52 protein-coding genes and 1 pseudogene (1 of these 53 only partly in view) are annotated in these 56,247 nt (G+C 67.9%); 28 read left to right on the top strand and 25 right to left on the bottom strand.

From position 1 onward, the window contains the following. The 4 genes in view from ACJH7A_RS17970 to ACJH7A_RS17955 are tightly spaced (at most 37 nt apart) and all read left to right on the top strand, a layout consistent with a single transcriptional unit that may run on beyond the window. Positions 1–129, top strand: partial view of a mammalian cell entry protein gene (locus tag ACJH7A_RS17970; RefSeq protein ID WP_212807684.1) — the end only. It extends 462 nt beyond the left edge of the window; 129 of the gene's 591 nt are visible here — the last part of the coding sequence; its start codon lies off the left edge, out of view; its stop codon occupies positions 127–129. Positions 130–166: 37 nt separating this feature from the next. Then, positions 167–757, top strand: a complete 591-nt coding sequence (locus tag ACJH7A_RS17965; RefSeq protein WP_318984052.1) for a hypothetical protein — start codon at positions 167–169, stop codon at positions 755–757. Further along, positions 727–1,098 carry a DUF732 domain-containing protein gene (locus tag ACJH7A_RS17960; RefSeq protein WP_036420137.1) on the top strand — a complete coding sequence of 124 codons (372 nt, stop codon included), beginning with the start codon at positions 727–729 and terminating at the stop codon, positions 1,096–1,098. Before ACJH7A_RS17965 ends, ACJH7A_RS17960 begins: the two co-directional genes overlap by 31 nt. Continuing rightward, positions 1,095–1,574, top strand: coding sequence for a CAP domain-containing protein (locus ACJH7A_RS17955; protein WP_318984050.1), 480 nt, complete (start codon positions 1,095–1,097; stop codon positions 1,572–1,574). The genes ACJH7A_RS17960 and ACJH7A_RS17955 overlap by 4 nt, the downstream gene beginning before the upstream one ends. Positions 1,575–1,588: 14 nt before the next feature. Here the strand turns inward: ACJH7A_RS17955 and ACJH7A_RS17950 are convergent, their stop codons facing one another. Together ACJH7A_RS17950 and ACJH7A_RS17945 are read right to left on the bottom strand one after the other, a co-directional pair. Continuing rightward, positions 1,589–2,626 carry an LLM class F420-dependent oxidoreductase gene (locus tag ACJH7A_RS17950; protein WP_064858336.1) on the bottom strand — a complete coding sequence of 346 codons (1,038 nt, stop codon included), beginning with the start codon at positions 2,624–2,626 and terminating at the stop codon, positions 1,589–1,591. 2 nt (positions 2,627–2,628) lie between these two features. Further along, positions 2,629–3,048 carry a nuclear transport factor 2 family protein gene (locus ACJH7A_RS17945; protein WP_406802470.1) on the bottom strand — a complete coding sequence of 140 codons (420 nt, stop codon included), beginning with the start codon at positions 3,046–3,048 and terminating at the stop codon, positions 2,629–2,631. 111 nt (positions 3,049–3,159) lie between these two features. On the opposite strand from ACJH7A_RS17945, the gene ACJH7A_RS17940 reads away from it, so the two are divergent. The 4 genes from ACJH7A_RS17940 to ACJH7A_RS17925 are packed head-to-tail and all read left to right on the top strand — an operon-like array spanning position 3,160 to position 6,364. Then, positions 3,160–3,720 (top strand): PadR family transcriptional regulator, encoded by a 561-nt coding sequence (locus ACJH7A_RS17940; RefSeq protein WP_406802469.1) that lies wholly within the window; start codon positions 3,160–3,162, stop codon positions 3,718–3,720. Between the two features lie 8 nt (positions 3,721–3,728). Further along, positions 3,729–4,487, top strand: coding sequence for an AraC family transcriptional regulator (locus tag ACJH7A_RS17935; RefSeq protein ID WP_212807679.1), 759 nt, complete (start codon positions 3,729–3,731; stop codon positions 4,485–4,487). Positions 4,488–4,536: 49 nt separating this feature from the next. Then, positions 4,537–5,112, top strand: a complete 576-nt coding sequence (locus ACJH7A_RS17930; RefSeq protein ID WP_212807678.1) for a class I SAM-dependent methyltransferase — start codon at positions 4,537–4,539, stop codon at positions 5,110–5,112. A gap of 40 nt (positions 5,113–5,152) precedes the next feature. Beyond that, positions 5,153–6,364, top strand: a complete 1,212-nt coding sequence (locus ACJH7A_RS17925) for a hypothetical protein (protein WP_212807677.1) — start codon at positions 5,153–5,155, stop codon at positions 6,362–6,364. Here the strand turns inward: ACJH7A_RS17925 and ACJH7A_RS17920 are convergent. Further along, the gene (locus ACJH7A_RS17920) at positions 6,354–6,869 is read right to left on the bottom strand and encodes a hypothetical protein (RefSeq protein WP_406802468.1); all 516 of its coding nucleotides are present in this window, start codon (positions 6,867–6,869) and stop codon (positions 6,354–6,356) included. The two genes, ACJH7A_RS17925 and ACJH7A_RS17920, sit on opposite strands and share 11 nt — an antisense overlap. An 81-nt stretch (positions 6,870–6,950) precedes the next feature. On the opposite strand from ACJH7A_RS17920, the gene ACJH7A_RS17915 reads away from it, so the two are divergent. Next, entirely contained in the window at positions 6,951–8,621 is a 1,671-nt protein-coding gene (locus ACJH7A_RS17915) for an alpha-keto acid decarboxylase family protein (protein WP_406802467.1), read from the top strand. A gap of 10 nt (positions 8,622–8,631) precedes the next feature. On the opposite strand, the gene ACJH7A_RS17910 is transcribed toward ACJH7A_RS17915, so the two are convergent. Further along, the gene (locus ACJH7A_RS17910) at positions 8,632–9,408 is read right to left on the bottom strand and encodes a S9 family peptidase (protein WP_053854998.1); all 777 of its coding nucleotides are present in this window, start codon (positions 9,406–9,408) and stop codon (positions 8,632–8,634) included. Positions 9,409–9,563: 155 nt separating this feature from the next. Here ACJH7A_RS17910 and ACJH7A_RS17905 point away from each other — a divergent pair, with 155 nt between their 5' ends. Next, on the top strand, positions 9,564–10,457 hold the full coding sequence (locus ACJH7A_RS17905) for a mycobacterial-type methylenetetrahydrofolate reductase (protein WP_406802466.1): 894 nt from the start codon (positions 9,564–9,566) through the stop codon (positions 10,455–10,457). Between the two features lie 35 nt (positions 10,458–10,492). Here ACJH7A_RS17905 and ACJH7A_RS17900 read toward each other — a convergent pair whose 3' ends face one another. Continuing rightward, positions 10,493–10,948 (bottom strand): hypothetical protein, encoded by a 456-nt coding sequence (locus tag ACJH7A_RS17900; protein WP_064858344.1) that lies wholly within the window; start codon positions 10,946–10,948, stop codon positions 10,493–10,495. A gap of 125 nt (positions 10,949–11,073) precedes the next feature. On the opposite strand from ACJH7A_RS17900, the gene ACJH7A_RS17895 reads away from it, so the two are divergent. Continuing rightward, positions 11,074–11,592 carry a MarR family winged helix-turn-helix transcriptional regulator gene (locus ACJH7A_RS17895; protein ID WP_406802465.1) on the top strand — a complete coding sequence of 173 codons (519 nt, stop codon included), beginning with the start codon at positions 11,074–11,076 and terminating at the stop codon, positions 11,590–11,592. Here the strand turns inward: ACJH7A_RS17895 and ACJH7A_RS17890 are convergent. Continuing rightward, positions 11,582–12,811, bottom strand: a complete 1,230-nt coding sequence (locus tag ACJH7A_RS17890) for an acyl-CoA dehydrogenase family protein (RefSeq protein ID WP_406802464.1) — start codon at positions 12,809–12,811, stop codon at positions 11,582–11,584. The genes ACJH7A_RS17895 and ACJH7A_RS17890 overlap by 11 nt on opposite strands. 82 nt (positions 12,812–12,893) lie before the next feature. Here ACJH7A_RS17890 and ACJH7A_RS17885 point away from each other — a divergent pair, with 82 nt between their 5' ends. After that, a complete protein-coding gene (locus tag ACJH7A_RS17885; RefSeq protein WP_406802463.1) occupies positions 12,894–13,502 on the top strand; it encodes a TetR/AcrR family transcriptional regulator in 609 nt (202 codons plus the stop codon). Here ACJH7A_RS17885 and ACJH7A_RS17880 read toward each other — a convergent pair. Further along, complete coding sequence (locus ACJH7A_RS17880) at positions 13,462–14,073, bottom strand: TetR/AcrR family transcriptional regulator (RefSeq protein WP_406802462.1); 612 nt, start codon at positions 14,071–14,073, stop codon at positions 13,462–13,464. The two genes, ACJH7A_RS17885 and ACJH7A_RS17880, sit on opposite strands and share 41 nt — an antisense overlap. Positions 14,074–14,185: 112 nt before the next feature. On the opposite strand from ACJH7A_RS17880, the gene ACJH7A_RS17875 reads away from it, so the two are divergent. Continuing rightward, positions 14,186–15,568 carry an oxygenase MpaB family protein gene (locus ACJH7A_RS17875; RefSeq protein ID WP_406802461.1) on the top strand — a complete coding sequence of 461 codons (1,383 nt, stop codon included), beginning with the start codon at positions 14,186–14,188 and terminating at the stop codon, positions 15,566–15,568. A 25-nt stretch (positions 15,569–15,593) separates the two neighbouring features. Then, positions 15,594–19,490, top strand: coding sequence for an ATP-dependent RNA helicase HrpA (hrpA, locus tag ACJH7A_RS17870; protein ID WP_406802460.1), 3,897 nt, complete (start codon positions 15,594–15,596; stop codon positions 19,488–19,490). Positions 19,491–19,539: 49 nt separating this feature from the next. Here hrpA and ACJH7A_RS17865 read toward each other — a convergent pair whose 3' ends face one another. Together ACJH7A_RS17865 and ACJH7A_RS17860 are read right to left on the bottom strand one after the other, a co-directional pair. After that, the gene (locus tag ACJH7A_RS17865; protein ID WP_212807673.1) at positions 19,540–20,640 is read right to left on the bottom strand and encodes a DUF1214 domain-containing protein; all 1,101 of its coding nucleotides are present in this window, start codon (positions 20,638–20,640) and stop codon (positions 19,540–19,542) included. Then, positions 20,637–21,212 (bottom strand): TetR/AcrR family transcriptional regulator, encoded by a 576-nt coding sequence (locus ACJH7A_RS17860; RefSeq protein WP_212807672.1) that lies wholly within the window; start codon positions 21,210–21,212, stop codon positions 20,637–20,639. Before ACJH7A_RS17860 ends, ACJH7A_RS17865 begins: the two co-directional genes overlap by 4 nt. A gap of 108 nt (positions 21,213–21,320) precedes the next feature. Here ACJH7A_RS17860 and ACJH7A_RS17855 point away from each other — a divergent pair, with 108 nt between their 5' ends. Continuing rightward, the gene (locus tag ACJH7A_RS17855; RefSeq protein ID WP_244872901.1) at positions 21,321–22,484 is read left to right on the top strand and encodes a sulfotransferase; all 1,164 of its coding nucleotides are present in this window, start codon (positions 21,321–21,323) and stop codon (positions 22,482–22,484) included. A 70-nt stretch (positions 22,485–22,554) separates the two neighbouring features. On the opposite strand, the gene ACJH7A_RS17850 is transcribed toward ACJH7A_RS17855, so the two are convergent. Continuing rightward, positions 22,555–24,324, bottom strand: a complete 1,770-nt coding sequence (locus ACJH7A_RS17850; RefSeq protein ID WP_212814500.1) for a CocE/NonD family hydrolase — start codon at positions 24,322–24,324, stop codon at positions 22,555–22,557. A 333-nt stretch (positions 24,325–24,657) separates the two neighbouring features. Between ACJH7A_RS17850 and ACJH7A_RS17845 the strand changes: the two genes are divergently transcribed. Next, on the top strand, positions 24,658–25,392 hold the full coding sequence (locus tag ACJH7A_RS17845; RefSeq protein WP_036420132.1) for an Rv3717 family N-acetylmuramoyl-L-alanine amidase: 735 nt from the start codon (positions 24,658–24,660) through the stop codon (positions 25,390–25,392). Here ACJH7A_RS17845 and ACJH7A_RS17840 read toward each other — a convergent pair. Then, complete coding sequence (locus tag ACJH7A_RS17840) at positions 25,389–26,216, bottom strand: helix-turn-helix transcriptional regulator (protein ID WP_406802459.1); 828 nt, start codon at positions 26,214–26,216, stop codon at positions 25,389–25,391. The genes ACJH7A_RS17845 and ACJH7A_RS17840 overlap by 4 nt on opposite strands. Before the next feature lie 83 nt (positions 26,217–26,299). On the opposite strand from ACJH7A_RS17840, the gene ilvD reads away from it, so the two are divergent. After that, the gene (gene ilvD, locus ACJH7A_RS17835) at positions 26,300–28,195 is read left to right on the top strand and encodes a dihydroxy-acid dehydratase (RefSeq protein ID WP_406802457.1); all 1,896 of its coding nucleotides are present in this window, start codon (positions 26,300–26,302) and stop codon (positions 28,193–28,195) included. On the opposite strand, the gene ACJH7A_RS17830 is transcribed toward ilvD, so the two are convergent. After that, entirely contained in the window at positions 28,192–29,079 is an 888-nt protein-coding gene (locus ACJH7A_RS17830; RefSeq protein WP_406802456.1) for a hypothetical protein, read from the bottom strand. The two genes, ilvD and ACJH7A_RS17830, sit on opposite strands and share 4 nt — an antisense overlap. Positions 29,080–29,142: 63 nt before the next feature. Between ACJH7A_RS17830 and ACJH7A_RS17825 the strand changes: the two genes are divergently transcribed. Both ACJH7A_RS17825 and ACJH7A_RS17820 read left to right on the top strand, forming a co-directional pair. Beyond that, positions 29,143–29,934, top strand: a complete 792-nt coding sequence (locus tag ACJH7A_RS17825; protein ID WP_212807669.1) for an SDR family NAD(P)-dependent oxidoreductase — start codon at positions 29,143–29,145, stop codon at positions 29,932–29,934. A gap of 1 nt (position 29,935) precedes the next feature. Beyond that, on the top strand, positions 29,936–31,036 hold the full coding sequence (locus tag ACJH7A_RS17820) for an FAD-dependent oxidoreductase (protein ID WP_406802455.1): 1,101 nt from the start codon (positions 29,936–29,938) through the stop codon (positions 31,034–31,036). 6 nt (positions 31,037–31,042) lie between these two features. On the opposite strand, the gene ACJH7A_RS17815 is transcribed toward ACJH7A_RS17820, so the two are convergent. Continuing rightward, positions 31,043–32,587, bottom strand: coding sequence for an acyl-CoA carboxylase subunit beta (locus tag ACJH7A_RS17815; protein WP_406802479.1), 1,545 nt, complete (start codon positions 32,585–32,587; stop codon positions 31,043–31,045). A 61-nt stretch (positions 32,588–32,648) separates the two neighbouring features. Here ACJH7A_RS17815 and ACJH7A_RS17810 point away from each other — a divergent pair, with 61 nt between their 5' ends. Then, positions 32,649–33,068 (top strand): SRPBCC family protein, encoded by a 420-nt coding sequence (locus ACJH7A_RS17810; RefSeq protein WP_318984041.1) that lies wholly within the window; start codon positions 32,649–32,651, stop codon positions 33,066–33,068. A 187-nt stretch (positions 33,069–33,255) separates the two neighbouring features. Here ACJH7A_RS17810 and lipE read toward each other — a convergent pair whose 3' ends face one another. From lipE to ACJH7A_RS17790, 4 genes are read right to left on the bottom strand one after another with little or no spacing between them, the layout of a single operon-like run. Then, entirely contained in the window at positions 33,256–34,500 is a 1,245-nt protein-coding gene (lipE, locus tag ACJH7A_RS17805; RefSeq protein WP_406802454.1) for a lipase LipE, read from the bottom strand. Further along, positions 34,497–34,979, bottom strand: a complete 483-nt coding sequence (locus tag ACJH7A_RS17800) for a peroxynitrite isomerase (protein ID WP_406802453.1) — start codon at positions 34,977–34,979, stop codon at positions 34,497–34,499. Before ACJH7A_RS17800 ends, lipE begins: the two co-directional genes overlap by 4 nt. A 5-nt stretch (positions 34,980–34,984) precedes the next feature. Further along, complete coding sequence (locus tag ACJH7A_RS17795; protein ID WP_406802452.1) at positions 34,985–35,611, bottom strand: class I SAM-dependent methyltransferase; 627 nt, start codon at positions 35,609–35,611, stop codon at positions 34,985–34,987. 37 nt (positions 35,612–35,648) lie between these two features. Beyond that, a complete protein-coding gene (locus tag ACJH7A_RS17790; protein WP_406802451.1) occupies positions 35,649–36,824 on the bottom strand; it encodes a hypothetical protein in 1,176 nt (391 codons plus the stop codon). Between the two features lie 34 nt (positions 36,825–36,858). Between ACJH7A_RS17790 and ACJH7A_RS17785 the strand changes: the two genes are divergently transcribed. Next, a complete protein-coding gene (locus ACJH7A_RS17785; protein WP_406802450.1) occupies positions 36,859–37,647 on the top strand; it encodes an acyl-CoA thioesterase in 789 nt (262 codons plus the stop codon). Between the two features lie 22 nt (positions 37,648–37,669). Beyond that, entirely contained in the window at positions 37,670–38,506 is an 837-nt protein-coding gene (locus tag ACJH7A_RS17780; RefSeq protein ID WP_406802449.1) for a rhomboid family intramembrane serine protease, read from the top strand. Here the strand turns inward: ACJH7A_RS17780 and rpsR are convergent. The 4 genes from rpsR to rpmB are packed head-to-tail and all read right to left on the bottom strand — an operon-like array spanning position 38,499 to position 39,462. Then, positions 38,499–38,753 carry a 30S ribosomal protein S18 gene (rpsR, locus tag ACJH7A_RS17775; RefSeq protein WP_318984036.1) on the bottom strand — a complete coding sequence of 85 codons (255 nt, stop codon included), beginning with the start codon at positions 38,751–38,753 and terminating at the stop codon, positions 38,499–38,501. The two genes, ACJH7A_RS17780 and rpsR, sit on opposite strands and share 8 nt — an antisense overlap. Then, a complete protein-coding gene (gene rpsN / locus ACJH7A_RS17770; protein WP_406802448.1) occupies positions 38,753–39,058 on the bottom strand; it encodes a 30S ribosomal protein S14 in 306 nt (101 codons plus the stop codon). The genes rpsR and rpsN overlap by 1 nt, the downstream gene beginning before the upstream one ends. A 2-nt stretch (positions 39,059–39,060) precedes the next feature. Further along, entirely contained in the window at positions 39,061–39,225 is a 165-nt protein-coding gene (rpmG, locus tag ACJH7A_RS17765; protein WP_020099644.1) for a 50S ribosomal protein L33, read from the bottom strand. Beyond that, a complete protein-coding gene (gene rpmB / locus ACJH7A_RS17760) occupies positions 39,226–39,462 on the bottom strand; it encodes a 50S ribosomal protein L28 (protein ID WP_061010101.1) in 237 nt (78 codons plus the stop codon). 104 nt (positions 39,463–39,566) lie between these two features. Between rpmB and mrf the strand changes: the two genes are divergently transcribed. The 3 genes from mrf (at position 39,567) to ACJH7A_RS17745 (ending at position 43,167) form a co-directional block, all read left to right on the top strand. Further along, on the top strand, positions 39,567–40,754 hold the full coding sequence (mrf, locus tag ACJH7A_RS17755) for a ribosome hibernation factor-recruiting GTPase MRF (RefSeq protein WP_406802478.1): 1,188 nt from the start codon (positions 39,567–39,569) through the stop codon (positions 40,752–40,754). A gap of 181 nt (positions 40,755–40,935) precedes the next feature. Next, entirely contained in the window at positions 40,936–42,066 is a 1,131-nt protein-coding gene (locus tag ACJH7A_RS17750) for an alpha/beta hydrolase family protein (protein WP_346415344.1), read from the top strand. 51 nt (positions 42,067–42,117) lie between these two features. Next, entirely contained in the window at positions 42,118–43,167 is a 1,050-nt protein-coding gene (locus ACJH7A_RS17745) for a zinc-dependent alcohol dehydrogenase family protein (protein ID WP_406802447.1), read from the top strand. On the opposite strand, the gene ACJH7A_RS17740 is transcribed toward ACJH7A_RS17745, so the two are convergent. Continuing rightward, entirely contained in the window at positions 43,168–43,902 is a 735-nt protein-coding gene (locus tag ACJH7A_RS17740) for an SDR family oxidoreductase (protein ID WP_061010105.1), read from the bottom strand. Between the two features lie 287 nt (positions 43,903–44,189). Here ACJH7A_RS17740 and ACJH7A_RS17735 point away from each other — a divergent pair, with 287 nt between their 5' ends. The 3 genes from ACJH7A_RS17735 (at position 44,190) to car (ACJH7A_RS17725) (ending at position 52,424) form a co-directional block, all read left to right on the top strand. After that, the gene (locus ACJH7A_RS17735; RefSeq protein ID WP_406802446.1) at positions 44,190–45,113 is read left to right on the top strand and encodes a DMT family transporter; all 924 of its coding nucleotides are present in this window, start codon (positions 44,190–44,192) and stop codon (positions 45,111–45,113) included. Between the two features lie 98 nt (positions 45,114–45,211). Then, complete coding sequence (gene car / locus ACJH7A_RS17730) at positions 45,212–48,727, top strand: carboxylic acid reductase (protein ID WP_406802445.1); 3,516 nt, start codon at positions 45,212–45,214, stop codon at positions 48,725–48,727. A 178-nt stretch (positions 48,728–48,905) separates the two neighbouring features. Next, positions 48,906–52,424, top strand: coding sequence for a carboxylic acid reductase (gene car / locus ACJH7A_RS17725; protein ID WP_406802444.1), 3,519 nt, complete (start codon positions 48,906–48,908; stop codon positions 52,422–52,424). Between the two features lie 56 nt (positions 52,425–52,480). On the opposite strand, the gene ACJH7A_RS17720 is transcribed toward car (ACJH7A_RS17725), so the two are convergent. The 3 genes and pseudogenes from ACJH7A_RS17720 to ACJH7A_RS17710 form a co-directional block, all read right to left on the bottom strand. Beyond that, positions 52,481–53,350: a DUF559 domain-containing protein gene (locus ACJH7A_RS17720; protein WP_406802443.1), complete on the bottom strand. Its 870-nt coding sequence runs from the start codon at positions 53,348–53,350 to the stop codon at positions 52,481–52,483. Positions 53,351–53,448: 98 nt separating this feature from the next. After that, positions 53,449–55,263 carry a hypothetical protein gene (locus ACJH7A_RS17715; RefSeq protein WP_406802442.1) on the bottom strand — a complete coding sequence of 605 codons (1,815 nt, stop codon included), beginning with the start codon at positions 55,261–55,263 and terminating at the stop codon, positions 53,449–53,451. 120 nt (positions 55,264–55,383) lie between these two features. Continuing rightward, positions 55,384–56,181, bottom strand: a pseudogene (locus ACJH7A_RS17710) (elongation factor G-like protein EF-G2); the annotation flags it as partial. Positions 56,182–56,247 lie beyond the last annotated feature (66 nt).

Genomic DNA, 56,247 nt, shown 5'->3' with positions numbered 1-56,247 from the left:
CTCGCGGTGTCGGTGCGGACATCGCTGGCCGAGGCGCCGGCGGGTCCACCACGAAACTGGCGCATGCGGATCAGTGTCGCCAAGGACGGCGCGGGCGCCCGAATCTCCAACGTCCAGTTCGTGTCATGAGCACATCGGACGGTCAGGGCAACATGAAGGACAGGTCATGACAGTGACAGTGGATGTCGAAGAACGTCCCGTCGAACCCGACGAGACCGAGGCCGCCGAGGAGGCGGTTGTCGAAGCCGAACCCGCAGCGGTGCAGAGTGTTTCGCGGAAGCCATGGGCGCGGTGGACGGGTCTGACATTGGCGTTCGCCGCGATGCTGCTTGCCGTCGCTGCGGGGTACTTCAACTGGCAGGACGGGTCGGTGCGGCTCGCGCAAGCCGCGGCCACCGAGTCTGTGCGGGCGGCCAGTGACGGCACCGTCGCCATGCTGTCGTACCGGCCGGAAACGGTTGACACCGAGCTGAAATCGGCCGCCGGCCGGCTGACCGGCGGGTTCCGCGACGAGTACACCAAGTTGGTCGACACCGTCGTGGCGCCCGGGGCCAAACAGAAACACATCTCCGCGGTCGCGACCGTTCCGGATGCCGCTTCGGTGTCGGCGACCGAAAACCACGCTGTGGTGCTGGTTTTCGTGAACCAGACGACCACCATCGGTGCCGACGCGCCCACCGCGTCGACCTCGACGGTGCGGGTGACTCTCGACAAGGTGCACGATCGATGGCTGATCTCACAGTTCGATCCCGTGTGACGCGGGCGCTGGTGATGGTGTTCGCCGCGGGGGCCGCGGCCGGTTGGATGGTGCCGCCGGCCCAGGCCGACCCGGTGACGTACGTGAACAGCGTCAACGTGCGGGGCGGCTTCAACTTCCCGAGCGGCGATGCCGCCATCGCCTACGGGCGCGGCGTGTGCGACAAGATCGCCGCGGGCCGGAGTTACGGGCAGATCATCGGTGACATCAAGGTCGACGTCACGGGTGGCGACGAAGGCCAGGCCAATTATCTTGTCGGACAGGTGATCAACGAACTGTGCCCCGAGCTGATCGGGCCGCTGCGCAGTTCCGCGGGCAACTACCGACCGGGGGCACAGTGAGTACTCGGTTGGCCGGGGTGATCCTGGCGGTCTTCGCGTGCGGCGCCGCGCTGCCTGCGGTGGCTCACGCCGACAACACGCGCCTCAACAACAGCGTGGTCGCCAACGTCTACACCATTCAGCACCAGGCCGGCTGCACCAATGACGTGGCGGTCAGCCCGCAGCTGCGGCTCGCCGCCGAGTGGCACGCGAACGACGTGCTGAACAACCGCGCCCTCGACGGCGACCTCGGCTCGGACGGGTCGACGGCACAGCGGCGCGCGGAAGCAGCGGGCTTCCGGGGCAAGGTGTTTCAGACGGTGGCGATCAATCAGTCAATCGCCATCAACAACCTGGATGTGCTGAACCAGTGGTACTACGACCCGCCGACCTACGCGATCATGGCCAACTGCGCCAACACCGTCATGGGCGTGTGGTCCGAGAACAGCCCCGACCGTTCGGTCGTCGTCGCGGTGTACGGCCAGCCGGGCGCGTAGCGGTAGCGTCAGCCCTACACCAGCTCGCGCAGCTCCTCGATGAGCTTGACGCGGTCGGCGGTCGTCGCACCCATCGGCACCACGTTGAGCACCGTCACGCCGGCCTCCCGGAATGCGGCGACGCGTTCCTTGACGAACTCGCGGCTGCCGATCAGCGAGATGTCGCGGACCAGTTCGTCGGGAACCACCTTTGCCGCACCGTCCTTGTCACCGGCCAGGTACAGCTCCTGGATGCGGTCGGCCTCGGCGCCGTAGCCGTACTTGGTGGCCACGTTGTGGTAGAAGTTCTTGCCCTTGGCGCCCATGCCGCCGATGTACAGCGCGATGTGCGGCTTGATGAATTCGCGCATTCCCTCGACGTTGTCGCCGATGGCCAGTGCCGGTCCAGCGTAGATGTCCATGGGCGGCAGCGACGCGTCACGCTTTGCGTAACCGGCCTCCAATGCATCTCCCCAGACGTCCTTGGCCTTCTCCGGCATGTAGAAGATCGGCTGCCAGCCTTCGGCGATCTCCGCGGCCAGCTCGACGTTCTTCGGCCCGAGTGCCGCCAGCAACACCGGGATGCGTTCGCGCACAGGGTGGTTGATGAGCTTGAGTGACTTCCCGAGGCCGGTGCCCTGACCTTCCGGCAGCGGGATGGTGTAGTGCTTGCCTTGGTAGGCGAGGCGCTCGCGGCGCCACACCTGGCGGCAGATCTCGACGACCTCGCGGGTGCGGCCGATGGGGCTGTCATACGGGACGCCGTGAAAGCCTTCGATCACCTGCGGGCCGGACGCGCCGAGACCCAGGATGTACCGGCCGTCGGACACGTAGTCGAGGCCGGCGGCCGTCATCGCGGTCAGCGTCGGGGTGCGGGTGTAGAGCTGCAGGACGCCGGAGGCCAGTTCCACCCGCTCGGTGGCGGCGGCCAGGTAGCCGAGCGCGCTGATGGCGTCGAAGGAGTACGCCTCGGGGACGAAAACGACGTCCAGGCCGGCCTTTTCGAGGTCGGCGACCTCGGCCACGACCTCCTTGAAACCGCCGGCGTAGTTGATGCCGAGACCGATCTTCATGCTCACTGCTCCTTCGCGGTCAGGGCGGCGATGGCTTCGGCGGCCTCGGCCTGGATCTGCGGGAACTGCGCGGCCATGGCCTCCGACAGCGCCTGCGCACCCGACAACGGCCGGACCATGACCATGAAGTCGTCGATCAGGCCCTCGTCGTTGACGTGGATGAAGTCGCAGCCGGTGATCCTCTTGCCGCCGACCGTGGTCTCGAAAACCAGTGCGTGGCTGCCCGTTTCGGGGTCGTTGATCTCCCGGATGTAGCGGAAGTCCTCGAAGACCCGCAGCACGCCGCGCAGGATGGCGGCGGTGATGGGCTTGCCCGGGTAGGGCTTGAAGGCGACGGGGCTGGTGAACACCACGTCGTCGGCCAGACAGGCGGCCATGGCTTCGCCGTCGGCGGCCTCGACGGCCTTGCGGAATGCCTGCATCGCAAACCTCGCATAGTCAATTTGTTGATTAGGTACGGGTGACGCTAGCGGGCCAAGCTCGGCATGTCTATATGTGACTAATCACTTTGTTGACTATTAGACTCCCTGGGCATGGCTCTGCGTGACGCCGTGTTGGCGGCCCTGCTCGACAGTGAGGCCTCGGGATATGACCTGGCCAAGGGCTTCGACGCGTCCGTCGCCAACTTCTGGATGGCCACGCCACAGCAGCTGTATCGCGAACTCGACCGGCTCGCGGCCGACGGGCTGATCGAGGCCCGCGTGGTCGAACAGGAGCGACGACCGAACAAGCGGATGTTCACGCTGACCGATGCCGGCCGGGCCGCGGTGCATGCTTTCACGGAGGCGACACCCAAGCCCTTGGCCATGCGCGACGACCTGCTGGTCCAGGTCTCCACTGTCGACAGCGGGAACGCAGCGGCCGTGTGCGCCGGCCTGCGGGACCGAATCCAGTGGTCCACCAAGCAACTCGAGCTCTATGAACGGATTCGCAACCGAATACTGGGCGGGCGCAGCGAGGCTGCGTTCCTTGCCGAAGCCGAACGGGTGGGGCCCTATCTGACGCTGATGCGCGGCATCTCGTTCGAGCACGAGAACCTGCGGTGGGCGCAGCAGGCCCTGGAGGTCATCGAGCGGCGGCAGTCGCAGCGTTAACATCGGGTATGCCCGTCTGGGAGCTGGGTCCGGCGCAGATGATGGTCGTCGGCACCTTCGGCGACCTGGACATTCACCACCATGCCGCGGTGCAGATCGGGGTCGGGCTGACCGGACCGCTGACGGTTCGAACCGCCGGCGAGGCGTCCCGCAGTGGACACGTCGTCGTCATCGCCAGCGGCGCCGGCCACGCGGTACGGTCGGCGCCCACCGATCTGACGTTGGCGCTGTATCTGGCGCCGCACAGCTGGCCCGGGTCAGCGCTGCACGCACTGAGCCAGAGCGAATCCGAGGACGGCATCTGGATGCCCGAGGATGGCCAGGTGTTGGCGCGAGCCGTGGCCGACGCGTACGACGCCGACCCCGAGCTGGCCGCTGCCGCATTGGTCGAGCGCCTCTGTGGCGGCCCGCGAGAGCAACCCGGCCTGCATCCGCAGCTGAGGCAGGCGATGGACCTGGTCTACAGCGGCACAACCGAATCCGTGGATCTCGCGTCGATCGCCCACGAGGTCGCGGTGTCGCCGGACTACCTCGGCCGGCTGTGCCGGCAGCAGACCGGTGTGTCCTTCTCGGCGGCGGCCCGCTGGGCCAGGCTGCTCTCGGGCTTGAAACATCTCGCCGACGGCGAGCAGGTCACCGACGCCGCGCATCTGGCCGGATTCGCCGACGGTTCCCATGCCAACCGGGTATGCCGTGAGATGACCGGTGCGGCGCCGTCCGCGATCGCCCGCGCGCTGCGGGATTCGACGGATCCGTCCAAGTGCTGACGGTGCAGGCGGCTCCATACTCGACGGACACCACGAGGAGGAGACCGCAATGCCGGTGATGTCCAAAGTCGAGCGCGCCTTCTGCTGCGGCGCCATGTGGAGAACCACCACGCGCGCCGTGCTCGACATGCTGCCCACCGACCGGCTGGGTGAGCAGTTGCTCGAAATCGGTTCCGGCAGCGGCGCAATCGCGGAAGGTCTGTCGGCCGCGCGTCCCGGACTGGCCATCACCGCGACCGATCTGGATCCGGTGATGGTCGACGCCGCGGCGCACCGCCTGAAGGACAACCCGCACGTCACGGTGCAGAGCGCCGACGCGACCCGCCTGCCGTTCGCCGACGACGCGTTCGATTCGGTGGTCAGCTGCCTGATGATGCACCACGTCATCGAATGGGAGGCCGCGGTCGCCGAGATCGCCCGGGTGCTCAAGTCCGGTGGCGTGTTCGTCGGTTACGACCTGACGCGGACACCGGTGGCCACGGTGGTGCACCGGGTGGACCGGTCGCCGTTCCGACTGCTGAACCCCGATGAACTGGCTGCCGAAGGTCGCCGCAACGGGCTGCGTATCGATACGACTACCAAGGTGTTTGGGCACGTCATGCAGTTCAGTGCCGCGAAGACCTGACACTGAGTAGGTTGGTCTGCAGTCGGCAGGGGAGGGACGCATGCGGGGTCTGGTCAGCTGTGGAGCGGTGGTCGCGGTGGCGCTGTTGGGCGCGGGCTGTGGTGGCGGATCGACACAGTCGAGCCCGGCCACGTCATCCGCGAAGCCGGCGACCTCGACGACGCCACCGCCACCGGCGATCGTCGCCCCGGCACAGCTGAAGCCGGGGAACTACCCGGTAAAACCGCATGAGCCCTACGGCACCGCGGGCGCCCCGGAGGCCGGTGCGAGGCTCGAGGCGCAACAGCTGGCCGGCTACGTGGTGGGACCCTGGCAGGTCGACGACACGCTCATCGAGCCTTATCTGTCAACGTATTTCGTGCTCGACGAGCCCGGTTTGCTGGCTCAGTTCGGGCCCGAGAGCATCGCGACCGCGGCCGGCAGGCACCACTTCGTCGACGGATTCGCCTCGGCGCGGGAGTCTGCGGCCAAGACGGTGCTGATCAACGGCGTACTGCGCTTTGCGTCGCCCGCTGATGCCACCGCCGCGGCCGGCGAGATGAACGCGGCAGCACTCCAGGTCAAGATCCGCGGGGCAGAGCCGAAAACCGTTGCCGTCCAGGAGCATCCGGATGCGCTGGCGTCGACGTACGACGTCGACTCCCGCGGCACGAAGGTGACCACCGTGCGGTCCTTCACCGCGCACGGCCCCTATGTCCTGACACAATTGGCGCAGTCAACAGCCGGGCCGGATCCGGCCATCGCGTTGGTGGCCAAGGCGACCGGCGCCCAGGCCGCCGCGATCGAGCCCTTCAAACCTGCGGCAGAGTTGCCGGCCGTGCCGATCGATCCGACCGGGCTCCTGGCCCTGACGCTGCAGACCGAATCGCCGCGCAATTCGCAGAACGCCGTCTACTCCGGCACCGGGGCCCTGCACTTCCAGAGCGACCCGGTCGCGTCGAGCAAGGTGTTCCAAGACAACGGCGTGACAGCGTTCGCCCGCGGGAAGACCAGCGTGTACCGCGCCAAGGACCCGGCGTCGGCGGTCAACGTGGCGAACACCTTCGGTAAGGAGGTGTCGGTGGACGGCACCGAGACCGCCGATCCGGTGCCGGCGCTGACCCTGAGCCGCTGCATCCTGCTGGCCAACCCGAAGCAGTTCTACTGTGTCGCGCCGGCAGGCGACTATGCCATCGAGGCGCGCGGCGCCGAGTTGAAGGACGTGCACGAACAGGTTGCCGCCCAATACATCCTGTTGACGGCTAAGCCTTAGCGGAGCCGTTCAGCGAGAGGCCGGTGGCCGACTGCAACAGGCAGATGACGGTGCTGGGCAGCGGCGTGTGTCCGGTGCGGTCCATGTTCGAGTCGATCAGATAGGTCGAGGTGTACCGGCTGCTCCGGCCGGCGTATTCCGCCAGGCCGGCCGCGCACCGCTGATCGGCGACACCGGCGATGGCGTCGTTGACCGCCACATTGGCGCGCAGGAACACCTCGGCGATGTGCGGGGCCGAGCAGTCCACCAGCGTCACCTCGACGACGCTCGGGTCGGTGGGCGGCGGCGTGTTCAGACAGTCGCCCACCTGCAGGTCGACCCACTTGGCCTGCCGCGCATTCGGTTTCACCGGTACGACGGGCACCGGCGGCGGGAGCTCGGTCGCCGTTGTCGTGGGCGCGCTCGATGTGCTCGACGACGGCGCCGCTGACGTGTTCGAACCACAGGCCGCGAGCAGCAACACCGCCGCGACCTGCCACACGAGCCGATGTGGGCGAACGGTCATGGCCGTCATGGTAGTGCTTGAAGGGCGGTGTTCGGGCTGGGACGGTTACCATCGCGGTACCAGCGACAGCAGGAGGTCGGCATGCCCGAGTACACCGTCGGTGACTATCTGCTGGACCGGCTCGCTGAGCTGGGTGTCACCGAGATTTTCGGTGTGCCAGGTGATTTCAACCTGGAACTGCTCGACCATGTGATCGCGCACCGGAGCATCCGGTGGGTCGGCAGCGCCAACGAACTCAACGCGGGCTACGCCGCCGACGGCTACGGCCGGCTGCGCGGCATGGCGGCGCTCATCACCACGTTCGGCGTCGGCGAGCTGTCCGCGGCCAACGCGATCGCGGGCAGTTACGCCGAGCATGTCCCGGTGGTGCACATCGTCGGCACGCCGTCCATCGACGTGCAAGGCTCCCGCCGGGTGATCCACCACTCGCTCGGTGACGGCGACTTCGACCACTTTCACCGCATCGCCCGCGAAATCACCTGCGCACAAGCCAAACTCGTGCCGGCCACAGCCACCCGCGAGATCGACCGGGTGCTGTCCGAGGTGCACGAGCGCAAGCTGCCCGGCTATCTGATGCTGGCCACCGATGTCGCCCGGTTCCCCGTCGAACCACCGTCCGGGCCGTTGCCGCGGTACACCAGCGGCACGAGTCCGCGGGCACTCTCGCTGTTCACCGCGGCAGCCGCTCGCCTGATCGGCGAGCACCAGCTGACGGTGCTGGCCGACCTGCTGGTGCATCGGCTGGAAGCCGTCCCGCAACTCGAGGCACTGCTGGCGGCCGACGTCGTGCCGCACGCCACGCTGATGTGGGGCAAGAGCCTGGTCGACGAATCCGCGCCGGAGTTCCTCGGCATCTACGCGGGCACCTCCAGCCAGGAGACGGTTCGCCGGGCCATCGAAGAGGCCCCGGTGCTCGTCACTGCCGGGGTTCAGTTCACCGACATGGTGAGCGCATCGTTCACGCAGCAGATCGACCCCGCGCGGACCATCGACATCGGGCCCAACCAGAGCACCGTGGCCGGCGAAGTCTTTGCGCCACTGGACATGTCGGCCGCGCTCGAGGCGATCACCAGCATCCTGACGGCCCGGCCCACCCGGTCGCCCGCGGTACCGCAGCCGGTGCCCGACGCACCCGACCCGGTGCTCGAACCGGATCAGCCGCTCACCCAGAAGGCGCTGTGGGACAAGGTCTGCGGTGCGCTCACGCCGGGCAACGTGGTCCTGGCCGAGCAGGGCACGTCGTACTACGGCATGGCCCGGCACCGGCTGCCCAGCGGCGTGGCGTTCATCGGCCAGCCGCTGTGGGCCTCCATCGGCTACACGCTGCCGGCCGCTCTCGGTGCGGGTCTGGCGGAGCGGGACCGTCGTCCGGTGTTGCTGATCGGCGACGGTGCCGCGCAGCTCACCATCCAGGAACTCGGCCAGTTCGGCCGCGAGGGTGTGCCCGCGGTGGTGATCCTGGTGAACAACGACGGCTACACCGTCGAACGCGCGATCCACGGTCCGGCCGCGTCGTACAACGACATCGTGACCTGGCGGTGGCGCGACATTCCGGCGGCCCTCGGCATCCCAAACCCGTTGTCCCACCGGGCGACAACCTGCGGCGAGTTGGACGCGGCGCTGGCCGATGCGGCAGCACATCCCGACGACCTCGTCTTCATCGAAGCCGTGGTGACCGAACTGGATGTGCCCCCGCTGCTCGAGGAGCTCGCCGCGGCCATCGCAAAGGCCAACAAGGCGGCCGGGGCCTGAATACGGTCCCTTACCTCGGACGCGCCTTGTCCGGACCCAGGTAGGCGTCGGCCCAGGCGCCGATGATCCGGCCCGCACGCTTGGCCTGCCCCGGTCCGGTGAGCAGGTGTTCGGTGCCCTCCAGCGAGACGAAGCTGCGCGGGTGGCGGGCGGTCCGGAAGATCTCACTGGCGTTCTCGATGCCCACGGTGTTGTCGGTGGGGGAGTGCAGGATCAGCAGCGGCAGGTGCAGGTCCTTGATCTTGGCGTGCAGCTTGGCCGCGCGGACGTCCTCCACGAAGTCGCGCTTGAGGGTCAGTTCGCGCCCGCCGACCATCCACTGCGCACTGCCGTTCGCGAGCACGCAGTCGAGGATGTCGTCGTACTGCTTCTCGACATGCGACGGGTCGATGGGCGCAGCGACCGTCGCGACCGCGCGGACCCCGGGCGCCTGCCGCGCCGCGGCAAGGACCGACGCCCCGCCGAACGAGTGGCCCACCAACAGAGCCGACGGCGTGCCGCGCTCGGACATGAACTTGCACGCCTCGATGACGTCGTTGGTCTTGTGGGTGAAAGACCCGTCGCCCCAGTGGCCTTCCGAGTCGCCCAGCCCGATGGCGTCGAAGCGGAGCATTCCGATGCCGTCGGACGCGAGTTGCTTGCAGATGCGCGCCGCGGCAGGGGAGTCCTTGCCGAGCGTGAAGCCGTGCGAGAAGACGCCCCAGCCGCGCGGGGTGCCTTCGGGGAGGTCGATGATCCCGGCGAGCATGGGGCCGGTGGAACTCTGGAACTTGACGCGTTCAGCCACGGGACGGGTTTATCACGGCTGGCAAGCCGGACGTGGCCGATTCTTTGCTGGAGGCCATCGGTAGGGTGGAGGTTTCACGGGAAACACGGCCTGCGGGTCGTAGCGGTCAGAGACGCCTGCGCCCCGTATGTAGTCCTGAGATCCGGAGCAGAGTCGTGACCCTGAACACCATCGCCTTCGAACTGGTCCCGCCCAATATCGAGCGCGGTCCCCAGTTTGCGGTCGACGAGGCGCACAAGGTGCTGCTCAACGCCGCGGCCGTCGGTCTCGAGGGCCGCATCCGGCACGTGATGATCCCCGGAATGATCGAGGAAGACGGCGACCGGCCCATCGAGATGAAGCCGAAGATGGACGTCCTCGACTTCTGGCAGTTGATGAAGCCCGAGCTCCCGGGCATCCGTGGGCTGTGCACGCAGGTCACGTCGTTCCTGGATGAGGACGCGCTCTCGAAGCGACTGGCGGTGCTGCAGGAGGCGGACTTCGACGGCATCGCTTTCGTCGGCGTCCCGCGCACCATGAGTGACGGTGAAGGCGCCGGCGTGGCACCGACCGACGCGTTGACGATCTACCGCGATCAGGTGCCGAACCGCGGCGTCATCCTGATTCCGACGCGCGACGGCGAGCAGGGGCGGTTCAACTTCAAGATCAACCAGGGCGCCACCTACGGCATGACCCAGTTGCTGTACTCGGACACGATCGTGGGCTTCCTGAAGGAGTTCGCTGCGACCACCGAACACCGGCCCGAGATTCTGCTGTCGTTCGGGTTCGTCCCGAAGATGGAGTCGAAGGTCGGCCTGATCAACTGGCTGATCCAGGACCCGGGCAACCCCCTGGTCGCCGCCGAGCAGGAGTTCGTCTCGCGGCTGGCCGGCGAGGAGCCCGCGGCCAAGCGGGCTTTGATGCTCGACCTGTACAAGCGCGTCATCGACGGTGTCGGCGAGCTCGGCTTCCCGATCAGCATCCACTTGGAAGCCGCGTACGGCGTCTCCAAGCCGGCGTTCGAGACCTTCGCCGAGATGCTGGACTACTGGGCGCCCGACAAGGCCTAGCCTCTCGCGCCGATACGGCGTTGCGGCGCAGTCTGTTACGACACTGCGGCCATTCCTCCGAACAACCGTCCGGCATCGGCGGCGGTCAATCCGCCGGGCATGCTCGGCATGCGGACCTCGGAGCGGCGGGCGGTGTCGGCCGGGTCGTCGGCCGAGCCGGCCGCCTTACGGATCTGATTCGCGGCCGGATCAGCGGCGCCTCCGGTGTACTGCTGTGCGTTGATGGACACCGCCGGCTGAGACCGGGGGATGGCGCCGGGTGCCGCGCGCCCGGCGGGTGTCATCGGTGCGGTCGACGTGCGGCCGGCATTGGTCTGTGCGCTGACGGAACTGGTCGGCTCGGGGCGGTCGATCACCGGGCCCGGGTGGGGACCTTTCGCCGCCGCCGGCGCGGCCAGTGCGATGGACAGCGCCGACAGCCCGATGGCGGTTCCTGCCACGAGGCGTGCGATGGAACGACGAAGCTCGGTACCGGTGCGGGTGGTGATCATGGCGCCGCCTTTCTAGATACTTGCTTGAACAAGTAATTTCTGGGGCCCTATTCCAACTGGGCTTTTCCTGTCATGCGGCTGCAGTAAGATGGTTAGACAACCAATGGATTTCTGGGGGTGCGCTGATGGCGACGGACAGCGACGACGGCCGGGAGACGTGCGAGGCGATGGCATCGCCCACGGCGGCCCGCAGCGGTCCCGTCACTCATGCGGTCTTTCAACTGACCCGGGTGACGAGAACGATCGTCGCGACGCTGCTGCGCCCGCTGGGGCTCTATCCGGGTCAGGAAGTGGTGATGATGTACCTCTGGGACCGCGGCCCGCTCCGCCAGACCGACCTGGTTCGGCTCACCAGCTCCGATGCGCCGACGATGACCCGCATGATCCAACGGCTGGAGCATGCCGGATTCGTGCGCCGTTTCCCGAGCCCCGAGGACAAGCGCGCGCACCTGGTCGAGGCGACGCCCGCGAGCCGGGGATTGCGGGATCAGATCGAGGGGGTGTGGCGCGACATCGAAGAGTTGACCGTCGGTGGTCTGAGCGAAGCGGAACGGGCAACCGTGCTGCGCGTCGTCCAGGGTCTGGAGCATCGGCTTGCCGGCGCGGTGATGGGCTCGGCCGGCCGCGATCCGCTCAGCCCGTGATGTCGCGGCCGATCAGCTGGCGGGCGATGACCCACTGCAGAACTTCGTTGGCGCCTTCGAAGATTTCCAGGATCTTGGCGTCGCGGTAGATCTCTTCGAGCCGGTAGTTTTCGCCGGTCGCCGACACCCGCCGTGCGAACCCGTAGCCGCCGTAGATTTGGAGCGCGTCGCGGGCGAGATCGTTGGCGAGCCGGGTCGCGTAGGACTTGGCCATGGATGCTTCCGGCTCGCCGGACCGGTCGCCGCGGTCAAGACGGACGGCCGCCTTCTGGTACATCGAGCGGGCGGCTTCGAGCTCGGTGGCGCGTTCGGCCAATCTGTACTGCCAGTACTGCATCTCGCCGAGCTTGCGGCCGAACAGCTCTCGGCTCCGCAGCCGGGCCACCGCCAGGTCGAGTGCGATCTGGGCGACGCCGACACCGGCCGCGGCGATGCCGAGTCGCCCGGCCGCCAAGGACGCCAATGCCGTGGCCAAGCCCCGGCCGGGTTCGCCGAGCGCGTGGTCTGCCGGCACGGCGACGTTGTCGAAAACGATGTCGGCGGTGATCTGGCCGCGGTGACCCATCTTGAGATCCGGTTCACCGACCTGGACGCCGGGGCTGTGCATGTCGATCAGGAGCATGGTGGCGTTGTCGGTGTCACCGTCGCGGCACAGGATGCAAACCCAATCGGCGACAACCGAATTGGTGATCCACCGTTTGCGGCCGTTGACGACGAATCCGTCCGGGGTTCTCGTGGCGACGGTCTGCAGCGCGGTCGGCGTCAGATCGCTCGACGCATCGGGTTCGGTTGTGGCGAAGGCGAATACGGCGTCGCCGCTGATGAGGCCAGGTAGGACCTGCGCGCGGATGTGGGGTTGGGCGAACGAGAGGGCGCGGGCGTTGAGGATGCATTGCCCGTCGTACACGCCGGCCAAGCTGGAGCTCTCGTAGGCGATCTCCTCGGTGACGATGCAGGTCGCCAGCATCGGGTGCTGCAGACCCGCGCCGAACGGCTGCTCGAACGGCACCGCGAAGCAACCGGCGCCGGCAAGGCCCTTGAAGGCGGTCCACGGGAACGAGTCGACGGACTCCTCGCGCTGGGCGATCTCGCGGGCGACCGGTGCCAGGTGCGTGGCGACGGCGTCGCGGGCCATTGCCCGGACGTGCTGCACGTCGTCGGGCAGGAACACGTCGTGCCACATGCGGTCGGCGGTCCGGGTGATGGATTCGGTGTCCATGCGCGTCCTCCTGCGTCGGTTGCGGCCGAGCGTAGGCAAATCCGGGCAAACTAGTCAACTCTGACTAGTTTATGATTTGATGATGACGCCACCTCGACGTGCACAACGCCGCGGCATCGCGGTGCAGGAACGTATCCTGGACGCCGCCGTGCGGGCGCTCGTCGAACACGGGTACGCGGGCACGTCGACGCTGCGCATCCAGCAGATGGCCGAGGTCAGTCGGGGAAGCCTGTTGCACCAATTCCCTTCGCGTGACGCCTTACTCGTCGCAGCAGTTCAGCACCTCGCCGAAGCGCGATTCAATGAACTGAGCACGCGGACCGCGTGGCCGGACGACCCCGGGGAACGGATCCGTGCTGCCGTGATGACGATGTGGTCGACCTACCAGCAGGACTACTTCTGGGCAGCGACCGAATTGTGGCTTGCCGCAAGGCATAACGCCGAGCTACGCGACAGCCTCGAGCAACAGGAGCGGGTTCTCTGCCGCCAGGTCCGCACGGTGACCGATGCCATGTTCGGCGAGCCGCTGAACCAGCATCCCGACTACGCCCGCGTGCGCGAGACGCTCAACACCAGCATGCGCGGCGTGGCGCTCACCTACGCCTTCGATCGCCGGAATGCGTTGCGCGACCCGCATCTACCGGACTGGATCACCCTTGCGGAGGATGCGCTCCTGGGGGCACGTCCCTAACGGAGGCGTCTTTGTGGCTATGAACCATCATGTAGGACGCCATGAGCGCGGCGAGTTCATCGAGAAATTCGTCGTGGTCGATGTCCGGGCGGTCGAGTACGTAGCGGATGCTCAGATGCTCGACCGCGCGCACCGCGATCCAGATTCTGGTGTCGGCGTGGTGAATCGGTTGCGGGCGCAACCGGAGGTGGGCGATCGCAAGCTCTCCGACACGTTGCTCGAAATCGGCGATCTTGTTGCCGAGGCCGAGCCGAGGGGTGTGCTCGATCAGGGCTCGCAGTAGCTCGGGTTGTTCGGCCATCGCGTCCAGCAGGATCGCCAGGACTTCCCGCAGGCTGCCGAGGTCTTCGGGCTGGCCGACCTGCTCCACCAGCCGCGTGGTCACCGAGCGCACGACGTGGTCGGTGTGGGCGTCGACGATCGCCGCGATGATCGCGTCCTTGTTGGGAAAATACTGGTAGAGCGAACCCGGGCTGATGCCGGCGACCTCCGCGATCCGATTCGTCGTGGCGCCGTCGTATCCCCGCTCGATCAGTACCTGCCGACCGGCGTCAAGGATGCGCTCGACCATCAAACGCGAGCGTTCTTGTCGTGGGGTGCGCCGCGGCACCCTCTGTGTGCTGCTCACCGGGCCGTCACGAAACGAATTGTATGCGAGTAAATGCTCGTGTCAGCATTTTGGCATGGCTTCGTCGACCCGAGAAGAGCGTCGTTCTGGCAATTCACACGTACCCACTGGCGGTCATCCGTACGACTACTACTGGCGGCCGGGGATGGCGTTGCGTCCCGCCCCCGCACGTCTCCGGTTCGAGTCGATCTGGACGCATACCCGTCGGCAGCAGTTGTCGCCGTGGCTGGATTTCAGCGACGTGCCGAAAGCGACGCCGTGGACCGACCTTTTCGTCGACCACCTGTGGCAGGGCGACGAACTGATGGACGCCGTCGTCGCGCGGTTCCGTGAGACTGGGATGGCCGAAGGCCGGGCACTTCTGGAGCAGGCCCTCGAGCACGGCATCGAGTCGGTCGACCACGCCCCCGCGGAACTGATCGCGTTGTTCGCCGACCTGGACAACCCGCCTGAGTGGTACGACCCGATGAAATGGGAACGGGGCCGCCAACTCTGGAACAACGCCTCCTTCGCAGGCAAGTTCGGCATGGCGGCGGGCGACACCTTCGGCACGTTCGTCGGCGACGAGGTTGCCTATGCCACCGGGGAAACCGGCCGACTGGTCAATGACTTCTACCGTCGCAACCTCGAAACCATGGCCTGGTTTCGCAACATGACCTACCGCGGCGCGCTGGATCGCTTCGCCGCGCCGTTCAAGGACACCGTGCGCGTGCGGCTCATGCACTCACAGGTTCGGGCCGGCTTGCGCCGCACCTGGGGCGACGAACAGTTCGCCGAACACGGCAACCCCATCTCCAACGCGATGATGATGAACGCGGCGATCACCTTTGGCCTGCAACCCCTGCTGATCGATCACGCCCACGGACGTCGTTGCAGCCGTGCGGATCTGGACGCGGCGCTGATGTACTGGGCGTACATCGCCCGCGTGTTCGGGGTCGCCGACGAACTCATCCCCAAAGACTCGAAGCAGGCCCTGGAGGCCATGGACTTCATCGTCGCGTACGCCGGCGGCCCGTCGGAGTGGACCGAGACCATGGTCGGCGCCGCGGCTGACAACTTCCGGTCGGCACTGGTGACCCGGGTCGGGGTGAGCCCGTTCCTCGGTCTCCTGACCTACTACGGTGGCCGCGACATGATGCGCGCCATGGTCCGTGGAACCGGTTGGGCCGATATCAATTTCATGCCGTGGACTGCCGCGGCGGCGGTCCTGGTCCACGTCAACATCGGCTTCCGGCGTGTGCTCGACCACACGCCGGGCGCCGCGGCTCGTTCGGCCGCCCGCCGGAGCGACACCGCCATGTGGGGCACGGCGCTCAAGCTGGCCCGCTTCCTGGCGTCGCGCAATGGGATCACCGGTACCCCCTACGACCACCACGATCAGACGGCCGACATCGCGTCGGGCTGCCCCATTCCGCACGCACCGGCAACACGCGACTGACCGCGGACCACCTATCCTGGGACTGGTGTCCGACCTTCAGCTGCGCGAACTGCGTGATCGTCTGGATGGTCTGACCATCCGTGACGCCGCGCGGCTGGAGCGTCGGCTGAAGAATCTGCGGGGCGACAACCCGGAGAAGATCGTTGAACAGATCGCGGCCGCGGAAGGGGTGATCGCCAGCCGCCTCGCGGCTGTTCCTGCGATCACCTATCCCGACCTGCCGGTCACCGATCGTCGAGGTGAGATCGCCAAGGCCATCACCGACAACCAGGTGGTGATCGTCGCCGGCGAGACCGGCTCGGGCAAGACGACGCAGCTGCCCAAGATCTGTCTCGAGCTCGGCAGGGGCATCCGCGGCACCATCGGGCACACCCAGCCACGGCGGCTGGCCGCGCGCACGGTGGCGCAGCGCATCGCCGACGAAACCGGCACGGCACTGGGCGGGGCCATCGGCTACACGGTGCGGTTCACCGATCAGGCCAGCGACTCGACCCTCGTCAAACTGATGACCGACGGCATTCTGCTCGCCGAGATTCAGAGGGACCGGCGACTGCTGCGGTACGACACACTGATCCTCGACGAGGCCCACGAACGCAGCCTCAACATCGACTTCCTGCTCGGGTATCTGCGCGAGTTGCTGCCGCGCCGACCGGACCTGAAGGTCATCGTGACGTCGGCGACCATCGAGCCCGAGCGATTCGCCAAACACTTCTATGACGCGCCGATCGTCGAGGTCTCCGGCCGCACGTACCCCGTCGAAATCCGTTACCGGCCACTGGAAGTCCCCGTCGCGGTGGACGACAGCGATGACCCGGACGACCCAGACCACGAGATCGTCCGCACCGAGCCGCGCGACCAGACCGAGGCCATCGTCGACGCGGTGCGCGAACTGGAATCCGAACCGGCGGGCGACGTGCTGGTCTTCCTGTCCGGTGAGCGCGACATCCGGGACACCGCAGAGGCTTTGCGGGACGCATTGTCGGGTGACACCTTCCCGACCGAGATCCTGCCGCTGTACGCCCGGTTGCCGACCGCGGACCAGCAGAAGGTCTTCACCGCCAAGCCGGGCGGACCGCGCCGGATCGTGTTGGCCACCAACGTCGCCGAGACCTCGCTGACCGTGCCGGGCATCCGGTACGTCGTCGACCCCGGCACAGCGCGCATCTCCCGCTACAGCCGGCGAACCAAGGTGCAGAGGCTGCCGATCGAACCCATCTCACAGGCGTCGGCCGCACAGCGGTCCGGCCGGTCGGGCCGTACCGCACCCGGTGTGTGCATCCGGTTGTACTCGGAAGAGGACTTCGCGAGCCGACCCCGGTACACCGACCCCGAGATTCTGCGCACCAACCTCGGCGCGGTCATTCTGCAGATGGCGGCACTGGGACTGGGCGACATCGAGGCGTTCCCGTTCCTGGACCCGCCGGATGCGCGCAGCATTCGCGACGGCATCCAATTGCTCCAGGAATTGGGCGCTTTCGACGCGAAGGGCGCCATCACCGACGTCGGTCGCCGACTGGCCCGCCTGCCGCTGGACCCGCGCGTCGGCCGGATGATCCTGCAGGCCGACACCGAAGGCTGCGTACGTGAGGTGCTGATCCTGGCCGCCGCACTGTCGATTCCGGACCCACGGGAGCGGCCGTCCGACCGGGAAGAGGCCGCGCGGCAGAAGCACGCGCGGTTCGCCGACGAACATTCGGACTTCATCTCCTATCTGAACTTGTGGAACTACCTGCGCGAGCAGCGGAACCAGTTGTCCGGCAGCGCCTTCCGCCGGATGTGCCGCGACGAATTCCTGCACTACCTGCGGATTCGGGAATGGCAGGACCTGGTCGGCCAATTGCGCAGCATCGCCGGCGATCTCGGCATCCGGGAGTCGGGCGACGACGCCGACCCGCTGCGCATCCACACCGCGCTGACCGCCGGGCTGTTGTCGCACGTCGGGTTGCGAGAAGGTGAGACGCGCGACTACCAGGGCGCCCGCAACTCGCGATTCGTGCTGGCGCCGGGCTCGGTGCTGACGAAGAAGCCGCCGCGGTGGATCGTCGTCGCGGATCTGGTGGAGACGAGCCGGCTGTTCGGCCGTATCGCGGCGCGCATCGAACCGGAGACCGTCGAGCGGGTCGCCGGAGATCTGTTGCAGCGCACCTTCAGCGAGCCGCACTGGGATGCCCGCCGCGGTGCGGTCATGGCGTTCGAGCGGGTGACGCTCTACGGGCTCCCGCTGGTGCCGCGCCGTCGGGTCGGGTACGCGCAGGTGGACCCCGTAGTCACGCGCGAGCTGTTCATCCGGCACGCGCTGGTCGAAGGTGACTGGCAGACGCGGCACCACTTCTTCCGCGACAACACGCGCCTGCGAACCGAACTGGAAGAGCTGGAGGAGCGCGCCCGGCGCCGGGATCTGCTGGCCGGCGATGACGAGGTCTACGCCTTCTACGACCAGCGAGTCCCCGAAAGCGCGGTGTCGGCACGGCATTTCGACACCTGGTGGAAGAAGCAGCGGCATGTGACGCCGGACCTGCTGACCATGACGCGCGACGACCTGCTGCGCACCGACACCGACGCCGACCAGCCCGACACCTGGCAAACCGGTGACCTGTCGCTGCCGTTGAGCTACCGGTTCGAGCCCGGCGCGGCCGACGACGGTGTGACGGTTCACGTTCCGGTCGAGGTGCTGGCCCGGCTCGGCGGCGACGGTTTCGCGTGGCAGGTTCCCGCGCTGCGGGAAGAGCTGGTCACCGCGCTGATCAAATCGTTGCCCAAGGACCTGCGCCGCAACTTCGTGCCCGCGCCCGACACCGCGCGGGCGGTGCTGCCGGACCTCAATCCTGGAGACGGCTCACTGCTCGAGGAGCTGCAGCGTGAATTGCGGAGGCGCAGCGGCATTCTGGTACCGATCGACGCCTTCGACCTGAGCAAGATTCCGGACCACCTGCGGGTCACCTTCGCCGTCGAGAAAGACGGCACCGAGGTGGCGCGCGGCAAGGACCTGGGCGCGCTGCACGACAAGTTGGCCGGGTCGGTGCGCCAGGCGGTCGCCGGCGCCGTCGCGGGCGATCTGCAACGTACCGGCCTCAAGGCCTGGCCGGACGACCTCGCCGAGCTGCCCCGCACTGTGGAGAGCTCGGCCGGCGGCCACACCGTGCGCGGATTCCCGGCGTTCGTGGATACCGGTGCGGCAGTGGACATCCGGGTCTTCCCGACGGCGGCCGAGCAGGCCGCGGCCATGGGCCCCGGGCTGCGCCGGCTGCTGCGACTCGCGGCGCCATCACCGGTCAAGGCTGCCGAGCGCGGCCTCAATCCCCGCGCGCGCCTGTCGCTGTCGAGCAATCCTGACGGCAGCCTGGCTGCGCTGCTCGAAGACTGCGCCGACGCCGCGGTGCGGGTGTTGGCGCCCAAGCCGGTGTGGACCGCGGTGGACTTCACGGCGCTGCGCGATACCGTCGCAGCCAAGCTGGTCCCGACGACACTCGACGTCGTCGGCCGCGTCGAGCGCGTGTTGACCGCCGCGCACGCCGCGCAGGTTGCGTTGCCCGACAAGCCTTCTGCGCTCCAGGCCGACGCCGTCGCCGATATCCGCGCCCAATTGGCCCGGCTGCTGCCGGTCGGATTCGTCGCGGCGACGGGCGTGACCCACCTGGCCGACCTGACCCGCTACCTGACCGCCATCGGCCGACGCTTGGAGCGCCTGCCGCAAGCGCCGGCGGCAGACCGCGAACGGATGGACCGCGTCCACGCCGTCGAGGACGCGTACAACGAACTGCGGCAGGCGCTTTCGCCACTACGTTGCCAAGGCGACGACGTCCGCGACATCGCCCGGCAGATCGAGGAACTCCGTGTCAGCCTGTGGGCCCAGCAGCTGGGCACCCCACGGCCGGTCAGCGAGCAGCGGATCTACCGGGCCATCGACGCCGTCGTCCCGTGATTTGTGCACGATTTTCCGCGGTCGGCGCGGAAAATCGTGCACAAATCCCTCAGGAAGGTGACGTGGGGGCGTCGGCGATCTTGACGAGCTGCACCTCGGGGCGGTCCGGCACCTGGTCTGTCAGGAACCAGCGGAACGCCAGGTTGCCCTGCGGATAGTCCAGCGTGGTAAGCGAATTCGGATGCGCGGTGGTACCGCGGGACAGCACGACCGTCACCGTGCCATCCGAATTGGGCACCGCGCTGTAGCCGTTGAGTGAGCTCCGCGCGTCACTGGCACCGGGGGTGGCCATGAACTGGTTCCACACCACCAGGTTCCAGAACCGGCAGGCCGGCGGACGGTGGGTGATCACCAGGGCTTCGTCCTCGGCGAGCACGAAGCTGCCGTATGAATAGCAGGCGTCGCGCGCCGACCAGCCGAAGTTGGCGTCCGGCACCTGATAGGGCGCGGCGAATTCATTGGCCCGATGGGCGGTTTCGTGTCCGAGGCTGGCTTCGTCGACGGCTCGGGTGCCCACCGGCATCGGCATGATGGCGAACAGCGTCCTGATCCAGGTGGCGCTGGACCGCAGCGCGGCGGCCGTCGCGGCGTCGCTGTGCCGGAACGGCTCCGGGGGATCGAGTGCCTCGATGTTCCAGCTGACCGGACGTCCCGTCGTCGGGTCGGCCTGGTAGTCGCGCGTGAGGAAGACGGCCGCGTCGGGCAGGGGTCCGAGCTCGAAGGAGAAGTTGCCGTCGTCGTCGAATTCGATATCACTGTCACGGATTATCGCGACGACGCGGTTGGACCAGGCGCCGGGCGAGGGCTCGTTGTATGCGGTCAGCGAGAGGTAGACGCTGTCGCCCTTGTTGCCGAAGATTCGGTATTTGCGCTCCGGGTCGACGGGGCACATGTGGTAGTAGGCGTCGGTGTTGTCGCCGCCCCAGCGGCGGTCGTGCCGCGTCGGGGTGTTGACGGCCACGAACTGCGGCCGACCCGGCTCGGGGAACAGATAGCAGTCGAGGGCGACGCCGAGTCCGGTCGCGAGCATCCGGTAACCGTCGGCGATCTGGCGGTCGTCGGTGACGGCGCGCGGGCCCTCCAGGAAGGAGGTGTCGAGCTCGCGAAGCGTGTCGAGGAGTTCCCGCCATGCGGCAGCGGATTCGGTCATGCGCCAATACCTTTCAGGATCAGTGTGGTGTTGCGGTCTATCCAGTCGTCATCGGGGGCGGCGCTCCGCGTGAGGGCGGCGAGCAGGGCGATGCCGGTGATGACCTCGGTCAGGTCGGTGGCGTTGACGTCGGCGCGGAGTTCCCCGCGGGCCGCGGCGGCATCGAGGCGGGCGTGCAATCCGGGACCCAGCGCGTCGGCGAATCGATCCAGCAGCGCGTTGTGCAGGGTGGCGTCGGCGGTCATCTCGCCGAGCAGTCCAGGGAGCGCAGCGCGGGCCGCCGGGGTGCTGAGCACCGCCACGGTGCCGCGGACCATGGCCCGGACATCGCCTTCGAGAGAGCCGGTGTCGGGCAGTTCCGTGGCGACACCGGCGGGGAATGCGGCCTCGTGGACGAGGTGGGCCTTGCTGGGCCAGCGCCGGTAGATCGCCGGCTTGCTGGTGCCGGCCTGCTTGGCGATGGCATCTACCGACAGGGCGGCATAACCGACTTCGCCGAGGAGCTGCACGGTCGCATCCAGTACGGCGTCGTCGATGCGCCGATCACGGGGTCTACCAAGTTCTTTCGCCATTACGAAACTCATAGTAACATAAGTAGTGTGACTGACACCACAGACGTTGTCCGGCTCGATGACCTGGCCTATCCGACCTTCACAGCCGAGGCGCAGCAGTTCCGCGACATGATGACGATGATGGCGGCGGACTGTCCGCTCGACGCGGACGCGCTGCACGCCAAGGCGAGCGCCGACACTGGCCTCGACGACTTCGGCGCCACCGACTACCGCGAACGCCTCGAGGTGCTGCTGGGCGCGCTCCGGCAGATCGACGGCCTCAACGGCCCCGGCGTCGTGAACTTCTACGGCCAACTGCTGCAGCTGTTGAAGAATCGGCTGCTGCTCACCGATTTGTTGAAGCGACACCCCGAGATTCACGACATCGAACTGCTGCCCCCGGTGGTGATCGTCGGGCTGCCGCGCACCGGGACCACGCACCTACACAACCTGCTGGCCGCCGCCGGAACCTTCCGGACCCTGCCGTACTGGGAGTCGATGGAGCCGTTCCCGCTGGCGTCCGAGGCCGGTATCGAGCCGGACCCGCGGCGCACCCGGATGGACGTCGCGGTCAACGTGATGAACATCGTCATGCCGCATTTCCCGCTGATGCACGAGATGACCACCGACCACGTGCACGAGGAAATCCAGTTGCTGGCCAACGACTTTTCCACGATGTACTTCGAGACGCTGGCCGACGTGCCCGCATGGCGCGACTACTACGAATCCCATGACCAGACGCCGCACTACCGGCACATGGTGACCCAGCTCAAGGCCCTGCAGTTCCTGCGCGGCGGCCGGCGCTGGCTGCTCAAGTCGCCGCAGCATCTCGAGCAGCTGCCGGTGCTCAATGCCGAATTACCCGGTGTGGTTGGTGTTTTCACGCACCGCGATCCGGTTCCGGTGGTGCTGTCGATGATCGCGATGCTCACCTACTCGGCGCGTATGCATCGCAGCACGGTTCCCGTCGAATACATCGCGTCGTACTGGGTGCAGCGACTGGAGCACATGCTTGCCGGGCTGGTCCGGGACCGGGACATCATCGGCCGGGACCGCTCCATCGACATCCGCTTCGACGATTTCATGGCCGACGATCTCGGCGCCGCAGAGAGCGTCTTCGCCCTTGCGGAGGAACAACTTTCGGACACCGAGCGCGCCGCGATGGCGGACTACCTCGCCGGCCACCAGCGCGGCCGGCTGGGTCGGGTCGAGACGTCGTGCGAGATGTTCGGCCTCGACCCCGATGACCTGAAGGCCCGCTTCGCGCCCTACACGCAGCGCTTCCTGGGCTAAGGGTTTCCCGCGAGCAGACACAAAACTGTCGTTTTCGACGTGAAAACGACAGTTTTGCGTCTGCTCGCGACTAGGGCTGCGCCATGGTCGCCGGGTCGGCCAACGGCACCACGAGGTGCGAAGCGTGTACGCCCCCTTGAGAAATCCGATACGTCCCGCCCGCCAGTGCTGTCCGCTGCGGGCGGGTCGGCACCAGATGCGGGAAGTCGTACGTCGTCAGCGTCAGCCGCAACCGGTGGCCCGGGGCGAGGAGCGCCGCGGTCGGGAACACCTCGATGTCGTAGCGAGTCAATTCACCGGGCACGACGGGCTCGGCGGCAGCCTTGGTGCTGATGTGTTGCGGTCGTAGCACGGTGCCGTCGGGCAGGAGCCAGCTGGCCTCGGGGTCGAGGGCACGATGCGACCCCAGGAGCGCGCCCTGTGTCAGCGGCCGGCTGACACCGTCAGGGGAGACGTCGTCCAGGTGCGCCACCCACAGGGTTTCGGTGCGGTCGGCGGTAGCGTAGATCGTGAGGCCGACCGGACCGGCGAGCAGCTGTTCGGTGTCGAACGCCTCGCTGGTGTAGGTCAGTGCGTCGCGCTGCAGCCGGGAGTTGTCCTGGTCGTACCGGACGCTGCGGCCCGTCTGCGACACCATGAAACTGCCCATGCCGAGGCTCCACTGCTCGAGGCTGCGTCCGGAAACCGGTCCGCGAGAGAGGTATTGGAGCGTGGCGGTCGACTCGTCCGCCGATGAGGTGGCATGCAGGCCGCCGCCCAGGCCCAGGTACAGCCGCGTCGGGGTGGCCTCCGGGAACGGATAGGCATTGGTGTGGAACCACTTCGGGCTGCCGATCGCCTGGAACCGCACCGGCGCACCGATGACGGCCGCGGTGTCGTCGTCTTTGAGCCAGCGGTTGAACCAGCGCAGCTGCAAGGCCTGCAGATGCTGCCCGTCGAGATCCGAGACGTGGTACCAGGGACCCGCCATGAGCTGGAACTTGTCGGAGACGGGCTGGTCGGCGGTCATGGCTGCGTCGGCGGGACGGCCGGCGAACGTGTTCTGCAACGCCGCATAGTTCAAGGGCGCGCCGCGCTGGAACGCGTCATGCCAGCCGGCCACCAGAAACACCGCGACCCCGTTCTCGGCGATCTTCGGCACCACGTCCGCGGGGCGCATGGTGTCCCAGAACGTGCCGTCGAATGCGGTGTCGCCGCCACCGATGGCGTCCTTGATCAGGCTCTTGAAATAGCTGCGCTGGTCGCGGCCGCGCTGGCGCACCGCGGAAATGCCACCGGCCCTGGGCCTTTCATGGCTACCGCGATGGGCGAACTCCAGTGCCGGGTTGATCACGTTCAACAGCGAGTAGGTGGCACCGTAGGCGCGAACCGTACGCATGTGCGGGACGCCACCCATGGTGACGACGTCGCGGTAGAAATCGTTGGCGGCCATCGCCGGGAAGATCGCCTTCAGCGGCGAGCCGGGACCCACCGCGGCGGCCGTCATGAGTTGATTGATGGCCAGATACGAGATGCCGAACATGCCGACGCGGCCATTCGAATTAGGCAGCGTCGCAGCCCAATTCACCAGGTCGACGCCGTCCTGCACCTGCTCGGGCCCGAGCATCTCGAAAGACCCGCCCGAAACTCCGGTGCCCCGCACGTCGACCATCACCTCGATGTAGCCGCGACGGATCAGGTACGGCGTTGCGCCACCACCGATCTGGGCGGCCGGCGGGGGCGCCTTCTTGCCGTACGGCGTCATCGATAGCAGCACGGGGAAAGGGCCGGCAGCGGCCTCGCCCGTCGCCGGGTCGGTCGGATAGTGGATATCCACCCGCAGCGAGATGCCGTCGCTCATCGGCACTGCCACGTTGTGGTGCACTCCGACGCCGTACTGCGCCGGCGGGGCTTCCCAGCACGGCAAAAGTGGCGATGGGCTGGTCTTGCGGGTGCGTGCGGCCGCCCAGCCTGCCATGGCCTTGATCCGTGCGCCGACGCCTGCTGTCTCGACATTCGTCTCCACGCCTCGACCGTACGCCGAACCCGAAAGAAGTTATTGCTTCGTGACGGAACCGTGTCAGGGCGCTCGGGGGTGTTCCCAGTCTCGGTCCGTAGCATCCGATCAGTGACCAGTAGCCCGTGTGAAAGAGACGACGCAGGTAAGGGCGTCGGCTGCATCTCGCGCCGACGCATGCTGAGAATGGCTGCGGCGGCGCCGGTTCTGGTCGGTATGCCCGCCGTTGTGTCGTCACTCACCGCACCCGTGGCCAGAGCCGCTGGGCTGGCCGGCGCCGTCGTGTTCCTCGACCCGGGGCACAATGGGGCCAACGACTCGTCGATCACCAAGCAGGTGCCCACCGGCCGCGGCGGCACCAAGGACTGCCAGACCAGTGGCACGTCCACGACGGCGGGCTTCCCCGAACATTCGTTCACCTGGAACGTGGTGCTGCTGATGCAGCAGCAGCTGGCGAACGCCGGCGTGCAGGTGCACCTGTCGCGCAACAACGACAACGCCCTCGGGCCGTGCGTCGACCAGCGCGCCGAGATGGCGAACGCCCTGCGGCCCAATGCGGTCGTGTCGGTCCACGCCGACGGCGGTCCCGCGGGCGGCCACGGATTCCACGTCAACTACTCGGCGCCGCCGCTGAACCAGGTGCAGGCCGGACCGTCAGTGCGATTCGCCCAGATCATGCGCGATCGGATGGTGGCCGCGGGGCTGACGCCGGCGACCTACATCGGCAGCAACGGTCTGTACGGCCGGGCCGACCTGACCGGCCTGAACCTCGCTCAGTTCCCATCGATCCTGGTCGAGTGCGGCAACATGAAGAACCCCGAAGAGGGCGCCGCCATGGCCACCATGCAGGGGTGGCAGACCTACGCCAACGCCATCTGTCAGGGCATCGCCGCGTTCATCCAGGCCAGCTAGCCGCCCCGGATACGGTCGAGCTGCCGGTCCGCCTCCGCGGTGGCCGGGGTGTAGACGACGATGTTCAGATCCGGCAGGTCGGCCGGGGCCAGCCGGTGATACTCCAGCTCGATATCGCCGAGTGCCTCATGGGCGAACCGACGGATCCGGGTCTGAAAACCCTCGATGGTGTGGTCGTTCCAGACACGGTCGAATTCCTGACTGTCCGCGCGCAATCGGTCGAGCAGCTCGACCACCGCGGGCTCGCCGAGTCGGGCGCCGTTCTGCATGCGGTACTCCGAAACGAAGCGCCGACTCTCCACGTCCCAGTCCGGCATCAGCTGCCGGATCGACGGATCGGTGAACACCAGCCACAGCAGATTGCGATCCTCGCGAGCGACCGTCCGCACCCGGGGATACAGCGCCGCGTAGGCGCGATTCCATGCGGTGATCTCCCAGTCGAGATCGATCGCGAAGGCCGGCGAGCGGCCGAACGCCTCCAGAAGCCGGAGCAGATGATCAGGCGGTTCGCCGGTATCCGGCATGAGTTGCGCGCCACCCGGGGAGAAACCGGCGAGTGACAGCAGGTACGTCTGGTCGGCAGGGGAGAGCCGCAGCGTTTCCCCGATGGCGTCGAGCACCTGTCGCGACGGATTGATGTCACGGCCCTGCTCCAGCCACGTGTACCAGGTGACGCTGATGGCGGACAGGAACGCGACTTCCTCGCGGCGGAGGCCGGTCTGGCGGCCCCGGATCGGCGGCAGATCGTGCTCGGCGCGGTCGACCGCCTCCCGGCGCATCCGCAGGAATCCGCCCAGCTCTGCGCGGGCGGCCTGGTTGGACATCGCTCAATGCTAAGACTGGTAGTGGCAGTACTAGAGGCAGCACCGTCTTCGCCTGTCGCGCGCCGTCCAGAAGCATGGGTGCCATGCCCGAATTGCGATCCAGGACCGTCACCCACGGCCGGAACATGGCCGGCGCGCGAGCCTTGCTGCGCGCCGCCGGTGTGTCCGGCGCCGACTTCGGCAAGCCAATTGTGGCTGTGGCCAACAGTTTCACCGAGTTCGTCCCCGGCCACACCCATCTGCAGCCGGTGGGCCGCATCGTGTGCGACGCCGTGCAGGCGGCCGGCGGAATAGCGCGGGAGTTCAACACCATCGCCGTCGATGACGGCATCGCCATGGGGCACGGCGGCATGTTGTACTCGCTGCCGTCCCGCGACCTGATCGCCGACTCGATCGAGTACATGGTCAACGCGCACCGCGCGGATGCGCTGGTCTGTATCTCCAACTGCGACAAGATCACTCCCGGCATGTTGATGGCTGCGCTGCGGTTGAACGTGCCGACGGTGTTCGTGTCGGGCGGGCCGATGGAGGGCGGCACGGCGACGCTCGTCGACGGCACGGTGCGCACCGGCCTGCACCTGATCTCGGCGATGACCGACGCGGTCGCTCCCGAGGTCTCGGACGCCGACCTCGAGCGCGTCGAAGCCGCGGCGTGCCCGACCTGCGGGTCGTGCTCCGGCATGTTCACCGCGAACTCGATGAACTGTCTTACCGAGGCGATCGGGCTGGCGCTGCCGGGCAACGGCACGACGCTGGCGACCCACACGGCGCGCCGCCGGCTCTATGAGGACGCCGGTGCGGCCGTCATGGCTCTGGCCCGGCGCTACTACGACGAGGACGACGAGAGCGCGCTACCCCGCAACATTGCTTCTGCCGCAGCGTTTTCCAACGCCATGGTGGTCGACATCGCGATGGGTGGATCAACCAACACCATCCTGCATCTGCTCGCGGCGGCACGTGAAGCGGAGGTGGATTTCGATCTTGCCGACATCGAAGCGCTCTCCACCAGGATTCCGTGCATCTGCAAGGTCGCCCCCAACGGCAAGTACCTGATGGAGGATGTGCACCGGGCCGGTGGCATCCCCGCCGTGATGGGAGAGCTGCTGCGCGCGGGCCTACTGGACACCAATGTGCATGCGATCCATGCCGATTCGCTCACCTCGTGGCTCGAGACGTGGGACACGAGAACTCCCAAGGTCTCGGACGCGGCCGTGGACCTGTTTTTCGCCGCGCCGGGCGGGGTGCGGTCCAGCTCTGCGTTCTCGCAGTCCTGCCGCTGGGAAAGCCTCGACCTCGATGCGGCGTCAGGCTGTATCCGCGATGTCGCGCATGCGTATTCGGCCGACGGCGGGCTGGCCATCCTGCGCGGAAACCTCGCCGAGGGTGGGTGCGTGGTCAAGACCGCCGGCGTCGACGACTCGATCCTGCGCTTCAGCGGACCGGCCGTGGTCGTCGAATCCCAGGAGGACGCGCAGGACGTGATCTTGAGCGGCCGCGTGCGGCCCGGTGACGTCGTCGTGGTGCGCTACGAGGGCCCGCGTGGTGGGCCGGGGATGCAGGAAATGCTCTATCCCACCTCGTATCTCAAGGGTGTCGGACTCGGGAAGGTGTGCGCGCTGATCACCGACGGGCGGTTCTCCGGCGGATCCTCGGGGTTGTCGATCGGCCACATCTCGCCGGAGGCAGCGGCTGGAGGCGTCATCGCCCTGGTGCAGGACGGGGACCGCATCGACATCGACATCCCGGGTCGCCGCATCGAATTGTGCGTCGACGCAACCGAACTCGACGCCCGCCGGCATCGGCTGGAAGCGGGCGGCGGGTATTGGCCGCAGCACCGGAACCGTGAAGTGTCACCCGCGCTGCGGGCCTACGCTGCCATGGCGCTCTCCGCCGACCAGGGCGCGGTGCGCGACGTGTCAGGGATCGAGGCCGCGAGCCGGGCCGCGGGAGCGCCTACCTCGGCCGGCCGGCCGGGCTAGAGCTGAGCCAGCGCAACCCCGGTGACGCCGGGACCCAGTTGCGCCAGCTCGCGGTCGGTCCCGTCGGCGAGGTTCACGACGCGGATGCCGCCGGTGCGCAGCTCGCTCACGTAGTAGGTCGTGTCATCGGCGGTGGTCAGACCGATCGCCTCCTGATAGCCGCGGGACACGATGTCGTAGGTCCCGACCGTGGGCTGGACCCGGCCGCGGTTGAGCGTGTTGCCGTTCGGTTCGGCGCCGCGGTCGGTCCAGACCAGGTTTCCGGATGCGTCGAGATCGAGGTCGATGGGCTCGGGCAGGTCCTGCCACAGCAACTCGATGTCCGCACGGCCCGCGGCGGTGTGCCCCACCGGGATGTCGGTGCGGCAGCGGAAGATTCGGCCCTGGCCGGCGTCGGATGCGCCCTTCTGCGTCCAGTAGACCAACTGCTGCACCGGGTCGACGGCGATGCCCACGCAGTGGTGCCGCGGGTCTTGCGCATCCGGACCGCTACCCGCCACCACCAGCGTCTCCAGGCTCGAGCCGTCCAGCCGGCAGCGCAGCACCTGCATGCCTTCGCGGTCGCACCAGTAGAGCAACCTCGCGTCGAAGTCGGCCGTCAGCTGCTTACCCGTGGTGAACGCGCCCCGCGGCACGATGGTCCGCCGGTCAGAACCGTCCAGGTTCACACGCTCGAGCGACCCGTTACGGGTGAAGAACGTCCGGCCGGTTTCGGGGTCGGGCGTGCCCATGTTCGTCCAGTAGATGTGGCCCCGGGCCTGATCGACGACGATGCCGTCGGGCGTCTCGTCGACATCGGCGACCAGCGTCCGGACCCGTGAACCGTCGAGGGACACGGCCAGGATCGCCCGCTTGGCGATGTGCAGAACCAATAGTTCGGTCATGCCACGGATTATTCAGCGGGGTCGCTAGCGTTGTGTGACCGGAACATTCATTGGAGGCTGATTGTGCACATTGATCTGACCGGCAAAACCGCCCTGGTAACCGGTTCCACGCAGGGCATCGGGCTGGCCATCGCCGAAGGGCTGGCCGCCAGCGGGGCCCGCGTCGCGGTGAACGGACGCAGCGAAGAACGCGTCCAAGCGGCCGTCGCCGAACTCACCGGCAAGGGATTCGCCGACGTCATCGGCGTCGCCGCCGACGTCACGACCGAGGACGGCGTCGCCCAACTCGTCCAACAACTTCCGGATGTCGACATCCTGGTGAACAACCTCGGCATCTTCGGGTCGACGCCGGCGCAGGAGATCACCGACGACGAATGGCGGCGGTACTTCGAGGTGAACGTGCTGTCTGCTGTGCGGCTCATCCGCACCTACCTCCCGGGGATGACGGAGCGCGGGTGGGGCCGCGCGATCCAGATCGCCAGCGACTCGGCGATCGTCATCCCGGAAGAGATGATCCACTACGGCACGTCCAAGACCGCGCTGCTCGCGGTGACCCGCGGTTTCGCCAAGGATGCGGCGGGTACCGGCGTGACGGTGAACTCGGTGATCGCGGGCCCGACGCATACCGGTGGCGTCGAGGACTTCGTCTATCAGCTGGTCGACAAGAACCTGCCGTGGGACGAGGCGCAGCGCGAGTTCATGATCAAATTCCGTCCACAATCGTTGCTGCGCAGGCTGATTGAGCCCGAGGAGATCGCCAACATGGTCGTGTACCTCAGCTCGGAGCAGTCGTCGGCCACCACCGGCGCCGCGGTGCGCGCCGACGGCGGTTACGTCGACTCGATCCTGCCCTGACGTGCGGGGGCGCGTCGTCATCGCCGGGCTGGGGGACAGCGGCATCCTCGCCGCTGTCCGCCTGGCCCCGCACGCCGACGTGGTCGGTATCTCGGTCAAGGACGGCCTGGTCAGCGGTCAGGAACTCGGCATGCGCGTCGCGCGGCCCGACGCCTGGGCGCGGGACTACTTCATCGGTTTCCGGAGATTCCGTGGCCTGGATTCGGTGCGGATCGTGCACGGGGCCCTGACGGGTGCTGACCTCGACGCCCGCACGGTCACGGTCGTGGCGGCCGACGGAACCGAGACCGTCGAGCCGTTCGACGTGCTGGTCATCTCGACCGGGACGACCAACGGGTTCTGGCGCCGCCCGACGCTGCAGACGGCCGACGACGTCGCCACAGATCTGCACGAAACCCACGGACGACTGGCGCGCGCGCAGCGCATCGCCGTCGTGGGCGGCGGCGCCACGGCGGTGAGCAGTGCCGGGAACCTGGCGCGCAGCTGGCCTGACAAGGTCGTCGACCTGTATTTTCCTGGCGCGCAGATACTTCCGGGCTACCATTCCGGAACCCAGGTGCGCGTCGCCCAGCGACTGGCGGAGCTCGGTGTCCGGCTGCATCTCGGGCACCGCGCGGTGCTGCCCCCGAATCGCGACGAAATCACTACTGGACCAATCGAATTCAGCACCGGCCAACCGGACGGGGAAGCCGATGCGGTGTTGTGGGCCGTCGGGAGCGTCCGACCCAATACGGCGTGGCTGCCTACTGGCATCCTCGACGACGACGGCTTCGTGCGCGTCACCCCGGAGCTGACGGTGCCCGGGTATCCGGGTGTTTTCGCGGTCGGTGATGTCGCGGCCACCGATCCGTTGCGCACCTCGGCCCGTAACGGTGGCGGTGCGCTGGTGGCACGAAACGTCCTCGCCCAGTTGAGGTCCCGCAAGCTGCGCCGCTACCGGCCGCCGGCCGTGCGGTGGGGTTCGGTGCTCGGTCCGCAGCCCGACGGGCTGGAGGTGTTCACGCCGTGGGGACAGGCCGTCCGGTTCCCGGCGTGGACCGTCGACCGGGTGTTGCAGCGGTTCGTCGTGCGTCGTCAGCTGTACCGCGGCGTGCGGGATTGAGACCGTTCACCAGGTGTCGACGAAGCTCCGGCGCGGCGGCAGGCCCGCGGGTTCCGCGGTCGCCAGTGTCGCGGCGATCAGCGACCGGGTCTCGGCGGGGTCGATGACGTCGTCGATCTCGAACATCGAAGCCGAGTTGAGTGCGGCGGCGTTGGCCTGCGCGGCGGCGGTGGCGTCGCGCACCGCCTGCTCGCGGGCCTCGTCATCGGCGATGGCCTCGAGCTCCTTGCGCAGCCCGAGCCGCACCGCGCCCTCGAGTCCCATCGGTCCGAGGTGTGCGCCCGGCCAGGCCACCGTCAGCAGTGGCTCATGCAGGCTGCCGCCGCACATCGCTTGTGCGCCAAGGCCGTAACCTCGGCGCAGGATCACCGCGATCAGCGGGACGCGCAGGGCCGCGCCGGCGACCAGCAGCCGCGATCCGCGCCGAACCAGTGCTTCGGCCTCGGCCTCCGGTCCCACCATGAATCCGGGGCAGTCCACGAGGGACACCACGGGAATCCCGAAGGCATCGCAGAGTTGCAGGAAGCGGGCCGCCTTGTCGGACGCCGCCGCGGTGATGGCACCGGCCATGACCATGGTGTTGTTGGCCAGCACCCCGACCGGCCGGCCCTCGATCCGGGCCAGCGCGGTCACCAATTCCGGGGCGAACTTCTGCCGCAGGAAGGTGACCGAGCCTTCGTCGGCGAGCGTCTCGATGATCGGCGCGACCTGATATGCGCGGCGGGCGCGCTCGGGAACGATTGTGCGCAAAGCGGTTTGGTCCGGCGCGGTGCCGGGTGTGGTGGGTCCGCGAAAGTAGCCGAGCAGTCGGCGGGCGACCGAGACCGCGGCGGCCTCGTCGGGCACCACCACGTCGACGACGCCGTTGGGTGCCTGCACCGAGATCGGGCCGACGGCATCCGGCGCGATGTCGCCGAGTCCGCCGCCGGCGATCATCGCCGGGCCACCCATGCCGATCGACGTGTCCTCGGTCGCGACGATCAGATCCGAACACCCCGCGATCACGGCGTTGCCCGCGAAACAGCGGCCCTTGACCACCGCGATCCGCGGTACGACGCCCGACAGGCCGGCCCACAGCGCAAAGGCGCGGACGTCCAGTGACGACACGGTCGGATGATCGGTGTCACCGGGGCGTCCACCGCCACCCTCGGCGAAGAACACCGTGGGCAGTTTCATCCGCTCGATCAGTTCGAACAGCCGGTCCTTCTTGAGGTGACCGAGGGCGCCCTGGGTACCGGCCAGCACGGTGTAGTCGTACGACAACACCGCACACGGGTGGCCGTCGACGTGGGCCGTGCCGGCCACGAGGCCGTCGGCGGGAGTGCGCGCGATCAGGTCGTCGAGCTCCCGGCGTGCCCGTTGGGCGGCGATGGCGAACCGGCCGTACTCGACGAAGCTGCCGTCGTCGACCAGGTCGTGGATGTTCTCGCGGGCCGTCCGTCCGCCGGCGTCATGTCGGCGCTGGACGGCGTCCGGTCGGGCGGCATCCTCGGTGAGCGCGCGGCGGCGCAGGAGCTCGATGTGGTCGTCGCGGAACGGTACTTCGGGCATTGGGCCGGGCATGGGGACAGCCTGCCAGGCGCCCTGCGCGGGGGTGCGGCATGATCGGTCCATGCAATCGACTGCAACCACCACTGTTGCCCGCCCGATCGACGTTGTTTGGGCGACCCTGATCGACCACGAAGGCATGGCCAACTGGGGTCCCGGCATCAGCGTGACCATCGACCAGCCCGGCACCCCCGCACCCAACGGCCTGGGCGCGGTCCGCCGCATCTCGGCCCCCGGGCCGGCGCCGGCGATCGTCGAAGAGGTCGTGACGTTCGACGCCCCCAACGTGTTCGGCTACAAGGCCCGTTCCGGCGTGCCGTTCCCGGGCTACGCGGGCGAGGTGCGGCTGACCCCCGAGGGCACGGGCACGCGCATCGACTACTCGCTGACCTCGACCGCGTCGTTCCCGCCGGTGAAACTGGCGCTGATCGCCATCAACCAGGTGCTGCTGCGCCTGTTCGCGAAGGCCGCGTCGAAGGCGTAGTCGGGTACTCCGGCTCGCACAGGTCGTCTGGAGAGCTGCGGCGGCGGCGAAAGTACGTGGCTTCAATCAGAACGCGTTCGTCCGCAATGCAACTGAACGCAGGCACCTTCTGCGTCTCTGAGAAGTCCCTGAGTTCAATAACCGACGGCAGATCGCCATCGCGTATGAGCCCACGTACTGTTCGCCGCTACGCGGGCCGGCGAATCTCCCGGGCGATCGTGTCGAGCAGCGCCGGGTACCGGTTGGCCTCGGGATGACCACCGGGCTTGCCGCTGCTGACCACGGCAGCGGCAAGGTTCCGGGCCGGGTCGGCCCACACCGCGATGTTGGTGAGCCCGGTGTGCCCGAAGGCGGCCGGTGCGTCCCGGCCGAACGGGCCGAATCGCTTGGAGCCCAACATGTATCCGGTGCCCCAGCGCATCGGCTGAAGTCCCACCGCGATGTCGGGCCGCAGGCGGCGGCACGGGGCGGTCGCGGCGCGCAGCGTTTCCGGCCGCAGCACCCGCACCCCGTCGAGTTCCCCACCGCGACAAAGCATCTCGGCGAAGCGGGACAGCTCGACGGCGTTGGAGACCGTGCTCGACGACGGCACGACGCTGGTCAGGAAATCCGGGGTGTTGCTGAACGGGATGATCTGGTTCGGGGTGCCGCCGACGGCCTTCTTGAACGCCGCCGCCATGGGCGCCGGCAGCGGCTTGCCGGTCACGTGGCTCGGCGCGACCAGCGGAACGTCTTCGGGCGCAACACCGTAATTGGTCCAGCGGAAGCTAAGCGGCTCGAGGATCTCGGTGGCCAGGATGTCCCGGATGTTGCGACCCGTTGCGGCCGAGACGATTTCGCGGATCAGTGGGCCCCAGGTCAGGCCGTGGTACATGTGGACCAGGCCCGGCCGGTAGATCGGCCGCAGCTTGCCCAGCATCTCGCGGGCGTACTCGCTGTCGTTCATCCGCTTGAGGTCCGGCCGCGGCCCGGTGGCCAGCGGAACCCCGGCGCTGTGGGTGACGACGTGCCGCACGGTGGTGCGGTCCTTGCCGTGGCTGGTGTACGTCGGCAGGTAATCACAGACGCGGGCGTCGAGGTCGAGCTCGCCGCGTTCGACGAGCATGTGCACCACGGTCGTGCTGATCGCCTTGGCGGCCGAGTACACGCAGAACGGGGTGTCGACGCCGACGGGGATCTTGTCGGCGTCAGCCGGGTCGTCGGGCCCGTTGCCCCAGCCGTGGCCGATCGCGCGGTTGAGCACCACCCGACCGTTCTGGCGCAGGCAGACCTGGATGGCCGGGTGCATCCCGGCCGCGTACCAGTGCCGTGCCGCCTGCCAAATGCGTTCCACCGCCAGCGGATCGACGTCGGTGTGGTCTTCTGTGCCGGTGGCCGTGACCGAGTCGAGGTCGGCGGGGACCCGAATCCGGCCGGTCTGTGGTTCCGTCATGCGTCCTTCCGATGCAGCACAGCCGCGAGGTGGTGACGCAGTGGGATGCCCACGGCGGCCATGCGGACGTTGTAGCTCAAGGTGTCTCCGTCGAGCCGGAACCAACGACGCAGGGCGTCAACCTCTTTCGCGGAGTCGGTGCGCCCGATGTCGGTGGTGGCGAGGTCGAGCACGAACTCACCGTCGGTGCTGATCGTCCCCTGCAGGACCTCGGTGATGCCGGTGGGATGCGCGAGCACCCATTCGATGCGACCGGGCGCGGGCACCCGGAGATAGCCGGTCTCGGCGTGCAGGGGACGTCCGTCATCGGCGGCGCGGGTGCGCTGGCTGTAAGCCAGGAACGGCTTGCCGACATGGCCGAACGTGACCTCTTCGAGGTAGTCGAACGAAGCGATGGTCGGGTACTCACCGGAACCGTTGCCGGCCCAGGTGCCCAACAGCGGCGCCAGGACCGCGACGTCGGGGTGCAGCTCGGGCATGGCGGCTACTTCGTCCCGACGGTCAGCAGGTCGGACACGATGAGCGTCCACGCCGGCCGTTTCACCCGGTGCTGCTCGGACACCGTGAACCCGGCGCCCTCGAAGAGCTTCTTCATCTCCGCGGGGGACGGATTGTGGGCGGGGTTGAGGATGTGCGACGACAGCGCGTGCAGCGGCAGCACCTGCCGCGGGCTGATGGTGGTGACGGCCGCGATACCGCCCGGCTTGAGCACCCGATGGAACTCACGCAACGCGGCGGGCTGATCGAACCAGTGGAACGCCGACGTCGTCACCACCGCGTCCAGTGCGCCATCGTTGAACGGCAGGTCCTCGGCCGGTGCGGTGAGCCAGGTGACGTTCGACGACCGCGCCTTGGCCTGGGCCAGCATGCCCTCGGACATGTCGACACCGGTGACGACGGCATTGAGCTCACGTTCGATCCGGTCGGCGAAAATACCGGTGCCACAGCCGATATCGGCGATCGTCAGGGCGCCGTGCGCGCGCAGCTGAGCCAGGACCTCGTCCTGCGCGGGCTGATAGACGAAGCGCTGCAGCACCTGGGTGTCATAGGCGGGGGCGGCGAAGCCCCAGAAACGGGTGACGGCGTCATTGAATCCCCGGCGTTGAACCATGCGCTTCAGCCTAGGCGGCGAATTCCGGCGCGGGCCGTCAGCCGGGCGCCAGGCCCAGCGGCAACGCGGCGAATGCGCACACGATCGCCACGAACGCCGCGCGCGACGGCGGTGGTCGGTCGAGTTCCGGACGACCGCGCACGTACAGCAGGAACACGACGGTGACGTTGAAGGCGATCAGCAGCATCCACCGAATCCAGTCGAACGCGGTCACGAATATCGGCAGATACAGCGCCAGCGCAAGGACCGCGCCGGCCCGGCGATCCCGCAATCCGCCCAGGAAGTCGCGGATCGGCACACCGGCGACGAATTGGACCGCCGCGAGGCAGGCCACCAGACCTATCAGGCCGACCGTCAGTGAGATCGCCATCTGGCCGGCGCCGCGGGCGGCGACCGTGTGAATTTCGTCGAGGACGCTGTGTTGGTACGTATTGAGGTACGACCGGCAAGCCCAGTCGTGGAAGTCGCGTGTCGGCAATCGGCCGGTCCGGGCGAAGTTCTGGAAATCATGAAAGCTCGCCATCATGCGCATGGGCCGGTGCGGCGTCGTCGCGCACAGCCGGTCGGCCACCCCGCGCCGGGTGAGTGCCGTGATGAGGCCGGCCACCGCGAGGCCCGGGAGCACCGCCAACGCCGCGTAGCGCCGGCGTCGCGCGGCGGTGAGCCCGCGCGTCAGCGCATAGATCGCGAGGACGGCACCCAACGCGAATTCGAGCGGAATCGCGTCGTGCATCAACGCCAGGACCGCGGTGAACAATCCGTACGCCGCACACGACAGTGCCGGGCGGGCGCCCACACCGAGTGCGAGGGCGACCACCGCCGCCGCGCCGAGCAGGTCCGGCCGCGCCGAGAACACCGCGAACGGCACCCCGAACGGCAGTACGGGCACCAGCAACGCCAGCATGACCCGGCGTTCCGAGCGGCCCGTGCGCACGATGGCGCCGGCAATGGCGGCCAGGGCAGACAGGTACAACGCGGTGATGGCCCAACGCGCGGCGCCGGCCCGCCCGAAGAATGCCGCGTCGTCACCCGGACCGAAGAGCTCCCCGGCGAGTCCACGCCGGATGAAACCGAACCGGTAGTCCGCGAGGTAATACGAGACGAGGTAGTGGTCGACCGGGTGCAGCGCGACGGCCAGCCAGACGATGCCTGCGGCCCACACGGCGATGCCAGTGCCAGTGGCCAGATAGAGGGCAGAGCGGCTGGGGCGCACGGCCAGACCCTACCGGCGGATACGCTGCCGCCTTATGAGCTCTACTGCGCCAAGCTGGATTGCCCAGCTCCTGAACTTCGCGCGCGACGGCGACACCTTCATCGCGCCGCAACCGACCGAAGGACCGGGACGGTCCCTGTTCGGCGGACTGATCGCCGCGCAGGCGCTCGGTGCGGCCGGCCGCACCGTCGAACCCGACAAGCTGCCACAGTCGCTGCACCTCTACTTCGTGCGCGGCGGCCAGTACGGCATCGACGTGGAGTTTCACGTGGAACGAACCCGGGACGGCCGGTCCTTCGACACCCGGCGCGTCACCGCGAAGCAGAACGGCAAGACGATCCTCGAGATGATCGCGTCGTTCCATGTCCCGGAACCCGGCGCCGACTGGCAGCGGCCCGAAGTCCGGGGCCTGGAGTTCGACGCCTCGGTACCGAAGGCGACGAGCCTCACCGCCGCCGACTTCTTCGATATCCGGGTCCGGGCCGAAGACGTCGGTGCGTTCGCCGTGCCCCCGTTCTGGATCCGCACCAAAGACGAGATCGAGGACGACGCCCTGACCCGCGCCTGCACGCTGACCTTCATGTCCGACTTCGGGCCGGTACCCGTCGCCCGGCCCGACGGGACGAGCCTGCGCGACGGCTTCGCGGCCAGCCTGGACCACGCCGTGTGGTTCCACCGGCCCTTCGTGCCGCGCGACTGGCACCGCTACGAGGTCACCCGGCTCAACAACACGGACTCCCGCGGGCTGGTCACCGGAGCCCTGTACGACACTGGTGGGGTGCTGATCGCCAGCACCAGCCAGGAAGCCCTGTGGCGGCTGTAGCCCCGGAAGATCGCACTCACTGATGACCGTCCCGACGCCGACCTGCTACCGGCATCCGAACCGCCCGACGTACGTGAGCTGCAGCCGGTGCGCCCGCCCGATCTGCCCGGACTGCATGACCGCCGCAGCGGTGGGCCAGCAGTGCCCAGAGTGCGTCAACGAAGGCAAGCGAACGGTGCGGCAGGCCCGGACCCACTTCGGCGGCCGGATCTCCAAGGGCTCGCTGGTCACCTACACACTGATCGCGGTCAACATCGTGATGTTCGTGCTGCAGCACACCTCGGTGCAGATGCAGCAGGACCTGGTGCTGTGGCCGCCCGCCGTCGCCGACGGCCAGTACTACCGCCTGGCGTCGTCGGCCTTCCTGCACTACGGCCTGGCCCACATCGTGTTCAACATGTGGGCGCTGTGGGCCGTCGGCCCGCAGCTGGAGCAGTGGCTGGGCCGCTTGCGATTCGGCGTGCTGTACGGCCTGAGCGGCCTGGGCGGCTCGGTGCTGGTGTACCTGCTGTCGCCACTGAACTCGGCGACAGCAGGTGCCTCGGGCGCGATCTTCGGTCTCTTCGGCGCGACCTTCGTCTTGTTCCGCCGGCTGCAGCTCGACGTCCGCGGCATCGTCGGCCTGATCGTCATCAACCTCGTGATCACCTTCGTGCTGCCCGCCGTCAGCGCGCAGGCGATCAGCTGGCAGGGGCACGTCGGCGGGTTGGTCACCGGCACCGTGGTGGCGGCGGTCTTCGCGTATGTGCCTGCGCGGCAACGACTCCTGGCGCTGATCGCGGTGACGGCAGTGCTGTTGGTCCTGTTCGCCGGGCTGACGATGTGGCGGACCCAGGCCCTGTTGACGATGTTCAGCTGATCCCGGGGTAGGGGAGCAGCGCCATCTCACGGGCGTTCTTGATCGCGGTGGCGACCTGCCGCTGCTGCTGCACCGTCAGGCCCGTCACGCGGCGGGACCGGATCTTGCCGCGCTCGGAGATGAACAACCGCAGGTTGTTCGTGTCCTTGTAGTCGAGGTGGTCCACGCCGAGCTTGGCCAGCATGTTCTTCACCGGTCGCTTGGCCTCGGCGGCGGGGCGTCGGGTGGGTTTGCGCTTGGTCGCCATCACCAGCTCGCTTTCCGGATGCCGGGCAGCTGTCCGTCGTGGGCCAGTTCGCGCACCCGGACCCGCGACAGGCCGAACTTGCGCAGGTGGCCGCGCGGCCGGCCGTCGACGGCGTCGCGGTTGCGCACCCGCACCGCGCTGGCATCGCGCGGCTGGCGGGCGAGTTCGGCCATGGCGGCCGACTGTTCGTCGGCAGTGCTCGCCGGGGACTTGATGATGGCCTTGAGCTCGGCCCGGCGTTCGGCGTACCGGGCGACGGTCAGCCGCCGCTGCTCGTTCTTGGCGATCTTTGACTTCTTGGCCATGCTCAGCGCTCCTCTCGGAAGTCGACGTGTTTGCGGATGATGGGGTCGTACTTGCGCAGCACCATGCGGTCGGGATCGTTGCGCCGGTTCTTGCGGGTGACGTACGTGTAGCCGGTGCCCGCGGTGGACTTGAGCTTCACCACTGGGCGGATATCGGTGCGGGACATCTAGATTCGCACCCCGTCCCGGCGCAGCCGCGCCACCACGGCTTCGATGCCGTCGCGGTCGATCACCTTGATGCCCTTGGCGCTGACCTGGAGCCGGATGCGCCGGCCTTCCGAGGGCAGGTAGTAGGTCTTGCTCTGGATGTTGGGGTTCCACCGGCGCGAGGTGCGCCGGTTCGAGTGCGAAACCGTGTTGCCGAAACCGGGCTCGCGCCCGGTGACCTGGCAGTGCGCTGACATGTGTCCGCCCTATCGTTAATGAAAATCGTTTTCGACAAGTGTCGGTTGCCACTGTAGCGTGAGGGCCGACGGAACTGAAAATGATTGTCGATAAGGGGTTGGCGATGCGGACGCCGGTGATCATCGTGGCTGGTCAGGGACCGACCGGTTACGTGACCGAAGAACTACTGAAGGCGCCGGGCACGGTGCTGGTCGAGCACCAATTCGACGGTCACGTCGTGCGCCGTCGTACCGTCACCGCGCCGCACGGCATCGTCAACGAAACCGTGGCGGCGCTGGAACTGGCCCACGGCTGCGTGTCCTGCACCGTCCGCAATGATCTGCTGATCTACCTACGGCTGCTGCACCGGCGCGATGACGTCAACCGCATCGTCGTCCATCTGGAGCCGTGGATGGAGCCCGAGCCGATCTGCTGGGCCATCAACCATGTTCGAGTTCGGGTGGGTCCGGGATACATCGACGGACCGGCTGCCCGCGACGTCGTGATCGCGGGCGTGGTGACGTGCATCGAAGCCGGCGATTGGCTCACCGACGCGCTGGGTGACGACGAACTGCCCGACGGCCGGACTGTCGCGCAGGTGGCGGTGGGGCAGGCCGAGTTCGCCGACGTCCTCGTCGTGACCCACGCCGAACCCGTGCTGCTCGCGGTATGCCGCCGGCTGGCGCCGCGGGCACAGCTCGTCACCGGGCCCGGCCTGGTCGAGGACGCGCTGCGCGCGCTGTGGCCCGACGCCCGGCTGGGGCGCGCCGACGAGCCGCACGGGCCGCTGCTCGCGGGGCAACCCAGCCTGAAACCTGAAGGGCCCGTTCAGATTGTCGAGTTCAACGCGCGGCGTCCGTTCCACCCCGAGCGTCTGCACGACGCCATCGATCACCTCCTGGACGGCGTGATCCGGACGCGAGGCCGGATGTGGCTGGCGAACCGGCCCGGCCACGTCATGTGGCTGGAGTCGGCCGGCGGTGGCCTGCGCGTCAGCAACGCCGGCCGCTGGATCGCCGCGATGACCGTCAGTGAGGCGGCCTACGTGGACCGCGAGCGTCGTGCGCTGGCAGACCTGATGTGGGACAACGAATTCGGTGACCGGCACACCGCGATGACGATCCTGGTGTGCGGCGCCCGTCCTGGCGATGTGACCGCTGCGCTGAACGACGCCCTGCTCACCGACGAGGAATTCGCGGCACGCGACACGTGGGCCGGCTACTCGGACCCGTTCGGGGACTGGCACCAGGAACCGTGCACCCGCGACGACGTCACCGTCGTCAGTGACGGCACCGATCACGGCGCGGCGTGACGGGTTCTGGACTCGATAGCCAAACGCCTTGGTAACGAGGCGATCACGCCGCGCGTTGGTCGAACGGCCCGGCGCGGCGCGGCGTTAGTTTTCACTCGTGTTGGCGACTCTTGGCAAGAATTACGGCGCGAAACTGCGGCGGCTCGCGGTGGCGGCTGTCGCTGCCCTGACGGTTCCGGCAATGGCGATGCCCGCGGTGGCCCCGCAGGCGCATGCGGCCGCGAAAGCGGTTGAGGTGCTGAACATTCCGTCACCCGCGATGGGACGCGACATCAAGGTCCAGTTCCAGGGCGGCGGACCGCACGCGGTGTATCTGCTCGACGGCCTGCGCGCCCAGGACGACGCGAGCGGCTGGGACATCAACACCGCCGCGTTCGAGTGGTACTACCAGTCCGGCGTCTCGATGGTGATGCCGGTCGGCGGGCAGTCCAGCTTCTACAGCGACTGGTACCAGCCGGCCACCAACAACAATGGCGTCATCACCTACAAGTGGGAGACGTTCCTGACCCAGGAGCTGCCGGCCTGGCTGGCCGCCAACCGGGGCGTGCAGCCGACCGGCAACGCCGTCGTCGGCCTGTCGATGTCGGGCGGCTCGGCGCTGACGCTCGCGATCTGGCACCCGGCACAGTTCATCTTCGCGGGCTCGCTCTCGGGCTTCCTCAACCCGTCCCAGGGTCTGTGGCCCACGCTGATCGGCTTCGCCATGAAGGACGCCGGCGGTTTCAACCCGACCCAGATGTGGGGTATCGCCAGCGACCCGGCCTGGAAGCGCAACGACCCGACCGTCAACGTCCGGCAGCTGGTGGCCAACAACACCGCCGTCTGGGTGTACTGCGGCAACGGCACGCCGTCCGACCTCGACACCCCGGGCGACCTGGGCATCCTCTACAGCGCCCAGTTCCTGGAGAACCTGACCATCAGCTCCAACCGGGACTTCCAGAAGGTGTACCAGCAGGCCGGTGGCCGCAACGCGGTCTTCAACTTCCCGAAGGACGGCACCCACAGCTGGGGTTACTGGGGCCAGCAGCTGCAGGCCATGAAGCCGGACCTGCTGCGCGTGCTGGGCGTGGGCGCTCCGGTGCCGCCGCCGGCCCCGGCGCCCGCTCCAGCTCCGGTGCCCGCGCCGGCCGTCGCTCCGGTCGCACTGCCGGCCCCCGCTCCCGTCGCGGCCGCGGTACCCGCAGCGGTTCCGGTGGCCGTGCCCGCGGCGGTTCCGGCAGCGGTGCCCGCCGCGGCACCAGCCGCGGTTCCGGCGCCGGTGGCACCCGCTCCGGCCGCCACCGGCGGACTGGTACTCGCGCCGACGGGCTGATTCGGCAAGACTCAGGGGTCGGATTCGACACCTGAAAGGGGCGGGACAGCCGTGCAGACCACGATCATCCACGGGCCGGGCGATATTCGATTCGAGGAGCGCCCCGATCCGACGATTCAGTCACCGGGCGATGCGGTGGTCCGCGTGGTGCGGACCTGCGTGTGCGGTTCGGACCTCTGGCCGTACCGCGGGGTGCGTCCGACGCCTGCGCCGCATCCGATCGGCCACGAGTTCATCGGGGTCGTGGAAGCTGTCGGCGCCGAGGTCAGGGATGTGCGCGTCGGGGACTTCGTCATCTCGCCGTTCACCGACAGTGACGGCACCTGCGTGCACTGTCGCAACGGCATCACCACCTCGTGCGTCAACTTCGGGGTGTGGGGCGGCACCGCCAAGACCGGCGAGGCGCTCGACGGGGCGCAGGGCCAGTACGTGCGGGTGCCCTTCGCCGACGGCACCCTGGTCAAGGTGCCGGAATCGCCTGACGCAGAACTGCTCCCGCACCTGCTGACCCTGGCCGACGTCATGTCCACCGGCCACCACGCCGCCCGGTCGGGGAACGTGCACGCCGGTGCCACCGTGGTCGTCGTGGGTGACGGCGCCGTCGGGCTGTGTGCGGTGCTGGCCTCGAAACGCCTTGGTGCGGAACGGATCATCGCGATGTCGCGACACGAGGACCGGCAGAATCAGGCCCGGGCCTTCGGAGCCACGGACATCGTCGCCGAACGCGGTGACGAGGGGATCGCGGCCATCGAGGAGCTCCTCGGCGGTGTCGGCGCCGACTCCGTGCTGGAGTGCGTCGGCACCAAGGATTCGATGCGCCAGGCGCTGGGGGCCGTCCGTCCCGGTGGCTCTCTGGGGTTCGTCGGGGTACCGGCCGGCGCCCCGGAATTGCCGGTGCGGCAGCTGTTCAACACCAACATCCACGTCGCGGGCGGCATGGCCACCGTCCGTCCCTACCTGGACGAGCTGCTGCCGGACGTGCTGTCCGGCGCCATCGAGCCGGGCCGGGTCTTCGACCTGTCCCTGCCGCTGGCTCAGGTCGCAGACGCGTACACGGCGATGGATCAGCGCACAGCCATCAAAGTGATTCTCGAGCCCTGATCACGCCGGCCGGACCAGATGGTCCTCGCCGCCGACGTACACGGTGTCCCGCAGGTCTCGCCCGGTCGCGGCGATGGTGATGGCCGACGCGAACTGCTCGATGGTCGGCAGTGGGCCCTGGCTGCGGCGCGCCCCGACCGCTTGCGGGTCGCGACGCTCGTACAGCCTGGCGATGATGGTGCCCTCGATCATGTCGCCCGAGACGATCGTGAATCCGATTCGGCACCGGTCGAATTCGGGCCGAAGCGCCCGCAGCGCGTCTTCGCCGGCGCGCTTGCTGGCGGCGATGGGGGCGTAGGCGTCGGGCACCGGCAGGTGCGGATAGCAGTGCGCCTCGTGGCTGGTGACGAACACGATCTGCGCGCCGGCGGGCATCAGCGGCAGCGCCAGGTCGACGAGCCGCAGCTGGGCATCGCGGTTCAGCCGCATCGCGTAGTCGGCTGCGGCGCCGAACTCGAGACCGCCGGACGCGTTGAGCACCAGCATGTCCAGGCGCCCGAACCGGCTGTCGATCCGGTCGATCATGGCCTTGGTCGCGGCGGCGTCGGACACGTCGGCGCCGAGCGCGGAGGCCTGGCCGCCGGCGGCCCGGATGCCGTCGACGACGGCGTTGGCGCGCTTGGCCTTCTCGCGGTAGTTCACCAGGACGTGGGTGTTCGGTCCGGCGAGCTGCTGGGCCACGGCGGCTCCGATGCCGCGGGAAGCGCCGGTGACGAGAGCGATCCTGGTGTGCATGGCACCGACCGTACCTCAAGTCTAAGAAAAATAAGAGATATTTAAGGTTTCAATAAATCGGACCGGCGCGTCGCGGGTGCGCTGGTTCCGAGCGTGGGGGCTGACGAGGCGACTTGCCGCGGTCGGCCACGCCGAGGCGCACGCTCGGCGGCGCGGATCGTTGCTCGGTGGAGGTGAACGCTCGGTTCGCGAGTGGGACAGATAGTCCCGCTCGACTACCCTTTGGGCGTGATGTTTCCGGTGAGCCCCGTGGCGCGGTACGCGGCCACGCTGATCGGACGCCTCCGTTGATTCAACACGGACTCGTGGTGCTGTTCGCCCTCTGCGCGGCCGTCTGCGCCGCTGTCGGCATCGTGGTGCGCCAGCGCGCGACCATCGATGTGCCGCCCGAGCACGGCGTCAGCGTCGTCATGCTGTCGACGCTGCTGAGCCGGCGGTTGTGGTGGGCCGGCACCGGCGCGGCCGTCGCCGGCTATGTCTTCCAGGCGCTGGCATTGGCACACGGATCTCTGTTGGTGGTGCAGCCACTGCTGGTGTCGGCATTGCTGTTCGCGCTGCCGCTGAGCGCACGCCAGGCACACCGCCGGGTGACGCGCGGGGAGTGGATGTGGGCCGGCCTGCTGACCATCGGGCTGGCGGGATTCGTCGTGCTCGCGCGGCCTGAACGCGACGAACACCTGGCCTCACCTGGGGTTATCGTGCTGGTCGCCGCGGTGTGTGCCGCGGTGATCATCGGTTGCGTGCTGTTGGCGCTGCGGTGCAGCGGCTGGGCCCGCGCGGTCCTGCTGGCCGTCGGAGTCGGCGTGCTGTTCGGTGTCGTCGCGGTCGTCACCAAGATCTTCATGGCGATCCTGCAGCACCGGGGCTGGCTCGGGTTGCTGACGACGCCGGCGCCGTACCTGCTCATCATCTTGGGAGCGGTCGCGACCGTACTGCAGCAGTCGGCCTTCCACGCCGGCGCGCTGCAGACGTCGGTGCCGACCATGCTGGTGCTGGAACCGGTGGTGGCTGTCGTACTCGGCGCCCTGGTGCTCGGTGAGGGCTTCGACACGACCGGTGCCGAGGCCGTCGCGCTCGTGGTGTCCATCGGTGCCATGGCGGCCGCGACCATCGCGCTCGGCCGTGACGAAGGTGCGTACGAAACGCAGGCGGGCGCGAAGGTGGCGGCGCCGATCGCACCGCCGCAGGTGCAATCGACCTCCGAGCGCTGAACAATAGGTGTGGTTTCTCCCACAGCCATTACGGGCATATCGTTAGTTTTGCTAACGTTGTAATTGGCGACGCTGGTGAACCAATTGATGAGGTTGTTATGTCGAACGAAGAAACCGTATTTACCGACGAGCTGACGCAGCGCATCGCTGACCTCTGCGCTGCCGACCCCCAACTTGCCGCCGCGCGCCCCCTCGCCGGGGTCGCCGCCGCACTCGAAGAGCCCGGCATCCGGCTCCCTGAAATCATCCACACGGTCATGGCCGCTTACGCCGACCGGCCTGCGCTCGGACAGCGCGCCGTCGAGTACGTCACCGAGAACGGCCGCACTGTCGCGCGGCTGCTGCCACGCTACGACACCATCACCTACGGCGAGGTCTGGCAGCAGATACAGGCCGTCGACAACGCCCTGCTCAGCGGGCCCGACGCCGTCGCCCCCGGCGACCGCGTCGCCATGCTCGGCTTCACGAGCGCCGAGTTCACGATCGTCGACACCGCCCTGGCCCGCGCCGGCGTCGTCGCCGTTCCGCTGCAGACCAGCGCACCCGTCGAGCAGCTGCGCCCCATTCTTGACGAGACCGAACCCCGCGCGCTGTTCGCCGATGTGAAGTTCCTCGACGATGCCGTCGAACTGGTTCTGGGCGCCGGCGCCGCACTGACGCGGGTGGTCGTGTTCGACCACCACGCCGCGGTCGACGACGAGCGCGAGGCCATCGAACGGGCGGTCGCGCGTCTGGCCGAGCGTGGCGTCGTGGTCGAGACTCTTGCGGATCTGGTCGCGCGCGGTGGCGCGCTGCCGGCCGTCGAGCCCGCTGTGTCCGCGGACGTGGATCCCCTGCTGGTGCTGATCTACACCTCCGGCAGCACCGGTACCCCCAAGGACGCCATGTACCCCGAGCGCCTCGTCACCAACGCGTGGCGGACGGGCCTGACGCACCAGCAGCCCGCGCTGCCGTCGATCGTCCTGAGCTTCCTGCCGATGAGCCACATGATGGGCCGCGGCACCGTCTACCGCACGCTGGCCCACGGCGGCACCGTGTACTTCGCCGCCAAGAGCGACCTGTCCACCCTGCTGGAGGACATCGCGCTGGTGCGGCCGACGCAGATGACGTTCGTGCCCCGGGTCTGGGAGATGATCCACCAGGAGGTGCAGAGCGAGGTCGACCGCCGCGCCCTCGACGGCGTCGCCGAACAGCAGGTGCTCGATGAGCGCAGTGTCAGCCTGATCGGCGGGCGGCAGCTGGTCGCCATGACGGGGTCGGCGCCGATCTCGCCCGAACTCAAGGCCTGGGTACAGAAGTTCCTCGGGCTGGAGCTGATGGAGGCGTACGGCTCTACCGAGGCCGGCGGCGTCATGGTCAGCGGCCACGTGAGCCGTCCGCCGGTGCTCGACTACAAGCTGGTCGACGTGCCCGAACTCGGCTACCTCTCCACCGACCGTCCGCATCCGCGCGGCGAATTGCTCTTGAAGTCAACGGATTTGATCCCCGGCTACTACAAGCGGCCCGACGTCACCGCTGACGTTTTCGACGCCGACGGCTTCTACCGGACCGGTGACATCGTCGCCGAGCTCGGTCCTGATCACCTGCAGTACCTCGATCGCCGCAACAACGTGCTGAAGCTGGCACAGGGCGAGTTCGTGACGGTGTCCAAGCTGGAGGCTGCGTTCGGCACCAGCCCGCTGATCCGCCAGATCTACGTGTACGGCAACAGCTCTCGTTCGTACCTGCTGGCCGTGATCGTGCCTACCGCAGAAGCTTTGAGCGGCGTTTCTGACGCCGAGGCGCTGCGGCCCGAACTGGCCGACGCACTGCAGACGGTGGCCCGTGAGGCCGGGCTGCAGTCGTACGAGGTGCCGCGCGATTTCATCATCGAGACCGAACCGTTCTCGCTGGAGAACGGGCTGCTCACCGGCGTCCGCAAGCTGGCCTGGCCCACGCTGAAGGCCCGGTACGGCGCCGAGCTGGAGCAGCTGTACGCCGAGCTGGCCGAAGGGCAGGCCGCTGAACTGCGGGCGCTGCGTTCACTGCGCGCGTCCGATGCGCCGGTGCTCGAGACCGTGCTGCGCGCTGTCAGTGCCACCCTCGGGGCGTCCGCCTCCGAGGTTGCCGGCGACGCCCACTTCACCGACCTGGGCGGAGATTCGTTGTCCGCGTTGACCTTCGGCAACCTGCTGGAGGAGATCTTCGAGGTCGAGGTGCCCGTCGGCGTGATCGTCAGCCCGGCCACCGACCTCGCGGGCGTAGCGGCCTACATCGAAGGAGAGCGCGCGGGCAGCAAGCGGCCGACGTTCTCCACGGTGCACGGCAAGAACGCCACCGAGGCGCGCGCCGCGGACCTGACGCTGGACAAGTTCATCGACGCCGAGACCTTGGCCGCCGCCCCGTCGCTGCCCGGCCCCGCGTCGGAGGTGCGGACCGTATTGCTCACGGGCGCAACCGGATTCCTGGGCCGCTACCTGGCGCTGGAGTGGCTGGAGCGCATGGACCTGGTCGACGGTAAGGTCATCGCCCTGGTGCGCGGCAAGTCCGACGCCGACGCCCGGGCCCGGCTCGACGCGACGTTCGACTCCGGCGATCCGAAGCTGCTGGCGCACTACCGGTCGCTGTCCGACCACCTGGAGGTCATCGCGGGCGACAAGGGTGAAGCCAATCTCGGCCTCTCTCAAGAGGTTTGGCAGCGGCTGGCCGACACTGTCGACTTCATTGTGGACCCGGCCGCCCTGGTCAACCACGTGCTGCCCTACAGCGAGCTGTTCGGCCCCAACGCCCTCGGCACCGCCGAGCTGATCCGGATCGCCCTGACCACACGCATCAAGCCGTTCGCCTACGTCTCGACCATCGCGGTGGGCGGCAGCGTCGCACCCGGCGAGTTCGTCGAGGCGGCTGACGTACGCGTGATGAGCGCCGTGCGGCCGGTGGACGACAGCTACGCCAATGGCTACGGCAACAGCAAGTGGGCCGGCGAGGTCCTGTTGCGTGAGGCGAATGACCTTTGCGGACTGCCGGTTTCGGTGTTCCGCTGCGACATGATCCTGGCCGACACCACCTACGCGGGTCAGCTCAACCTGCCGGACATGTTCACCCGCATGATGTTCTCGCTGGTGGCCACCGGCATCGCGCCGAAGTCGTTCTACGAGCTGGATGCCTCGGGTCAGCGCCGGCGGGCGCACTACGACGGGCTGCCGGTCGAGTTCGTCTCCGAATCCATCTCGACGCTGGCCGTGCAGGTCGCGGCCGGTGAAACCGACTCGACCTTCGAGACGTACCACGTGATGAACCCGCACGACGACGGCATCGGCATGGACGAGTTCGTCGACTGGCTGATCGAGGCGGGTTATCCTGTTGCGCGCGTTGACGATTACGCCGACTGGCTGGCCCGGTTCGAGACGGCTCTGCGCGGCCTGCCGGACCGCCAGCGCCAGGCGTCACTGCTGCCGCTGCTGCACAACTACCAGCAGCCGAGCTACCCGGTGGCGGGCTCGATCGCCCCGGTCGATCGGTTCCGTGCTGCGGTGCAGAACGCGAAAATCGGTGCGGACAAGGACATCCCGCATATCGGGGCCCCGGTGATCGTCAAGTACATCACCGATCTGCAGCTGCTCGGCCTGCTCTGAGCCGACCACTGTGATTTGTGCACGATTTTCCGCGGTGACCGCGGAAAATCGTGCACAAATCACAGGGAACTGGCAGGAAATCGCCGGAACAACGGCGGCCGCGCCAGCGTCATTCAATTAGTGGGGATGCAACGGGGCCTACCCCATTCGAGATTTCGATTTTTCGTGAGGTTTTTTCATGTCGATTGACCATGCCGAGAGCACTGCCGACGGGCTCGCCCGCCGGATCGCCGAATTGTCCGCCAATGATCCGCAGTTCGCCGCGGCCGTGCCATTGCAGTCGGTCGCCGAGTCGGTCGAAAAGCCCGGCATGCGACTGCCCGAGATCGTGAAGACCGTCATCGAGGGCTACGCCGACCGGACCGCCCTCGGGCAGCGCGCCGTCGAGTTCGTCACCGAGAACGGCCGCACCGTGGCCCGGCTGCTGCCGAAGTACGACACCATCACCTACGCCGAACTGTGGGACCGCATCCGCGCCGTCGCCGCCGCCCTGCACGCTGACGGTGTGAAGGCCGGCGACCGCGTCGCCATCCTCGGTTTCACCAGCACCGACTACACCGTCATCGACACCGCGCTCGGGCAGATCGGCGCCGTCTCGGTGCCGCTGCAGACCAGTTCCGCGGCGTCGTCGCTGCTGCCGATCGTCGCCGAGACCGAACCGGTGCTGATCGCCGTCAGCGTGGACTACGTCGCCGACGCAGTCGAACTCGCGGTCGGTGGCCCCGCGCCCGCCCGGTTCCTGGTGTTCGACCACCACCCGGAGGTCGACGACGAGCGTGAGGCCATCGACCAGGCGCGCGACGCCCTGTCCGGCCTGAACGTCACGGTCGAGACCTTCGGCGACGTGCTGAGCCGCGGCCGCGAACTGCCGGACGCCCCGACCCCGGTCTCCGAAGAGGCCGACCCACTCGCCCTGCTGATCTACACGTCCGGCTCGACCGGTGCGCCCAAGGGTGCGATGTACCCCGAGAGCAACATGACGAGCTTCTGGCGGCGCGCCAGCACGGCATGGTTCGGACCCAGTGAGTCGTCGATCAACCTGGCGTTCATGCCGATGAGCCACGTCATGGGCCGCGGCATCCTGTACTCCAGCCTGGCCAACGGCGGCATCGTCTACTTCGCCGCCAAGAGCGACTTGTCCACTCTGCTCGAGGATTTCGCGTTGGCGCGGCCCACCGAGCTGAACCTGGTGCCCCGCGTCTGGGAGATGCTGTACCTCGAATTCCAGAGCCGCGTCGACAAGCTGGTGCCCGCCGGTGCCGGTGAGGCCGAGCGCGACGACATCGAGCAGCAAGTGATGGCCGACATGCGGCAGAACCTGATCGGTGGCCGCTACATCAAGGCGATGACCGGCTCGGCGCCCATCACCGACGAGCTCAAGGCGTGGGTCGAGAAGTTCCTCGGTATCCACCTGCTGGAGGGCTACGGCTCCACCGAGGCCGGCATGGTCTTCTTCGACGGCGTCATCCAGCGTCCGCCGACCCTGGACTACAAGCTGGTCGACGTGCCAGACCTGGGCTACTACCTGACCGACCAGCCCTACCCGCGCGGTGAGCTGCTGGTGAAGACCCAGTACCTGTTCCCGGGTTACTACAAGCGGCCCGAGGTCACCGCGAGCGTCTTCGACGAGGACGGTTTCTACCGCACCGGCGACGTCGTCGCCGAGATCGGTCCCGACCAGATCCAGTACGTCGACCGCCGCAACAACGTGCTGAAGCTGGCGCAGGGCGAGTTCGTCACGCTGGCCAAGCTGGAGGCGGCGTTCAGCAACAACAGCCCGCTGGTCCGGCAGATCTACGTCTACGGCAACAGCGCGCAGCCGTACCTGCTGGCCGTCGTGGTTCCGACCGAAGATGCCTTGGCCCGTTGGGATTCCGCCGAGCTGAAGCAGCGGATCAGTGACTCGCTGCAGGAGGTCGCCAAGGCCGCCGAGTTGCAGTCCTACGAGATCCCCCGCGACTTCATCATCGAGACGGAACCTTTCTCGCTGGAGAACGGGCTGCTGACCGGCATCCGCAAGCTGGCCTGGCCGAAGCTCAAGGCGCACTACGGCCCGGCGCTGGAAGATCTGTACGTGAGTCTTGCTGCCGGACAAGCTGATGAACTCCGCGAACTGCGGCAGCACGGCGCGGAGGGCCCGGCCCTGCCGACCGTCATCCGTGCGGCGAGCGCGCTGCTCGGTGCGTCGGGCGAGGTGTCGGCCGACGCCCACTTCACCGATTTGGGTGGAGACTCGTTGTCGGCGTTGACCTTCGGCAACCTGCTCGAGGAGATCTTCGGTGTCGAGGTGCAGGTCGGCATCATCGTCAGCCCCGCCAACGATCTGGCAGCGCTGGCCGCCTACATCGAGAACGAACGCAGCGGTGGCGCCAAGCGTCCCAGCTTCAGCTCGGTGCACGGCAAGAACGCCGTCGAGGTGCGGGCTGCGGACCTGACGCTGGACAAGTTCATCGACGCCGCGACGTTGGCCGCCGCGCCGTCGCTGCCGGGACCGGCCTCCGAGGTTCGCACCGTATTGCTGACGGGCGCAACCGGATTCCTGGGTCGCTATCTGGCGCTGGAATGGCTGGAGCGCATGGACCTAGTCGACGGCAAGGTGATCGCGCTGGTGCGCGCCAAGTCCGACGACGAGGCTCGGGCGCGGCTGGATGCCACCTTCGACTCCGGTGATCCGAAGCTGCTGGCGCACTACCAGGCCCTGGCCGCCGATCACCTCGAGGTCATCGCCGGCGACAAGGGCGACGAGAATCTGGGTCTGTCGCAGGAGGTTTGGCAGCGACTGGCCGACGAAGTCGACGTCATCGTCGACCCCGCCGCGCTGGTGAACCACGTGCTGCCGTACAGCGAGCTCTTCGGACCCAACGCGCTCGGCACCGCCGAGCTGATCCGCATCGCGCTGACCACCCGACAGAAGCCGTACATCTACGTCTCGACCATCGGCGTCGGTGACCAGCTGGCGCCGGGCACATTCACCGAAGAGGCCGACGTGCGCGTGATGAGCCCGGTGCGTGCCGTGCACGACGGTTACGCCAACGGCTATGGCAACAGCAAGTGGGCCGGTGAGGTGCTGCTGCGCGAGGCGAATGACCTTTGCGGACTGCCGGTTTCGGTGTTCCGCTGCGACATGATCCTCGCGGACACGTCGTACGCCGGGCAGCTCAACCTGCCGGACATGTTCACCCGCATGATGTTCTCGCTCGTGGCGACCGGCATCGCGCCGTACTCGTTCTACGAGCGGGACGCCGAGGGCAAGCGGCAGGCCGCGCACTACGACGGGCTGCCCGTCGAATTCATCGCCGAGGCCATCGACACGCTCGGCGTGCGGCCCGCGGGCGAGTTCGTCACCTATCACGTGATGAACCCGCACTCGGACGGCCTGGGCATGGACGAGTTCGTCGACTGGCTGATCGACGCCGGGTATTCCATTGCCCGCGTTGATGATTACGCCGAATGGCTGGCCCGCTTCGAGACCACCCTGCGGGCGCTGCCGGACCGGCAGCGCCAGGCGTCACTGCTGCCGCTGCTGCACAACTACCAGAAGCCGGAACACCCGCACAACGGCTCCATCGCACCGGTGGTCGTGTTCCGCGAGGCCGTGCAGGAGGCCAAACTGGGCCCGGACAAGGACATTCCGCACGTCACCGCGCCGGTGATCGTCAAGTACATCACCGACCTGCAGCTGCTCGGCCTGCTCTGACCCAGGGATTTGTGCACGATTTTCCGCGGTTGCCGCGGAAAATCGTGCACAAATTTTCAGGCGGCGTGCCTGGACAGCAGGGCATTCCGGATTTCGGCGAGCACCCGGTCGGGATATTCGGTCAGGTCGAGCCACGTGAACCGCAAAATCTGATAACCGAGCAGCGAGATGGCGTTCTGCCGCTTTCGGTCGTTCTCGAAGTCGTCAGCACTGCTGTGATAGGCCCAGCCGTCGACTTCGATGGCGAGTCTTGCTGCCGGAAACACGATGTCGACTTTGTATCCGGCGACCGGGCAGTTGGCCTTCCACCCGGTGATCTTGTTACGGCGCAAAAGTTTTACGAGTAGGCGTTCAGCCTGCGACCGGGCCCCGTCTTCGGCGGCCAGCAACAGTATCCGAGCCGCAGGCGATCCGTGTCGTCCCTTGTTGCGCAGGTGCACCTCCCAGAGTTTCTTCAGCTCGACGTGACGCTGCAACGCGGTGTCCATGAGTCTGGCGCCACCGCCGCGCCGCGTCGCGGCTTCGATGACGGTCAGTGGAAGCGCGGTGACTCGCAGTCCGTCGCGTTCGACGATGTCCTGTGGCTGCAAGTCACGGCGGCGGACCCGGATGCCGTCGCGCTTGCGGTGATTGCTGACCTTCGGCACGGTGACTTCCACCGTCTCCGGCGCGTAGTGAGTGATCCCCAGCCACCACGCGGCGGCCAGTCCGCTGGCGGTGGCCGCTGGGCCGTAGGACCACACTGCACTGCGGACGCGGGCCGCATCGCTGAATGCGCGATCGTCGACGAAGAACACTCCGGGGGCGCAGCGCAGCCAGTGGCCGGAGCGGACTCGGCGGCTGATGGCGTCATCGCTGATCCCTGCGGTCAGGGCTTGGGCGCGGGTGATTACGCCGTCGTGGCGGCGAAGGTAGTCGTCGAGCACACAGATTCGGACGTTTGCGGCGGCCCCGCGGTTCCATCAACGGGGATTTGTGCACGATTTTCCGCGCCAGCCGCGGAAAATCGTGCACAAATCCCTGGTTACGGGGCGATCAGGACACCGGCGTCGGAGGCGGCCTGCTGCAGTTCGTAGATGTCGAGGTCGGCCCAGTCGTTGATCGGCCCGGTGTAGGAGCCCAGCCACGGCACCACGCCGGGATCCGGTGCGACGCCGAGGTTGTAGGCCTGCATGCCGGGCAGGTGGTGCTCGAAGAAGTTACCGAGGATGTCGACGGCGAAGATGATGTTGTTGATCGGGTTCGGGCCCCACAGCGCGGACGCGTTGAACAGCGGGTTCACCGCATCCGGGTCGCCGATCATCACGATGTTGCCGTAGTGCGGCTTGCTGCCGCCGGTGGGGTCGTAGGCCGGCATGAACGGCTGCAGCCCCGGCAGGTCGGTGGCGAAGTACGCCGCGGTGTCGCCGTAGGTCTCGATGTTCACGAAGTTCGAGTTGATGCCGTTGCCCGGGACCGAGGTGTTCAGGCCGGGGCCTTCGAAGCCGATGCCGCCGCGACCGGTCTTCTGCGCGACGAACTGCGCCTCCCAACCACCCAGTGAGTGACCGGTGACGAAGATGTCGTCGGTGGTGTAACCCTGCTCGAGGGCCGCTGCTTCGACCTTCCGCTCGAACGCCAACGAATCCCAGAACGCCTGCGGCGTCGTGTGGGTGAAGATGATCTGCATGTCCGTGAAGATCTGCGACAGCGCGATCAGCGGGTGGAACAACAGGTTTGTGCCGCCCGTCGTGCCCTGGTAGGCGACGATGATCTGGCCCTCGGGCGTCACCCACGCCTTGCCGACGGCGCCGGACAACGGATTGAACGTCTGCATCTGAAAACCGTTGACGGTGAACGGCTTCAGATCGCCCGGCTGGGCGCCGAGCACATAGGCGTTGGCCGAGGCGTTCAGGAACTGCTCCACCGTCGGGGTGTCGCCACTGGTTGGCCCGGTGTAGGTCAGCTCCGGGACGACGGGCGCCGCGGTGGGCGTCTTGCTCAGCCCGAGCATGTCCTCGATGCGGCGGAACCCCGCGAACAGCGCCTCGGAAATCGGCGACCAGTTGAACGGGCTCTTGGGGCCGCTCTGCGAGACCGTCAGATCGAGCACCTGCAGAACGGTGTTGATGAGGCGACCGGGCAGCTGGATGATCTTCGCGATCGGGTTCAGCGGCTGCGGTGGCGTCGGCGTCGGCGTCGTCAGGGTGCCGACGGTGTTGTTGGTCGCGGACAGGGCGGCGAGCCGGGTGGTCGGCGCGGGCGTCTTGACCGGCGCGGGGGCGATGCTGTCGGTTGCCGCGGCCGGGGCGGTGGCAGCTGTGGCGGCGCGGGAGCCGGCCGTCGCGTCCTTGGCGGGGACGCTCGCGGTGGCGGGCTGGAGCTTAGGTGCCTTTTTGCCGTCGCCAGCAGGCTTGACCGAATCGGAGCCCTTCTTCGCCGGTTTGACGGCCGGCTTGGGGTCGGGCTTGGCGGCCGGCTTCGGGTCGGACTTGGGCTCCGGTTTGGCTTCCGGTTCCACGTCTGACTTGGGGTCGGTGACCGACGTATCGGGCGCCGTGTCCGGCTTGGTGCCGGAGGCGTCCGACGTGCCGGCCTTGTCCACGCCGGTCTCGGCCTTGCCGGCTTTCTTGCCGGGCTTCTTCTTGTCCTTCTTGTCGGTGCTCGCCGGCTTGGGCTTGGCGGGGCCCGGCTTCTGCGGCCCGGACTGGCCCACCGACGCGCCGGGTGAATCGGTCGTGCCGGTCTCGGCCCAGGCGACGTTCTGACTGGTCGCCGCCGCGATACCCATGGCGGCGGCAAGCACTGCCAGGCGGTACCGGCCGGATTTACGCAGACTGAGCCCCGACTGTGTCCCCACCGGTGTCCCCTTTGACATCCCTGGTGCCCGCCCGCGCGCGCACGAATCTGACGACACTATGACATCGGGTGATGTCAGTCACGATCAGGTTTGCCAAAGTCGTGGATCACTGTGGCGGGATCAGCGCACCCGCGCCGCCACCGCCTCGGGCATCGGTTCGTACCGGGCGAAGGTGCGGGTGAAGGACCCGGCGCCGTGGGACAACGACCGCAGTTCGATCGGGTAGCGGGTCAGCTCGATCTCCGGAATCTCGGCGTCGATGCCGGTGCAGGAATCGCCGGCGGTGTCGGTGCCCAGTACGCGACCACGCCGACCGGACAGGTCGCTCATCACGGCACCGACCATTTCGTCGGGCACCACGATGTGCACGCTGTCGATGGGTTCGAGCAGATTGACCGACGCGGCGGCGGCCGCCTCCCGCAGCGCCAGCCCGCCCGCGAGCTGGAAGGCGTAGTCCGAGGAGTCCACGCTGTGCGCCTTGCCGTCCAGCAGTGTCACGCGGATGTCGACCATCGGATACCCGCAGATGCCCCGATCCATCTGGGCGCGAACGCCTTTCTCCACGCTCGGGATGAACTGGCGCGGCACCGCCCCGCCGACGACCTTGTCGACGAACTCGAATCCGGCCCCTTCCGGAAGCGGCTCGACGGTGATGTCACACACCGCGAACTGCCCGTGCCCGCCCGACTGCTTGACGTGCCGACCGTGGCCTTTCGCGTTGCCGCCGAACGTCTCTCGCAGCGGCACGCGCAGTTCCGTGGTGTCGACGGCGACCCCGAACCGCCGCGACAGCGCGTCCAGGACCACCGCGGAATGGGCTTCGCCCATGCACCACAACACGATCTGGTGGGTCTGCGGGTTCTGCTCGATGCGCAGCGTCGGATCCTCGGCGGACAGCCGGGCCAGCCCCACCGACATTTAGATTGGGTGAGTGCTCGCGGACGGCCGAACCCACCGACTGGGACCTCGCGGATTCCTGAAATT

The organism is Mycobacterium sp. SMC-17 (assembly GCF_045310915.1).
Lineage (GTDB): Bacteria > Actinomycetota > Actinomycetes > Mycobacteriales > Mycobacteriaceae > Mycobacterium.
The sequence above is the reverse complement of the archived record's forward strand: the minus strand, read 5'-3'. Positions and strand labels throughout refer to the sequence as shown.

Bases quoted from the DNA above. Each gene is read 5' to 3' on its own strand.
- lipE (WP_406802454.1), bottom strand. From the start codon at position 34,500: ATGACGGAACCACAGACCGGCCGGATTCGGGTCCCCGCCGACCTCGAC.
- ACJH7A_RS17885 (WP_406802463.1), top strand. From the start codon at position 12,894: ATGACGCCACCTCGACGTGCACAACGCCGCGGCATCGCGGTGCAGGAA.
- ACJH7A_RS17840 (WP_406802459.1), bottom strand. From the start codon at position 26,216: ATGTCCAACCAGGCCGCCCGCGCAGAGCTGGGCGGATTCCTGCGGATG.
- ACJH7A_RS17740 (WP_061010105.1), bottom strand. From the start codon at position 43,902: ATGCACACCAGGATCGCTCTCGTCACCGGCGCTTCCCGCGGCATCGGA.
- ACJH7A_RS17890 (WP_406802464.1), bottom strand. From the start codon at position 12,811: ATGGACACCGAATCCATCACCCGGACCGCCGACCGCATGTGGCACGAC.
- ACJH7A_RS17945 (WP_406802470.1), bottom strand. From the start codon at position 3,048: ATGCAGGCATTCCGCAAGGCCGTCGAGGCCGCCGACGGCGAAGCCATG.
- ACJH7A_RS17830 (WP_406802456.1), bottom strand. From the start codon at position 29,079: ATGACCGAACTATTGGTTCTGCACATCGCCAAGCGGGCGATCCTGGCC.
- ACJH7A_RS17880 (WP_406802462.1), bottom strand. From the start codon at position 14,073: ATGGTCGAGCGCATCCTTGACGCCGGTCGGCAGGTACTGATCGAGCGG.
- ACJH7A_RS17900 (WP_064858344.1), bottom strand. From the start codon at position 10,948: ATGATCACCACCCGCACCGGTACCGAGCTTCGTCGTTCCATCGCACGC.
- ACJH7A_RS17935 (WP_212807679.1), top strand. From the start codon at position 3,729: ATGCCCGTCTGGGAGCTGGGTCCGGCGCAGATGATGGTCGTCGGCACC.
- ilvD (WP_406802457.1), top strand. From the start codon at position 26,300: ATGCCCGAATTGCGATCCAGGACCGTCACCCACGGCCGGAACATGGCC.
- ACJH7A_RS17795 (WP_406802452.1), bottom strand. From the start codon at position 35,611: ATGGTTCAACGCCGGGGATTCAATGACGCCGTCACCCGTTTCTGGGGC.
- ACJH7A_RS17780 (WP_406802449.1), top strand. From the start codon at position 37,670: ATGACCGTCCCGACGCCGACCTGCTACCGGCATCCGAACCGCCCGACG.
- ACJH7A_RS17965 (WP_318984052.1), top strand. From the start codon at position 167: ATGACAGTGACAGTGGATGTCGAAGAACGTCCCGTCGAACCCGACGAG.
- ACJH7A_RS17845 (WP_036420132.1), top strand. From the start codon at position 24,658: ATGCTGAGAATGGCTGCGGCGGCGCCGGTTCTGGTCGGTATGCCCGCC.
- ACJH7A_RS17960 (WP_036420137.1), top strand. From the start codon at position 727: ATGGCTGATCTCACAGTTCGATCCCGTGTGACGCGGGCGCTGGTGATG.
- rpmG (WP_020099644.1), bottom strand. From the start codon at position 39,225: ATGTCCCGCACCGATATCCGCCCAGTGGTGAAGCTCAAGTCCACCGCG.
- ACJH7A_RS17920 (WP_406802468.1), bottom strand. From the start codon at position 6,869: ATGACCGTTCGCCCACATCGGCTCGTGTGGCAGGTCGCGGCGGTGTTG.
- ACJH7A_RS17930 (WP_212807678.1), top strand. From the start codon at position 4,537: ATGCCGGTGATGTCCAAAGTCGAGCGCGCCTTCTGCTGCGGCGCCATG.
- ACJH7A_RS17895 (WP_406802465.1), top strand. From the start codon at position 11,074: ATGGCGACGGACAGCGACGACGGCCGGGAGACGTGCGAGGCGATGGCA.
- car (WP_406802445.1), top strand. From the start codon at position 45,212: ATGTCGAACGAAGAAACCGTATTTACCGACGAGCTGACGCAGCGCATC.
- ACJH7A_RS17940 (WP_406802469.1), top strand. From the start codon at position 3,160: ATGGCTCTGCGTGACGCCGTGTTGGCGGCCCTGCTCGACAGTGAGGCC.
- ACJH7A_RS17850 (WP_212814500.1), bottom strand. From the start codon at position 24,324: ATGAGCGACGGCATCTCGCTGCGGGTGGATATCCACTATCCGACCGAC.
- mrf (WP_406802478.1), top strand. From the start codon at position 39,567: ATGCGGACGCCGGTGATCATCGTGGCTGGTCAGGGACCGACCGGTTAC.
- ACJH7A_RS17860 (WP_212807672.1), bottom strand. From the start codon at position 21,212: ATGGCGAAAGAACTTGGTAGACCCCGTGATCGGCGCATCGACGACGCC.
- ACJH7A_RS17785 (WP_406802450.1), top strand. From the start codon at position 36,859: ATGAGCTCTACTGCGCCAAGCTGGATTGCCCAGCTCCTGAACTTCGCG.
- ACJH7A_RS17855 (WP_244872901.1), top strand. From the start codon at position 21,321: ATGATGACGATGATGGCGGCGGACTGTCCGCTCGACGCGGACGCGCTG.
- car (WP_406802444.1), top strand. From the start codon at position 48,906: ATGTCGATTGACCATGCCGAGAGCACTGCCGACGGGCTCGCCCGCCGG.
- ACJH7A_RS17950 (WP_064858336.1), bottom strand. From the start codon at position 2,626: ATGAAGATCGGTCTCGGCATCAACTACGCCGGCGGTTTCAAGGAGGTC.
- rpmB (WP_061010101.1), bottom strand. From the start codon at position 39,462: ATGTCAGCGCACTGCCAGGTCACCGGGCGCGAGCCCGGTTTCGGCAAC.
- ACJH7A_RS17815 (WP_406802479.1), bottom strand. From the start codon at position 32,587: ATGCCCGAAGTACCGTTCCGCGACGACCACATCGAGCTCCTGCGCCGC.
- rpsR (WP_318984036.1), bottom strand. From the start codon at position 38,753: ATGGCGACCAAGCGCAAACCCACCCGACGCCCCGCCGCCGAGGCCAAG.
- ACJH7A_RS17925 (WP_212807677.1), top strand. From the start codon at position 5,153: ATGCGGGGTCTGGTCAGCTGTGGAGCGGTGGTCGCGGTGGCGCTGTTG.
- ACJH7A_RS17865 (WP_212807673.1), bottom strand. From the start codon at position 20,640: ATGACCGAATCCGCTGCCGCATGGCGGGAACTCCTCGACACGCTTCGC.
- ACJH7A_RS17810 (WP_318984041.1), top strand. From the start codon at position 32,649: ATGCAATCGACTGCAACCACCACTGTTGCCCGCCCGATCGACGTTGTT.
- ACJH7A_RS17800 (WP_406802453.1), bottom strand. From the start codon at position 34,979: ATGCCCGAGCTGCACCCCGACGTCGCGGTCCTGGCGCCGCTGTTGGGC.
- rpsN (WP_406802448.1), bottom strand. From the start codon at position 39,058: ATGGCCAAGAAGTCAAAGATCGCCAAGAACGAGCAGCGGCGGCTGACC.
- ACJH7A_RS17915 (WP_406802467.1), top strand. From the start codon at position 6,951: ATGCCCGAGTACACCGTCGGTGACTATCTGCTGGACCGGCTCGCTGAG.
- ACJH7A_RS17875 (WP_406802461.1), top strand. From the start codon at position 14,186: ATGGCTTCGTCGACCCGAGAAGAGCGTCGTTCTGGCAATTCACACGTA.
- ACJH7A_RS17750 (WP_346415344.1), top strand. From the start codon at position 40,936: ATGGCGATGCCCGCGGTGGCCCCGCAGGCGCATGCGGCCGCGAAAGCG.